This is a genomic window from Pseudomonas sp. MWU347 (assembly GCF_017947305.1).
Lineage (GTDB): Bacteria > Pseudomonadota > Gammaproteobacteria > Pseudomonadales > Pseudomonadaceae > Aquipseudomonas > Aquipseudomonas putida_A.
This window is the reverse complement of sequence record NZ_JAFGZB010000009.1, coordinates 1-56,121: the sequence shown is the minus strand read 5'-3', so window position 1 is coordinate 56,121 and position 56,121 is coordinate 1. Positions and strand designations below refer to the sequence as shown.

The window sequence follows — 56,121 nt, the reverse complement described above, 5'->3', positions numbered from 1 at the left end:
GCCGCCGATACCACCACTGCTCGCGGCGCCACCGGGGCCCGCGCCGAGGAGGCACAGCCAGCCAGCAGACACAGTGCGGCGAGGCTCAGCGCACGCAGGTTCACGGTGGTGGAGTCCTTGAATGGAGGAAAACAGATTTGAGTATAGGTGCGGGTATTGGGCCATTTGTCGTTTGTGGCCGGACGGGCGCTCTCACTTTGAAATGCGTTCCCCCTGTGGGAGCGGGCTTGCTCGCGAAAGCGGTGGGTCAGCCATGAAGATGTTGGCTGTGCCGGCCCCTTCGCGAGCAAGCCCGCTCCCACAGGGGGAAGCATCAACCATCAACGCCGTCGATATTCACCATCGCCACGATTGCCTTCCGCCCGCCGCCCGGCGAAGGCACGATTCACCCATCCGAGACGCAACGAGGAGTACCCATCATGATTCGCACCATCACCCTCTCCGTGAGCTTCCCGGTGTTCGGCAGCAACTACTACGACCAGCAAGTCGTCTCGCGCAAGACCCAGGCGCTGCTGTTCAACGAAGATTTCGACGATGTGCTGATGCCCGCCGCGAGCAATCATTTCAGCAATGAAGTGGTCGGCATCAACGATCAGTTCCGCTTTCTGAGCGACGTACTCGCCACCCATTTGCTGGATCTCGAGGCCACCGCGCCTGCGCATTCCAGCGTCCGGGCGAGCGCTCATTTTTAATCGACGAGGGCGTTCCCGTTGCGGGAACGCCCTTTTGATTACTACTCAGTCATCGTCGCGATCACGATAGTAACGACGCCCGTCGCGACGACCATCGTCGCGGTCATCCCAACGCCGGTCATGGTCGTAATAGCGCCCGTGATCACGGTCGTAATGTCGTCCGTGGCGATGATCATCATCAAAGTCCGCCACACAGCCAGCCAGCAAAACAGCGGCGGATATCGTCAACAGCAAGGTTGTTGCACGCTTCATTCAAACTTCCCTAACACCAAGGTCTTGACCACGGAACGGCTGTCACTGCCCGCGCCTTCAGGACGCAGTGCGCGCAGCCGCTGATACGACCGGACAAAAGGACTTTGATTCACTGCCCGACCACGACCGTTGATCGGCCCGCCGCCAGCATCCGGGCAGCGGCGAAATGCCACCTATACTGCTTCTTAGCGACTCCCACGCAACGGATCTGCGCCTCGATAACAACAAGCAGAGGTGGATCATGGTCTGGCAGCAAATTTACGACCCGTTCGGCAACCCGCTGATCTCCACGCTGATGGCCGCGGTGCCGGTGGTGGTGATGCTCGCGGCGCTGGCGTTCTTTCACGTCAAGGCGCATCTGGCCGCTCTGTTGGCGTTGGCGTCGGCCCTGCTCATCTCGATCTTCGCCTTCGGCATGCCAGCGAGCATGGCCGGCTCTGCCGCGCTGTTCGGCGCGGCCAATGGCTTGCTGCCGATCGGCTGGATCGTGCTCAACATCATCTTTCTGCATCGCCTGACCACCGAGAACGGCTCATTCAAAGTGCTGCAGGACTCCCTCGCGCGGATCACCGATGACCGGCGTTTGCAGTTGCTGCTGATCGCGTTCTGCTTCGGCGCGTTTTTCGAAGGCGCGGCCGGGTTCGGCACGCCGGTTGCGGTGACCGGGGCGATTCTGATCGGCCTCGGTTTTTCGCCGTTGGCCGCCTCGGGGCTGGCGTTGATTGCCAACACCGCCCCGGTGGCGTTCGGCGCCCTCGGCACGCCGATCATCACCCTGGCCAAGGTCACCGGGCTGGATGAGATGGAGCTGTCGATGATGGTCGGTCGACAGCTGCCGTTTTTCTCGGTGCTGGTGCCGTTCTGGCTGATCTGGGCGTTTGCCGGGTGGCGCAAGATGCTGGAGATCTGGCCGGCGATTCTGGTGGCCGGGGTCAGCTTCGCGGTGCCGCAATTCCTCGTGTCGAACTACCACGGGCCGATGCTGGTGGACGTGATCGCCGCGCTGATTTCCATGGCCTGCCTGACCCTGTTTCTGCGGGTCTGGAAACCGGCGACGGTGTACACCTCGGCCGCCCTGTCCGGGCGGGTCGACAACTCCCGGGTCGAGGAAGAAAAAGTCACCGCCAGCGCCGCATTCCGCGATCAGGCGCGCCCGGCGGTGATGCGTGCGTGGATGCCGTGGATCATCCTCACGGTGTTCGTGTTTGCCTGGGGCACCCAGGGCTTCAAGAACGTCTTCGACGTGCGCCCGGCGCTGGATCCGGTAACCCATTCGGTGAAACTTGATGCGCAAGGCAAACCGCTGAATGAGGCCAACCCGATTTTCTCGCCGGCGCTGACCTTCACCACCCTGCACCTGCAAGTGCAGAAAGTCCCGCCGGTGGTGCCGGCGCCGAAAGCCGAAGAGGCGATCTACAAGTTCACCTGGTTCACTGCCACCGGCAGCGGCATCCTGCTGGCGGCGATTGTCGGCGGGCTGCTAATGGGCTATTCGATCCCGCAACTGATCAAGCAATACCTGCGCACGTTGTGGGTGGTGCGCTTTTCGCTGATCACCATTGCCGCGATGCTGGCGCTGGGGTTCCTCACGCGTTATTCCGGTCTGGACGCCACCATGGGGCTGGCGTTTGCCGCGACCGGGGTGTTCTACCCGATGTTCGGCACCCTGCTCGGCTGGCTCGGCGTCGCGTTGACCGGTTCGGATACGGCCTCGAACGTGCTGTTCGGCGGACTGCAACGAGTGACCTCGGAACAACTGGGCATCAGCCCGGTGCTGATGGCAGCGGCCAACAGTTCCGGCGGGGTGATGGGCAAGATGGTCGATGCGCAATCGATCGTGGTCGCCTCCACCGCCACCCGCTGGTATGGGCATGAGGGCGAGATTCTGCGCTACGTGTTCTTTCACTCGATCGTGCTGGCCATCCTGGTGGGCGGGCTGGTGACATTGCAGGCGTATGTGGCGCCGTTTACGCACATGGTGGTTGGCGGGCATTGATGTCGCTTGTAGGGGCCTCTTCGCGAGCAAGCCCGCTCCCACATTTGGACTGCATTGCCCTTTGGGAACAAGCTATTTCCCCACCAGGATTGCATTCTCCGTGGGAACAAACCCATTCCCACATTGGAATGCATTCCCAATGTGGGAGCGGGCTTGCTCGCGAAAGCGGTGTGTCATTCAACTCATAGACGAACTGTTCCGACGCCTTCGGGAGCAAGCTCCCCTTCCACATTGATAGGCATGCCCCCCAAATTTGGCTATGTCGATCAGAAGATTGATGAGCCATGCGCATAACTCTATAGCGCAAATCCGCAAAAACCTTTTCCCCTCCGCGCAGGTCATTCCAAGAACGAGACCGGTAAACATGCCGGCGCGCCCGTTTGGGCCCTTCAATCCCTGCCGTCCTGATTAAGCCAGAGAGGAATCGAAGCATGACGATTTCCCGACGAAGATTCCTGATCCTCGGCGCGGTGACCGCCACCGCGTTTGCAATGCCCCCCTTCATTAGCCTCAAGGCCTACGCGGCCAGTCTGGAGCAACCCGCCATGGCCAAACTGACGATCAACGTCAACGGTAAACCCCAAGCCCTTGAGGTGGACAACCGCACCACCCTGCTCGACGCCCTGCGCGAGCACCTGCACCTGACCGGCAGCAAAAAAGGCTGCGACCACGGCCAGTGCGGTGCCTGCACCGTCATCGCCGACGGCCGCCGGATCAACTCCTGCCTGACGCTTGCGGTGATGCATGAAGGCAGCGAGATCACCACCATCGAAGGCCTGGGCATGCCCAACAACCTGCACCCGATGCAGGCCGCGTTCATCAAGCATGACGGCTACCAGTGCGGCTATTGCACGCCGGGGCAGATCTGTTCGGCGGTGGCGGTGCTCAAGGAAATCCGCGAGGGCATTCCCAGCCACGTCAGCCCGAGCCTGACCGAAGCCCCGCAACTGATCGCCAGCGAATTCCAGGAACGCATGAGCGGCAACATCTGCCGCTGCGGCGCCTACTCGAACATCATCGAAGCCATCACTGAAGTCGCGCAGGTGCCAGCATGAGAGCGTTCAATTACAGCCGCGCCGATTCCCCCGCCGCAGCAGCAGCGCTGGCGGCGCAGGTCGAAGGCGCGAAATTCATCGCCGGCGGCACCAACCTGCTGGACCTGATGAAACTCGACATCGAAACCCCGTTGCACCTGATCGACGTCAACCACCTGGGCCTCGATCAAATCGAAGCCACGCCTGAAGGCGGATTGCGCATCGGCGCGCTGGTGCGCAACACCGATCTGGCCGCTGACAGCCGCGTGCGCAAGGATTACGCGTTGCTCTCCCGCGCTCTGCTCGCCGGGGCCTCGGGCCAGTTGCGCAACATGGCGAGCACCGCCGGCAACCTGCTGCAACGCACCCGCTGCCCGTACTTCTACGACGTCAATCAGGCCTGCAACAAACGCCAGCCCGGCAGTGGCTGCGCGGCGATTGGCGGGGTCAGTCGGCAATTGGGGCTGATCGGCGTCAGCGACGCCTGCATCGCGACCCACCCGAGTGACATGGCGATTGCCATGCGCGCCCTCGATGCGCAGGTTGAAACGGTGAAGCCGGACGGCAGCACGCGCAGCATCGCCATCGCCGATCTTCATCAACTGCCGGGCAACACGCCGAACATCGAAACCAGCCTCACGCCCGGCGAGTTCATCACTTCGGTAACCCTGCCGGCCCCGGTTGGCGGCACGCACATTTATCACAAGGTGCGCGATCGCTCGTCGTACGCTTTCGCGCTGGTGTCGGTCGGTCTGATCCTGCAAAAGGACGGCAGCGGCCGTGTGGCGGTCGGCGGTATTGCGCCGAAACCGTGGCGGGTGGAAGCCGCCGACGCGTTGCTGCCCAAAGGCGCAGAAGCCGTCAGCGAACGCTTGCTCGACGGTGCCACGCCAACCCACGACAACCAATTCAAACTGACCCTGGTCGAGCGCACGCTCGGTTCGGTGTTGGCGCAAGCGAGGGATGAAGCATGAAATTCGACACGCCCGCCACCACCAACCCGATTGACCAGCTCAAGGTCGTCGGCAAACCCACCGACCGCATCGAAGGCCCGCTGAAAACCAGCGGTCAGGCGCCATATGCCTACGAGCAGCACGAGGCCGTGGCGAATCAGGCTTACGGTTTCATGGTCGGCTCGGCCATCGCCAAGGGCCGCATCAGCCACATCGATCTCGACGCCGCCGAAGCCGCGCCCGGCGTGCTGGCCATCGTCACCGCCGCCAATGCCGGCAAGCTCGGCAAAGGCCAATACAACTCGGCGCCGCTGCTCGCTGGGCCCGAGGTGCAGCACTATCACCAGGCCGTGGCGCTGGTGGTCGCCGAGACCTTCGAACAGGCCCGCGCCGCAGCGCAACTGGTCAAGGTCGATTACGTCGCGGCCAAAGGCGAGTTCGAGCTGGCCAACGTGCTTGACCAAGGCGTCGAAGACGACGAGTTGCCCGACGTCACCCACGGCGATTTCGACAAAGCCTTCGCCGCTGCGCCGGTGCAGTTCGACCAGACCTACACCACTCCCGATCAGTCCCACGCGATGATGGAGCCGCACGCGACCCTGGCCGCGTGGAAAGGTGATCATCTGACCTTGTGGACCTCCAACCAGATGATCGCCTGGAGCGTCGGCGACGTCGCCACGACCCTTGGCCTGCCCAAGGAAAACGTGCGCCTGATCTCGCCGTATATTGGCGGCGGCTTCGGCGGCAAACTGTTCATTCGTGCGGACGCAATCCTCGCCGCCCTCGGTGCGCGCCTGGCCAACCGCCCGGTGAAAGTCGCCCTCGCCCGCCCGCAAATGGCCAACAACACCACCCATCGCCCGGCCACGATCCAGCGCATTCGGATGGGCGCCACGGCGGACGGCAAGCTCAGCGCCATCGCCCACGAAGGCTGGTCGGGCAACCTCAAGGACGGCAAAGTCGAAGTCGCCGCGCAGCCGAGTCAGTTGCTCTATGCCGGAGAAAATCGCCGGGTGACCATGCGCCGGGCGCCGCTGGATCTGCCCGAAGGCAACTCCATGCGCGCGCCGGGTGAAGCGCCGGGGCTGATGGCGCTGGAGATCGCCATGGACGAAATGGCCGAGCAGCTCAAGCTCGACCCGGTGCAGTTCCGCATCCTCAATGACACCCAGGTCGACCCGGTGAAAACCGAGCGTCCGTTTTCCCAGCGACACCTGATCGAATGCTTGCAGACCGGTGCCGAGAAATTCGGCTGGAACCAGCGCAATGCTACTCCCGGCAGCCGTCGCGAAGGTCGCTGGCTGATCGGCATGGGCGTCGCCGCCGCGTTTCGCAACAACCTGCTGCTGAAGTCCGGCGCCCGGGTGCGGCTGGAGCGCGACGGCAAGGTCACGGTGGAAACCGACATGACCGATATCGGCACCGGCAGCTACACGATCATTGCGCAGACCGCGGCCGAGATGATGGGCGTGGACCTGGCGGACGTCAGCGTGCATCTGGGGGATTCGACCTTCCCGGTATCGTCCGGCTCCGGTGGCCAGTTCGGCGGCAACTGCTCGACTGCCGGGGTGTATGCCGCGTGCATGAAACTGCGTGAAGCGGTGGCGACGAAGCTGGGCATGAGCGGTAGTGATGTCGAGTTCGCCGACGGTCAGGTGCGCGCCGGCGGCAAGACCCTGCCGCTGCGTGATGCGGCAAAAGATGGCGTGGTCGAGGCCGAGGACAGCATCGAGTTCGCCGACCTCGCCAAGCAGTATCAGCAATCGACTTTCGGCGCGCATTTCGTGGAGGTTGCGGTGGATGCAGCGACCGGCGAAGTCCGCGTGCGGCGCATGCTCGCGGTGTGCGCGGCGGGACGGATTCTCAACCCGAAAGCCGCACGCAGCCAGGTGATCGGCGCGATGACCATGGGCGTCGGCGCGGCGTTGATGGAAGAGCTGGCGGTGGACAAGCGGCTGGGCTTTTTCGTCAATCACGATCTGGCCGGATACGAGGTGCCGGTGCATGCCGACATCCCGCATCAGGAGGTGATTTTCCTCGATGAGACCGATCCGATTTCATCGCCGATGAAAGCCAAGGGTGTGGGGGAACTGGGGATTTGCGGCGTGAGCGCGGCGGTAGCGAATGCGATCTACAACGCCACCGGGGCGCGGGTGCGTGAGTATCCGATTACGCTGGACAAGATCCTCGATTCGTTGCCGGAGATGACCTGAGCAACCTGGAAAAGCCCCTCACCCTAACCCTCTCCCAAAGGGAGAGGGGACTGACCGAGTTGTCTTATGGGATGCGCCGACATGAGAGGTCGTGTCGATTATGGACTCAGCGTAGTGCTCACAGACATCCCCCAATCGGCCCCCTCTCCCTCCGGGAGAGGGCTGGGGTGAGGGAACCGCGTCACTCGGATCGCAAATACTGCTCAGCACTCACCTGCTCCATCCACTCCACCACTTCACCGTCCAGCACTTCGGCAATCGCAATGTGCGTCATCGCCGTGGTCGGTGCGGCGCCATGCCAGTGCTTCACCTGCGGCGCGATCCACACCGTATCGCCGGGACGGATCTGTCGAACCGGCTGACCCCACTCTTGAACAAAACCTGAACCGGCGGTGACGATCAACGTCTGACCCAACGGATGGGTATGCCACGCCGTGCGTGCGCCGGGTTCGAAGGTCACCGTGGCGCCGCTGACACGCGCGGCATCGCTGCCCTTGAACGGCGCGTCAACACGCACAGTGCCGGTGAACCAGTCTGCCGGGCCTTGGGCCGAGGGTTGCGAGCCGTTGGGGGTGACAATGACGCGCGGGGATTCGTTGGCCTGGGTCTCACCCGCAAGTAAGGACAGGGTCAGTGCAGAAGCGGCAATCGGGTTCATGGCGATGGTCTCCGGTGATCAATAGCCGCACTTTACCGAGCCGTACTCTTCAAATAATCGACTAGAATTCGAAAAAACTTATGCAGGACACTCATTAATGCTTCGAGAAAACGCCAGTGACCTGCTCGCCTTCCTCGCCGTGGCCCGCGAGCGCAGCTTCACCAAAGCCGCGGCCAAACTCGGCGTCTCGCAATCGGCGCTCAGCCATACCATCCGCGCCCTTGAAGCGCGTATGGGCCTGCGCCTGCTGACCCGCACCACGCGCAGCGTCTCACCCACCGAGGCCGGCGAACATTTGCTGCAGACCATCGGCCCGCGCTTCGAAGAGATCGAACAGGAACTGGCGGCCCTGAGCAACCTGCGCGAAACCCCGGCCGGCCGGATCCGCATCAGCGCCACCGACCATTCGCTGAACTGGCTGCTGCGCCCGGTGCTCAAGGAATTCCTGCCCCAGTACCCGGACATCGCCGTCGAGGTGATCTGCGATTACGGTTTCGTCGACATCGCCGGACAAGGCTTCGACGCCGGCATTCGGCTGGGCGAAGACGTGGCCCAAGGCATGATCGCCACCCGCATCGGCCCGGACATGCGCATGGCGGTGGTCGGCTCGCCGGCCTATTTCGCCGACCGTACACACCCGCAAACGCCAAGAGATTTGACTGACCACGCCTGCAACAACTTGCGCCTGCCCACCAACGGCGGGCTGTACACCTGGGAATTCGAGAAGGGTGACGAAAGCCTCAAGGTGCGGGTGTCCGGGCAAGTCACACTGAACGGTGTCTACCCGCTACTCGACGCCGCAGTCGACGGTTTCGGCCTCAGCTACATTCCGGAAAATATCGTCGCGCCGTATCTGGCCGACGGGCGTCTGGTGCAAGTGCTGGCAGACTGGTGCCCGACGTTTGCCGGTTATCACCTGTATTACCCGAGCCGACGGCAGGCGGCGCCGGCGTTTGCGCTGTTGGTGGAGGCGTTGCGGTATCGCGGCTGACCGCCTACCCCAGCAGCGCAATCAACTGGTGGCGCTGCGCATCGGTGAGCATCGGCCCGAAGCCGGCGCCAGCGTTGTCGGCCATGTAGCGCGGATTGCCGGTGCCGGGAATCACGCAAGTCACCGCCGGGTGCGACAGCAGGAACTTCAACGCCAGTTGCGGCCAGCTGTTGACCTGCACGTCCGAGACCCAGGCCGGTAACGGCTTGACCTTGAGACGGGCGAGCAACCCGCCGCCGCCAAAAGGCCGATTGCAGATCACCGCCACCCCGCGTTCACGGCACAGCGGCAGAATGCGTTTCTCCACGCCACGGTCATCGAGGGCGTAGTTGATTTGCAAAAAATCCAGTTGCTCGGCCTTGAGCACTGCTTCGACTTCATCGTAGGCCGACGGCGTGTAATGGGTGATGCCGATGTAGCGAATGCGCCCCTGTTCTTTCCATTCGCGCAGGATTGGCAGATGGCTCTGCCAGTCCAGCAGATTGTGGATCTGCATCAGGTCGATGCGTTCGGTGCGCAGCAGACGGAAGGACTGCTCCATCTGCGCGATGCCCTCCTTGCGCCCGCGGGTCCAGACCTTGGTCGCCAGAAACGCGGGTGAACGCGGTTCGTGAATCGATAGCAGCTCGCCAGTAGTTTGCTCGGCGCGGCCATACATTGGCGAACTGTCGATCAACGTGCCACCCTTTTTGAACAGCTCGTCGAGCACTGCTGGCAATAGCTTATAAGCCGGATCGCCGGGGGCAACGTCAAAGCCGCGATAAGTGCCCACGCCCACTATGGGCAACAGCTCGGAGCTGGAAGGGATGGCGCGGGTCTGCATGGTCTGGTCTCCTGCCTGGCTCGGCGAAGTGGCAGTCGGCGTGATGGCAGTGGCCAACGCCCGGTCAAAGGTCAGGACCGCCGAAACCCCGGCAGCCAGCGTGAGCAAGCGGCGACGGGAGCAACCCTCAGTGTGGCTCATGCGGGTTCCCCTGCTGCGTGAATCTGTTGCACGTTATGTGCGACGGCTGCCGGCCCGATTCGCTGGACTACACTGCGACTGCGAACACCCGCGCCCCGTTAAAGTTAGTCGAATGTCCAGAAAACTGATGTCACTCGTCGCCTTGCTCATCGCCCTCTACCTGTTGCTATGTGCAGCGCTGTTCATTTTTCAGCGCTCGCTGATCTACTTTCCCCAATCCGGCAGCGCCGTTTCCGCGCCGGAGTCCCGGATGAAACTGGTGATGCCGGATGCTGATGTCTGGGTGACCGTTCGCGAGCATGCCGGGCCGAAAGCGCTGATCTACTTCGGCGGCAATGCCGAGGACGTGTCGCGCAATCTGCCGTCGTTCAGTTCAGCCTTTCCCGACTACGCGGTGTTTTTGCTGAACTACCGGGGCTTCGGTGGCAGCGGCGGCTCACCTTCGGAAGAAGCGATTGCCGAAGATGCGTTGGCGCTGTTCGATCAGGTGTACGCCAGCCATCCAAAGATTGCCGTGATCGGGCGCAGCCTGGGTTCCGGGGTGGCGGCGCGGCTGGCGAGTCAGCGTCCGGCGGAGATATTGATTCTGGTGACGCCGTACAACAGCCTCGAAGACATCGCCGTCCGCCAATATCCGTGGCTGCCGGTGAAATGGCTGCTGAAGGATCGCTTCGAGTCGGGCCGCTATGCCGCGCACATTCGTGTGCCGACGTTGCTGTTGGCGGCCAGCGATGATGAGGTGATTCCTCTGGCCAGCACACAACGACTGCTGAAGAGTTTCCCCAAAGGCGTGGCGACGCTGCGGGTGGTGCCGGATTCGGGGCACAACTCGATTTCCGAGCGGGTGCAGTATCTGCAGTGGATGCAGGAAGTGCTTGATCGCTGATAGCCGATTATTGCGTTGGCTGAACTGGCCCCTTCGCGAGCAGGCTCGCTCCCACAGAGGTACGCATTGCCAAGGTGGGAGCGAGCTTGCTCGCGAAGACGCCAGTGCAGACAGCACAAAGTCCGGCTCGCCCCCCCCTGAATCACCCCACAAAAAAGCCAGGTGGCCAGCATGAACCAAGTGCAAAAAGCCCAGTCCTAGTGGCGCCGTATTCCGCGGCTGCCCACTTCAGCACTGTCCTTTTCCCTGAGTCTGCCGTCCCATGCGCCATGTCGTTCGCTCATCACGCTTCGTTTCGCTGTGCCTGCTGATCCTTGCCCCACTGTTCACCGAGACCACCCACGCCAGCGAGGAGCGGCAACTGGTGGCCGCGATCAACGACTACCGCGCCCATCCGCAACGCTGCGACCGCCGCCCGGCCCAGCGCCTGGCGCCACTGTCGCTGAAATCGAATCTGGCGCTACCGATCGGCTATGGCTACGGCGGTGGCTTGCGCGAGAGATTGAAGTCTTCGGGGTATTCGGCGGTGGCGGTACGCAGTATCCGCATCATTGGGGCCGGGGATGCCGAGGAAGCCTTCGAACAGCTGCAAGACAGCCACTGCACCGCCCTGCTCGACGCCCAGTATGCCGACATCGGTGTCAGCCGCTCCCGTGGTGAATGGCAAGTGGTGCTGGCGCAACCGGTGCTCGACAGTCGTGTCGGCGACAACCGCAGCGTCGGCAAGGCCTTGCTAGCGGAGGTCAACGCCGCCCGGGCACGACCACGGATGTGCGGGCGCCAACGCTTCGCCGCCGCCCGCCCCCTGAGTTGGAACGCCGCACTGGGCGCCGCCGCACAAGGCCACAGCAAAGCCATGGCCTACGGCAACTACTTCGCCCATCGCGACCCGGACGGCGACCTGCCGGCGGATCGCGCCCGGGCGGCGGGTTATCGGGGACGGCAGATCGGCGAAAACATCGCCGCCGGGCAGAGCTCACCGGCCAAGGCGATGGCCGGATGGCTGGCCAGTCCCGGGCACTGTGCCAACCTGATGAACCCGATGTTCACTCAGGTCGGTGCCGGGTTCGCCAGTGAGGCGCGCAGTGATGAGGGGGTTTACTGGACGATGGTGTTTGGTGCGCCTTGATTCGCTTGAGAGCTTTTCAGTGACGCTACTGGCCCCTTCGCGAGCAAGCCCGCTCCCACACTGGATCTGTGTTGTTCACAAATCCATGTGGGAGCGGGCTTGCTCGCGAAGAGGCCGGTACAGACACCCTCAATCGCTTGCGCCGCCTCCCGGTTCAGTCCAGTTCGGTGTGATGCGAGAAGTTACAGCGAAGTAGAAACAGCCGCGCCCTTCGATAAAAAAGGGCGCTGGAGTCTGGTGGAGTGCTGCCGGGGTCAGACCGGGGAAATCGTCGCAAGCATTCCGATCAGAATGGTCAACGTCAGAAACCCACCGAGGAAAATCGCCATCTTGTTCATGCTGCTCTCCTTAATGTTGAGCTTGCGGTGCACCGGGCGCTTCGGGATGAAGGGCTGCCGCGGGTGACCGAATTGCCGGGCTATTCTGAGCGCCTGACTGAGCCGGTTACAGAGGCAGATCCAACAGAAAAATACGGATCAGATGCCAATCTGATCCGCTCCGCCCATGCTCTGGTATTCAGATCGGCACACAACGGTTCGAGATCCACCGCTTTGAACTAGAGTGATTGCCGTCGCGCGAAGAACAACAACAATTCCAGGAGTGGTCAATGTCCGAACTGAACCTGCACCCCAACGCCGCTGAATCCCTGAAACGCTGGCACGAGATGATCCGCACCGGCAACCTCAAGGCCTTGCCCGAACTGCTCGATGCCAATGCCGTGTTCCGCTCGCCCATGGCCCACTCGCCTTACCCCGGCGCGCCAGTGGTGACGATGATCCTCAACACCGTGTTCGACGTGTTTGAAGATTTCAAATACCACCGCGAACTGGTGACTGCCGATGGTTTGAATGTGGTTTTGGAGTTCAGCGCCAAGGTGGGGACGAAAGAACTGAAGGGGATCGACATGATTCGCTTCGATGATAGCGGGAAAATTGTAGAGTTCGAGGTGATGGTGCGACCGTTGAGCGGGTTGCAGGCCCTCGGCGAAGAGATGGGGCGGCGGCTTGGTGCGTATCTGGCAAGCGCGAAACCAAAGTAGGATCAGGCGCCACAAAAAAGCCCACTGACCGTTACCGGTTCAGTGGGCTTTTGCGTATCTGGCGTCTAGTTACAGCGCCATGTCACGTGCAGCATTTTCCTTCGGTGCGTCAGCTTTTTCAGCTGCAGGTGCAGCCGGGGCAGCAGCCTGACCGATCACCGGTGGAGTTGGCAGTTCGAGGATCTTGGCGGTGTACGCCCACTCTTGTGCCACTTTGGCCGGATCGCTGTTCAGCTGGGTACCGTAGCTTGGAACGATCTGGTGCAGCTTGGCCTGCCACTCAGGGGTGGCGACTTTGTCTTTGAAGACTTTCTGCAGCACGCTCAGCATGATCGGTGCAGCGGTCGACGCGCCTGGCGATGCGCCCAGCAGGCCGGCGATGGAGCCGTCTTGTGCAGCAACGATTTCGGTGCCCAGTTTCAGCACGCCGCCAGCGGCTTCATCACGCTTGATGATTTGCACGCGCTGGCCGGCTTGCCACAGGCGCCAGTCTTCGGCTTTGGCGTTCGGGAAGTATTCCTTCAGCGCGTTCAGACGGTCTTCATCCGACAGCATCAGTTGACCGGCCAGGTACTCGACCAGCGGGTATTCCTTGATGCCGACCTTGGTCATCGGCCAGATGTTGTGGGTGGTGGTGCTGGTCAGCAGGTCCAGGTACGAGCCTTCTTTGAGGAACTTGGTGCTGAAGGTCGCGAATGGGCCAAACAGGATGACGCGCTTGCCGTCCAGAACACGGGTGTCCAGGTGCGGAACCGACATCGGCGGTGCGCCAACCGAAGCTTTACCGTAGGCCTTGGCCAGGTGCTGCTCGGCGATGGCCGGGTTATCGGTCACCAGGAACGAGCCGCCGACCGGGAAGCCAGCGTATTCCTTGGCTTCAGGAATGCCCGACTTCTGCAGCAGGTGCAGAGCGCCGCCACCAGCGCCGATGAACACGAACTTGGCGTCGGTTTCGGTCTTGGTGCCGTCTTTCAGGTTTTTGTAGCTGACGCGCCAGGTGCCGTCGGCGTTCTTGGTGATGTCTTCGACTTCACTCGACAGCTTCAGGTCGAAGTTAGGCTTGGTCTGCAGGTAACCGGCGAACTGGCGGGTGATTTCGCCGAAGTTCATGTCGGTACCCAGCGGGCTCCAGGTGGCCGCGATTTTCTGGTTCGGGTCACGCCCTTCCATCATCAGCGGGACCCACTTCTTGATCACAGCCGGGTCTTCGGAGTACTGCATGCCGGCGAACAGCGGGCTCGCTTGCAGGGCTTCGTAGCGCTTTTTCAGGAACTTGATGTTGTCATCGCCCCACACGAAGCTCATGTGCGGCGTGGTGTTGATGAACGAGCGAGGGTTCTTCAGAACGCCTTGCTGAACCTGCCAGGCCCAGAACTGACGGGACACCTGGAACGCTTCGTTGATCTCGACCGCTTTCGGGATCGTCACGTTGCCTTTGTCGTCTTCCGGGGTGTAGTTCAGCTCAGCCAGGGCGGAGTGACCAGTACCGGCGTTGTTCCAGCCGTTGGAGCTTTCCAGGGCGACGCCATCGAGGCGCTCGACCATTTCCATCGACCAGCTTGGCTCCAGCTCATTGATCCACACACCCAGGGTGGTGCTCATGATGCCGCCGCCGATCAGCAGAACGTCGACTTTCTTTGCTTCTGCAGCATTGGCGGACGACATCCCCATCGCCAAAGCCAGCCCGAGCAAGGCTGTGTTCACTTTCTTAAACATCCGTTGCACCTATGATAAAACGCCTTCCGCCCGCCGCTGTTATCTGTATGCGATCCGCTTTGATGACGCTCAGGCTCGCGTCGCAGATTCCGGCACACTTCAATTTTGACGGGTGGGCACACAAGGCCGACGTACCGCATCGACCTCAGTTAATGTCCCTTCTGAACTGACTTCTTATCATTATTGGCTTCAGCTACTTGAGCGACAGGGATTCCGTCAGCCCGCCCCAAAGGCAGGCAAACCGAATAAGGTCAAACCAAGTTGGCGCGAAGAATATCACGTCAGGGCAAACCCGCGCGTCTGTTCCCGACTTGAGAGTCTTTTTCCGCTCTGGGCGTTATCGGCCGGTTTGGGCTGAACATGATCCCATGGAGCTGTGACTGAGGCCTGCAAACCTTTCCATGACCGCGCAACCCAGCGGCTGACCGTCTACGATCATTGTTCGGTCAATCTGAAACCTGCTAAGTTGTACGATGACTGACGAACGTAATTACCGCGATCAGTTAAACCCATAAAAACAAGGAAACAGTCCCATGACCAAAACACGACTCCTGATCGGATTTCTCGGTGCATTCAACAGTTACACCATGGCCGCCCCTGCTCCGGCAGAACAAGACGTAGCCCAGGCAGTCGATCATCTTACCCAGGCGATGCTGCACAAAAATATCCCTGCGTTGAGCGCCCTGACGGCAGACAACCTGACCTACGGCCACTCCAGCGGCAAGATCCAGGACAAGAAAGCGTTCATCGCCGACATCGAAACCGGCAAAAGTGCATTCAAGACACTCGAAATGCAGAACCAGACCATCACCCTTTCCGGTGACACGGCACTGGTGCGTCATCACTTTTCGGCGCAGGCATTGAAAGGCACGGAGGTGGTACCGACGGAGATCGAAAACTTCCAGATCTGGCAGAAGCAGAATGGCAAGTGGTTGCTGATCGGGCGACAGGCATACAAGTTCTGATTGATGTGTAGCGTTCCGCCGATCTGACTCGGCGGAGCTTTTGTTCTTAGAGGAAAGCAAGTTCCGCCGACAAGCTTCACGCATTTGCTCCTCCTGTTTGCCTATCGCCCTGATATGCTGCACAGCTGTACCTACCAAGCTATTTCTCATGGAGTGTTCAATGACCCGACTACGCGTCAAGCATTTTGGCCCTATCCGCGATGGAGTTGAGAATGACGGCTGGATAGAGTTCAAGCGCGTGACCGTGTTCGTGGGCAACCAAGGCTCCGGAAAAAGCACGCTGGCCAAGCTGTACTCGACCTTTTCGTGGATAGAAAAGGCTTTGGTACGCGGGGACTACGAAAAAAAATGGTTTGAACGAAAAAACAAATTCATCAAGCCTTTTCTGACTTATCACAGGCTGGAACACTACATCTCTGATTCCTCGGAGATCGAATACGAGGGTGAGGCCTTTTCCATTCGCTATCTGCGCGGCCAACTGCATATTACTGATTCAAAAGGCAGTAATTATCATCTGCCTCAGATTATGTATGTTCCTGCTGAGCGCAACTTCATCTCGTATGTCAGACATCCTCGCGAGCTGAAACTATCCTCTGACTCGCTCAAGGAATTTTTGACCGAGTTCGATGCAGCAAAAGCCAATATGAAGGGCACTCTGTTATTGCCCATCAACCAGGCAGAACTCGAGTACGACAAATTGAACGATCTTCTCAATATTCGTGACTCCGACTACAAACTCAGGCTGGCAGACGCCTCTAGTGGATTTCAATCTGCTGTGCCATTGCATTTAGTAAGCCATTATCTGGCTAATGCTGTTCAAGTACGCAGCGAAGAGCGGCAGGAGAACATGAGCGCCGAGGAACTGGATCGCTTCAGAAAGGAGGTCGTACAAATATTTTCTATCGATTCCCTGACTGAGGAACAGCGACGCATAGCTCTTTCCGCTCTCTCGTCCAGATTCAACAAATCAGCGTTTATCAACATAGTGGAAGAGCCGGAGCAGAATCTTTATCCGCAGTCGCAATGGAGCGTTTTGCAGAGTCTCCTGCAGTTCAATAATCAGGGAGAGAACAACCGCCTGGTGATGACAACCCATAGCCCTTATGTGGTCAACTACTTGACGATTGCCGTACAAGGAAAACATCTACTGGACAAAATTCACAAGCAAAAACGCGACAAGGATCTTCTTCCTAAACTTGACGAGGTTATTCCTTCATACGCCTTGGTGGACATCAACGAGCTGGCGATTTACCAGGCAGATGAAAAAACCGGGTCAATCAAGACGCTGCCGATAGTTGATGGCATTCCTTCCGATGACAATTTCCTGAACAGATCTTTACAAGAAGGCAATGATTTATTTGACGTATTACTCGATATCGAGGAGGAGCTGAAAGGGTGAATTTTCTTGATATTCGTTGCCAGACAGGCCCGTTTACTGACGCCGAATTTGGAATACGTGACGATCAAGAGTTTCCCGTAGCCTATGTCGACGCAGGAAACCCGGAAAAATGGGTAGCTTCGGTAGTAAACCCCCTCCAAAGATCGGTTGTATTTACCGCGATTGACAAATGCGTGATCAAAGACGGGGAGGAAAAAGGACGGGAGCGTTGCGACTGCATGCTGAATACCGATGATGCCCTGTACTTGGTGGAACTCAAGGATCGAGCTGGGAGTGGCTGGCAAAGCCAAGGAATAAAACAACTAGAGTCGACTATAAAATTTTTGATTGCGGCACACGGCGAGCAATTCCTGGATAGCTACCATCCCAAAATAGCGTACGTCTGCAACAAGAAATCCCCCTTCGTCAAGCCAGAATTCAATGCGAAGAATCTTTTCGCGAAATACAATTTCAGGCTGAAAATTGAGGCGGCCATAAATGTCCGGCGAAAGGCGGATCAGTGATCGAGATGCTCAGTCCATCTTGAGCAAACACCCACAGTCGTCTCACAACCGAAACCGATCCACCGACAACGCCAACGCCCCCGCCAGACTCGACAGTTCATCGGTGGTATTGGCCGTCTGCCCGATCACTTTACTGTTGCCCTCGGACATCCCGGCGATCATTTCCACCTGATGGGCGATTTCGTTGCTGGCCTGGCTTTGCTCGCCAATGGTGCGAGTGATGTCGTTGACCAGTTGCGTGGTGCTGAGGGTGGCGTCGAGGATTTCGCGAATCGCCCGTTCGACTTCGGCCGTGACCGCCATGCCCTTGTCGACCTGGGCCACGCCGGCCTCCATGCTGCTGACCGCCTCGCGGGTGCTGTGCTGGATGCGTGCGACCATCGCAGCGATTTCCTGGGTTGAGGCACTGGTGCGTGCCGCCAGGCTGCGCACTTCGTCGGCAACCACGGCAAAGCCCCTCCCCTGCTCGCCGGCCCGCGCTGCCTCGATGGCGGCGTTGAGTGCCAGCAGGTTGGTCTGGTCGGCGATGCTCTTGATCACCTGAATGATGTTGAAGATGCCTTCGGATTCCTGATCCAGCGTACGGATCACCTGCGCCGACTGTTGCGCCGAGCGGGCGATGTCGTCCATGTCGCTGACCACCTGATGGATCACCTGTCCGCCGCTCTTGGCCAGCGACTCGGCCTGATTGGCCATGCCCAGCGCGCGTTCGGCATGACGAGTGATTTCCTCGATGCTGGCGGTCATCTGGCTGGCGGCAGCGGCCATGGTGCCGGCCGCGGCGCTTTGCTGTTGACTGCTGTCAGCGACCTGATGGCAACCGTGGCTCAACTGCTCACTCATGCCGCTGACCCCATGGGCATTGCGCCGCACGACGTCGATCATGTTGCGCAGGTCACGCTGCATGGTCGCCAGACTGCGGATCAGCGTACTGGCCTCGTCCTTGCCGGTCGGCTCGCTGATCGGTTCGCTGAGGTTGCCGTGGGCAATGCTTTGCGCGATCTGGTTTGCGGATTTCAGCGGCCCCATGATGCTGCGGGTCACCCAACGCCCTTGCGCCAATAACAGCAGCAGACTGGCGAGCAACACCACACCGAGGGCGATATTGGCATTGCGAATGGCGCTTTCGGTGGCCTGGCTGGTGTCACGGGTGTTGCTTTCGATCAGTTCGCTAAGGGCCGCCATCTGCTCTTCAAGCTGACTGAAGGCGCTGTTGAACGTGCCCAGCTCCCGTTGCGCGCTATCCGGGTTGTCCAATGCCAGGCCGACAATGCGCTCGGCCGCTGCAATGTAGGTGTCCAGGCTGGGTTTTATGTGTTCCAGCGCAGACTTGATCGTCGGATTGACCGGCAATTTGAGGTTTTCTTCCAGCACTTCGCGAAAATGCGTGGCGTGCTCGTTGATCGAGTCCCGCACCTCTGCGGCTGTGCCGGTACTTTTGCCCAAGCCGACCAGCATTGCCGAATACACGTCGGCTCGCAGCGCATCGTGCATCATGTCGGCTTCCATGTGATTGCGCAGCGCGGTCATGCTCACCGCGTTGTCGTTCACCGCTGCGGACATGCGCGTATTCCCCACATAGCTGACCAGACTCACGATCAGCGCCGTCAACAGACTGGTGGCAATCAGCAGCAGCAAACGCAATTTGATCGACACGGTGGGTTCCTCCCCTGAGGCGCGCCGGAATGCGCCTTTCAGGATTTCAGTTAAGCTTATTTGTGCAGATGTGCCGCTTCAGAGCGTTTCAGCAAGTATCCGTGTGTTCGAACGGAACTCCGGCAAAGGTCGCACCTCTGAGATTATGTAGTCCTTCCTTTTTGCTTCGCGCTTGTGGAGGAACATCGTCATGCGCAAGTTAGTGCTCATTTCTTCTCTCCTGCTCTGCCTCCCTGTCGGCTCGGCTCTGGCCCGCGTCGACGCCGGCGATGTCGCCACCTCGGCGGGCGTTTCCGCGTCGCTGTACTCGACCTTCAAGGATCACAAAATGGTGATACCGGCGCGCGACGACCTGTCAGCGTTCGTCGCCAGCGGCGGGGCCATCCGTGGGGTTTATCTTGAGTCGGTACTGCAACAGGTGCGGCACGACAACCCCGGCCTCAATGCCAGCGATGAAGACCTCGCCAACGCGATTCTGGTGCATTACGAAGGCCTGAATCAGTAGTTGCCAGGGACGCAGCGGCCGATGGACGGCAGCTGAGGGCGCATAGGCAAAACCGTCTGACGGCCTCTATGATGGAGGCCATGACGACTCTTGCGCCTCCTGCGCCTTTGCGCTCACCCTGCCCGCCCGGCGCCTGCGATTGCGGGCGCGACGCGTTGCTGGAAGCGCCGGGCACGGATCTGCGCATTCTGCGCCTGACCCGCGAGCAGGAAAAAATCCTCCTCGCCCGACTGGAACAACTCAAAGACCTCGCGGATTTGCGGCATCTGCAACAGCGCATGCACGAGCAGTTGGGCCTGCGTGTGGAGGTCGCTCCGGGGTTTCATGAGGTACGCAGCATGCTCGGCATCGAGATTCAGATCGAGGCGCTGCCGGGACTGTGCCGCAAGACCCGCAAGTCAATCCCGGCCGCGATTCGTCGGGGCTTGAACAACCACCCCGAAATCGCCTTCGAGCTGCTCAACGCCCACGACTTGCTGCGCGACACCTGATCATTTTTTCAAGCCAACCCGCTTGCGCATCTCGGCGGTGATGCTCTGGCGGGTTTTCTTCAGGTCGGCCCACGGCTCATCGCCGACTTCGTTCAGACGCTCATGGACATTGCTGATGTTCCACTGATTGCCACCCTTGATCTCCCCCACTTCTTCGCGAAACAGCGGTACCGACACCGGCAGTCCCTCACGGGTGCGCGCCGCGTAGGCACAAATGGTGGTGGCGCCCAGGCCGTTACGCAGGTAGTCGATGAAGATCCGACCGACACGATTTTTCGGCCCGGACACCGCGGAAAAGCGTTCCGGCAACAGCTTGGCCATGTGACTGACGATCGCATGGCTGAAATCCTTGACCTCGTCCCAGCCATGCTTGCGGGTCAACGGCACCACCAGGTGAATGCCTTTGCCGCCGCTGGTCTTGAGAAAGGCCTTGAGCCCCAGTTCATCCAGCACGGTGAGGGTCAGCGCAGTGGCTTCGACCATGCTTTTCCACGGCAGCGCGGGATCCGGGTCGAGATCGAGGACGAAACGGTCAGGCTTGTCCAGATCGACGGTGGTGGCGTTCCAGGTGTGCAGCTCGACCGTGCTCATCTGCACTGCGCCGATCAAGGCTTCGGCATTGTTGATCAGCATCACCGGTTGCCCGGTGACGTCCTTGTCCAGTGTGGTGATGCCGGGAATCGCCAGACGCTCGGCGTTTTTCTGAAAGAACAGTTCGCCGGCAATGCCGTCCGGCGCCCGCACCAGCGCAACCGGGCGATCCTTGAGCTGCGGCAGGATCCACTCGGCAACGCTGGCGTAATACTCGGCCAGTTGCATCTTGGTGGTGCCGCTGACCGCATCGATCACCCGATCGGGGTGGGTAATGCGCACTTTGCCGCTAGCCAGCCCCAGCTGGGACGGCGCCGGTTCGGCTTTCTTCGGCTCAGTGGCTTGCTTTGATTCTGCAGTTTTCTCCGACGAGGCAGCTTTTTTCGACGGGGTGGCTTTCGCTGAAGTCTTCACGGGTTTCGCGCGCTCCTCGGTAATCGACCTGGCCGGTTTGTCATTACGCAGACCATGGAACACGGCGTGACGTACCGAACCGTCCTTGGTCATTTCGGCGAACGCCACTTCTGCCAACAGTTTCGGTTTGAGCCAGTGCACGCCTTTGGCCTCGAAGCCGCTCGGCGGATTGACCACCGCAGCCCTCTTCACCTGCAACGGCTTGAGCTGGGCGAGGATGCTTTTCAATGTAATTTCATTGAAACCGGTGCCGACCTTGCCGGCATAGCGCAATTCGCCACTGTCGCGATCATGCAGGCCCAGCAATAACGCGCCGAAGGCACTGCGCGCACCTTTCGGATCGGTATAGCCGACGACCACGAATTCCTGCCGATGCTTGCACTTGAGCTTGATCCAGTCACTGCTGCGCCGCGACACGTAGGGCGAGCCGAGGCGTTTGCCGATCAGCCCCTCCATCTGCATCTGGCAGGCGCTGTTGAGCAGTGCGTCCGCCGTTTCATCGAAAGCTTCGGAGAAGCGCAGCAACGGCTGCTCATGCCCGCCGAGTACCGTGGACAACGCCGCGCGGCGCTCCTCGACCGGCACTTCGCGCAGGTCGACACCGTTGAGGTACGGCATGTCGAACAGGTAGTACATGATGCTGCCGCTGTGCCCGGCTTCGAAGGCGTTTTGCAACGCCTGAAAATCCGGCACACCCTGCTCGTTGGTGACCACCACTTCGCCGTCCAGCCATGCCGATTCAAGCCCCAGCTCAGCGAGGGCTTGCGCCTGTTGCGGCAGTTTGTGCGTCCAGTCGTGACCGTTGCGGGTGAACAGTTGCACCTGGTCGTGATCGATGCGCGCCATGATCCGGTAGCCGTCGAACTTGATCTCGTAGCTCCACTGCCCTTCGGGTGCGCTGTCGACCAGGGTCGCCAGTTCCGGTTTGAGCTGCGCCGGCAGTTTGGCCTTGCGCGCTCCGGTGAGCGTCCCGGATGCCGCTTTGCGCGGTTTCGCCGGGGCCTTTTTCACGGGCCTGGCTTGCTCGGCGGCGAGCTTGGGTTTGCTGATCAGGGTGCGTTCGCTGAGCACGCTGTCCGGCTCGGCGCTGAGCACATCGTAGTCGTCCTGCGGGCGCGCCGCACTGTCCTGATGTTTGATCAGAAACCAGTTTTCCTTCTTGCCCGGCATGTGCGTGCGCACCAGATTCCAGATCCCGGAGAGCTTTTCGCCTTGCAGTTCGAACTTGAGTTTGCCCTTGGCGTAGGCCTTGGCTGGATCCTCCTGCGGAATCCACACACCACGATCCCAGACGATCACATCGCCCGCGCCGTAATGCCCCTCGGGGATGCTGCCCTCGAAGGTCGCGTAGTCCAGCGGATGGTCTTCGACGTGCACCGCCAGACGCTTGACCTTGGGATCGAGCGACGGGCCCTTGGGCACCGCCCAGCTCTTCAGCGCGCCATCGAGTTCGAGGCGAAAGTCGTAATGCAGGTGCGAAGCGTCGTGCTTCTGGATGCAGAACTGCAGCGCATGCTCAGTGGCCTTGCTGCGGCCACGACGCTTGACGGCAGCGGGCTCCGAGGTCGCGGAAAAATCGCGCATGCGGTTGTAGTCGTCGAGGTTCCTGGTCATGGCGCACCTGCCTTGTGTCAGCCAATGCGGGTCACGGTCAGCGCGACCACGGCGATCCGGTCCACGCGCTGGTAACCGGGGTTCAACAACTCTTCACCGAACACGTCGGGATCCAGTTCGCGATAGGTCCAGCCGAATCGCGTCGAATCCAGACGTGGCACCACGGTGTCGAAAAACGGATCGCGGCCATCGACCATCGCCACGCCGGTGTACAACAGCAACGAGCCACCGGGGGCCAGCCGATTGAGCGCCTGCTCGACGATGCGCAGCGACAACCCCGCACCGAGCGAGCCGCCGCCATGCCGATAGGCACGACCGGCCGGATCGGCCATGTACGGCGGGTTGGCGACAATCAGGTCGAAGTTGCCTTCGGTGCCCTGCAGTACATCACTGGACTGCACCTGGACATTGGCGACCTCGGCCAATGCCGCGTTGATCGCGGTCAGGCGCAGCGCGGCGGGATTGATGTCCACCGCCAGCACTTCGGCTTCACGCCGTGCGCGGGCAATCAGAATCGCGCCGACGCCGGCACCGCAACCGATGTCCACCGCGCGCTGAATCGGCGCGAAGCTCTGCTGCAGATGCGCGTGTATCAGGTTCGCAAAACGGTAGGTGTCCGGGCCGAAAAACACCGAATCGGCGGCATCGGTTGGGAAGCCCGAATGCACGAACAGCAGGTCATCCAGGCTCGACCAGCGCACTCGGCTTTTCAAGCGGCCGTCGTAGACGTCAATCACTTGAGCCTCCTGCAACTGCCGCTGTTCATCGGCGGACAACAGGCCCGGTTCGAACGGACGCGACCAACCGAACACGTCGCGCAGGGTATCGGCGACCTGCCCTTCGTCACGCTGGTTGACGCGCTGATGGGTCAACGGCGTCGGCGTGATGAAACGGTAGCCGTCGGCCTGCAAGCGCCGGCCGAGTTGCAGCAGCGTGAGGTCGTTGGCGGACAGTTGTTCTTCCTGATTCATGGAGATTTCCTTAGCGCAGACTGGATTTGAGTTCGATAAAGCGACGTGTCGCCAGCAGCCCCGCCGGGTGGGCATGGCGGGCCGGTGACAACCATGGGATCAGCGTGGCCATTTGCGCGTGTCCGTCCTGACCTTGCAGCGCAGAAGTCAGGCGTTGTACGTCGGGATCGTGTTCGGGCACGGCGGCGTCCGGGGTTGCCACCTGACGGCTGCGTCGTGGCGCCTTGCGTTGGTCGGATGGCGTCCAGTCACCGGCAATCCAGTCGTGCAGCAGCTGCTTTTCATACGGACTGAATACGCCGAACATCGCCGCACCGTCGCCGTCAATCAGTTGCCAGAAACGGCTGGCTTGCGGATCTTCGTTGCGTTTGATCCAGCCCTTGTCCTGCATCGCCTGAAGAAATCCGGGCAGTTGCTCGGGCGTGGCCAGCCATTGATTGACGGTTTTGCCTTCGAAACGGCAGTAGTCGGAGTGCATGTGCTGACCGAACGGGCGCTTGCGCTCGAGCATCGCCAGCACTTCCTGCTCCAGGTCAAAACCCTCGATGATCGCGCGACTGCCCTGCCCCAGGTCATTGAGTCGATAGCCCAACGACACCCGGCGCAGAAATTCGCCGCGATCGGCTTCCAGCGGCAGCAAGTCAAGTACCGACTGCACGGCCTTTTGCGCATGCCCGGTGCTGGCGTTGTCGATGGTCACATGCAGGGTGAAGTAGTACGGATCAATGCCCAACTCGCTGAGTTCATAGGCGCTGATCAGCAAGTGCAGCGGCAGTTGTTCGTAGCCGAGGTTGTAGCCGATCACCTCCGGCAACATGCTTTCGCCACAGGCACCGAGCGCCAGTTGCAGTGCACCTTGCAGGTAGCGTTCATCGGCAATCGCGCTGGCGTCCTGCAAACCGTGCTCAGCGAGCAGTTTGCGGTAGATCACTACGTGGTTTTGCGCCGGATTGCCGTCGCCCAATTCTTCCAGATAGGTACACAGCAACCCGTCGAAACGCGGGTCGCGCCACTGCGCCAACAAACCGTACAGCCACGCGCCATCGACCAGTTTGGTCGGCGCCACCGCTTGCAGAAAGTACAACGCGTGAGCCTTGTTGCGGAAGAACTGGCGCGGTCCGCCGGCCTGGCGCTGTTGCAGGTAATCGGCGTACTGCCGGGCAACTTCTGTGCAATGTTCGGCGACCCAGCCTTGCCACGCCGACGGATCCTGCGGAAGTTCTTCGGGCAACAGCGCGGCACGCTGCAACTGCTCGGCGAGAAAATCCTGCGCGAGGGTTTCAGGCGCATCCTCAAGCAGCAGTGCCTCATAAATACGCCGCAGATCGCCGTCGGCAGTGATGGGCTGTTGCTGCGCGCTCGGCGCCTGCAGAGGGGTCAGGGCAGTCATGTGAGTGTTCTCGTTCGGTTGGCCGGTCAGGGCGTTGTTTCACGCCTCTACATCAGCAGAGCAACCGCTACGGAGAAAAATTCAATCAACATGAAAATCGCCCTGACGGACGGAGCATCGCGGTCCCGGCAAGGGCTGCTCGATACCGCGATTTTTGACGGTGCTTCAGGCCTGACCTTTGGCCTGAGCCTCCAGGTGCACCTGCAATTGCGGGGCGATCTGCAGCGCGGCAGCCAGTTCATCCAGGTAGTTGCGTTCGGCGTCTTGCTGATCGTCCACCAGGATCACGCTGACCAGGTACATTTCGGCGGCCGTCGCCGGGTCGCCGTTGGCCGCCTCGGCTACTTCGTTCGCATCCAGCGGTTTGGCAACTTCAGCGTTAAACCATTGCTGCAATTCTGGATCGTCGGTGTGTTTGCCAATCTCTTCATCGATCATCTGCCGTTCCCGGTCATCGATCTCACCATCAGCCTTGGCTGCCGCGATCAGCGCCCGCAGCACAGCATGCCCGTGCTCCTCGACTTCGGGCCCGGCCAGCAGATTTGCGGTTGGCGGAATCTGTTGTGGCGCCGCCGACGCCTGACTGCGCTGCCAGGCCTGATACGCCTGGAACGCCATCATTCCCAACGAGGCCAGTGCCGCATAATTGGTGCCGCCGGAACGACTTTGTGTTCCGCCGCCACCGAGTGCCCCACCCAGCGCGCCGCCCAATCCACCGCCGCCACCGCCGCCAAGTAAACCACCCAGCAAACCACCCAAACCGCCCAGCCCACCGGACTGCGCGCCACTGGCGCCTGTACTCGCGCCGCCACCCAACAGACCGCCAAGCAAACCGCCCAACCCACCCAGCCCACCGCCGGCCGAACCAGCACCTTGTTGTCCCGCCGAGGCCTGGCCCCGCAGCAGTTGTTCGAGCAAATCGCTGGTGTTCATGATCTCGTCCTCAGCCATTGGCAATAAATGCGTCAGGCAACAATAGACCGCCGACGCCGGCGCGCCAGCACCGTCTGGCTGACGCTGGCAGATTTCGCCGAGGTATTTTTTGTGCGGGCAGCTAAGATTCAAAGGTGGTGAACCTTATCCCGGCCAAACCGGTCGATAGCTGCAACCCCGACCCGGTTTGCCGGCGCCCTTTGCCCAAGGGTGATACCCGGCATGCTTCATTTTTCTGGAGAACGCCCCTGTGATATCGACCGTACACATCGCCAGGCTCAAAGCATGGGGCGCCCATGGTTTTACCGCGACCGGCGTGGTCACAGCCTTTCTGGCGACCCTCGCCCTGCTGGAAAACCAGCCGACTCATTGCCTGATGTGGCTGGGCGTGGCATTGATCGTCGACGGTCTCGACGGAGCGCTCGCGCGCAAGGTCAATGTGCAGTCGGTGCTGCCGAGTTTCGACGGCTCGATCCTCGATCTGGTGATCGACTACCTGACCTACGTGTTCATTCCGGCGCTGTTCATCTATCGCTACATTCCCCTGCCCGACTACACCCTGCTGCTGAGCGTGTCGCTGATTCTGGTGTCGTCGCTGTTCTGTTTCTGCAACGTCAACATGAAGAGCAAGGACAACTATTTCGTCGGTTTCCCCGCCGCATGGAACGTGGTCGCGCTGTGCCTGTACATCATCAATCCGGGGCCGTGGATCACCTTTCTGACCATCATCGGTCTGGCGCTGCTGACCGTGACCCGCATGAAGTTCCTGCACCCGTTCCGGGTACGCCGGTTCATGCCGATCAACATCGCGGTGACGGCAATCTGGCTGCTGTGCAGCCTGTCGCTGGTGCTTAATCACCCGATGATCAATCCGCTGGTGATGGGTTTGTGGTTGCTGGCGTCGGCGTACTTTCTGGGGATCTGCATCTGGCGTACGGCGCTGGAATGGGTTGATGGGGCGCACCTGAAATAGGCCCGATCACCATACACAAAACCTGTGGGAGCGGGCTTGCTCGCGAATGCGCCTGTCCAGTCAATAATTCTGTCTACTGATCCACCGCATTCGCGAGCAAGCCCGCTCCCACAGGGGTTTTGCATGGTTCTGAACATTCAGCGCTTGGTAATGACCACCTCCAGATACTCGCTCGGCACCACCAGCGACTTCTCTCCCACCCGGTTCGAGCGGTTCAGCAGATCCGCCAGATCACTCTCCAGCGCCTGCCCGCTTTCCGGCGGCAATGCCGCGAAGGCCTTGTGCACTGGCCCGTACCAGTGACGGAAAATGTCGATGAAATGCGCCGCCGAGCGATAGCGGAAATTGAAGGTGCGGCGGGTGACCTGCAGCAGAAATTCGCGCTCATTGAAGTGGCTGTGCAACCACGCTTCAGTGCCCCAGTTCGACGGCGGCTGGGCCACGGCGGGGGGTGGCACGTGGCGACCGAGAACCTTGAACATCTGGCCGACGAAACCTTCCGGCGTCCAGTTCGCCAGACCGATGCGCCCGCCCCTTCGGCAGACCCGCGCCAGTTCCGCTGCGGCAGTCGCCTGATCCGGGGCAAACATCACGCCAAAGGTCGACAGCACCGCGTCGTAACTCTCGTCGGCGAACGGCAACGATTCGGCATCGGCGACCTGAAAAATCACATCAAGATGCTCGGCCCGCGCCCGATCCTGTCCCCGCTCCAGCAGCGCCGCGACATAGTCGGTCGAGGTCACCTGACAACCACGTCGCGCCGCCGCCAGTGTGGCGTTGCCATTGCCGGCGGCGACATCCAGCACCTCCTCATCGCAGTGCAGGTCGCAGGCCTCGGCGAGGTTTTCGCCGACGATCTGCAAGGTGGTGCCGATCACCGCGTAATCACCGCTGGCCCAGGCGACTTTCTGGCGCTCTTTCAGACCCGTCAGATCAATGGGAGTACTCATCAATCGTGCTCCGCAGCAGGTAGAAGGACTTCATTCGGCCGTGGTCGGGTCGATGACCGTCATCACCCGCGCCACGCTGTTGGCCGGGAATCCACCCAGCCTGGCGTGCTCGCGCACCTGCTCTTCGTCAGGGGCGATGTAGACGCAATAGATTTTGTCGGCGGTGACGTAACTCTGCAGCCACTGCACCTGTGGCCCGAGTTCACGCAACACCTGGCAGGAGGTTTGCGACACGGCTTGGAGTTCTTGCGGCGACAGCTTTCCGGCCCCTGGAATCTCGCGTTCAATCACGAATTTCGGCATGGCAACCTCGCGTTCTTTTTATCAGTGACAGGGCCGACAGTGGCCCTGCTCATCCACTATCGCGCCGAGGGTCGATGGCGTCCCTGCCAATCGTCCGAAGAGCCGGCAAAACAACGGCCGGGCCGATGAGTGGCGGCTTTTTGTAAAGGCCTCGAGACACTCCGAGATTGCCATTGCATGGGGCAATCGGCTTTTATGCCTTCCCGTCTTCCGTGAATGGATTCCATCATGTCCCTGCGTTTTGAATGGCTCGTCGATCACCCGCAGCACAGCGACACTTACGCCGCGTGGATTCACCGCCAGTTCGCCTACGAATATGCCGAGCAACCCTTGGCCGATTGGCAACGCGAGTTCGCTGCCGGCCAGGACAATGGCGACTGGTCATGCCTGATTGCGCTGGACGGCGAGCGTCTGCTCGGCGGTGCGGCGCTGGCCCGGGCGGATCTGGCCCTGCGTCCGGATCTCGGCCCGTGGCTGGCGTGCGTGTTTGTCAGCCCGCAAGCTCGTGGCCAGGGGCTGGCAGAGCGGTTGATCGATGGCATCAGCCAGACGGCGAAACAGCGCGGCTTCGCGCGTTTCTATCTGCACACGCAGAGCAAGCAGGACTACTACGCCAAACGCGGCTGGACAGTGCTGGAGCGCTTTCGCGCCTGGGACAACGAGCAATGGCTCATGGTGCGCGACCTGTGAGCCATTGATATGCGCGGGCGGTGACTGTCGATGCATCTGAGCACTCAGTTCTGGTTGTTACAGCCATCGGCAAATTTGCGGTAATCCAGCACCTGGGTTTTTCCGGCCGAATCCAGGTACATCATGCGCGCATCGATAATGCCGCAGGTCACCGAGTTGTCCTCGGTCATCGACAGCACTTTCTGGATGTCCAGGTGCGTGCCGTAGGTGTAGGTGTGCGGGCTGACATCGGCTTCGGCCCGGGCCGACAGGGTGCAGATGTTCAGGGCGGCGAACAGGCAGGCGGCGACAACGGTTTTGTGCGTCATGGTGGTTTCCTCAAGGCTTGTATGGGTTGAGCCGAGGCAAGTTGTGTGGGCCTCGATGGAGCCTATTTGAGGCGCGTGAGGTATCGCGTCTGTGTCAGGAAACGGCCGCTATCAATCACTGTGTATCCCCACCGCCCGGAGATACACAGCGATACAAAACCCTGAAAAAATCGCGTTTTTGCATGTGTGTGTATCCGCCATTACGCCAGATACACTGCAATACAAACCCGGGCAGGCAAGCCGGCGCAGGCTCGATAGACTGCATGGCATTGCCCTTTGATAGAGGTTCTGCACCGATGGAACATGTCGATCACATCCTTATCGTCGACGACGACCGCGAGATCCGCGAGCTGGTCGGCAATTACCTGAAGAAGAACGGACTGCGCACCACCGTGGTCGCCGATGGTCGGCAGATGCGCAGTTTTCTCGAAGCCAACACCGTCGACCTGATTGTGCTCGACATCATGATGCCCGGCGATGATGGCCTACAGCTGTGCCGCGAACTACGCGTGGGCAAACACAAGGCCACGCCGGTGCTGATGCTCACGGCGCGCAACGATGAAACCGACCGCATCATCGGCCTGGAAATGGGCGCCGACGATTACCTGACCAAGCCGTTCGCCGCCCGCGAACTGCTGGCGCGGATCAACGCGGTGCTGCGGCGCACACGCATGCTGCCGCCGAATCTGGTGGTCACCGAAAGCGGTCGCCTGCTGGCCTTCGGCCGTTGGCAACTGGACACCTCGGCCCGGCATCTGCTGGACAATGACGGCACACTGGTAGCCCTCAGTGGTGCCGAATACCGCTTGCTGCGGGTGTTCCTCGATCATCCACAACGGGTGCTCAGCCGTGATCAGTTACTCAACCTGACCCAGGGCCGCGAAGCCGATCTGTTTGATCGCTCGATTGATCTGCTGGTCAGCCGTTTGCGCCAGCGCCTGCTTGATGATGCGCGTGAGCCGGCCTACATCAAGACCGTGCGCAGCGAGGGTTATGTTTTTTCGCTACCGGTGGAAATCCTCGGGGCCTCGGCATGAGCCTCAAGCTGCATTGGCCACGCACCCTGGCTTCGCGGTTGTCGCTGATCTTTCTGGTCGGGCTGATCCTGGCCCAGGCCCTGTCGTTTGGCGCGCAGTATTACGAGCGTTTCCAAAGCGCCAGAAGCACCATGCTCAGCAATATGCAAAACGACGTTTCGACGTCGGTTGCAATCCTCGACCGCTTGCCGGCGCAGGAACGCCCTGCCTGGCTGCCACGACTGGCTCGCACCAACTACGATTATCGGTTGAACGACGGCGATCCCGGCGCCCCGCTCGACGCCGAGGAGGTACCGGTGGCCGCGACCTCGATCAGCAGTGCGATCGGTGGCGCCCATCCGCTGTCCTTCAGCCGTTTTTCCGCAGAGAAAAAACACTTCCAGGCCCATTTGCGCCTCAGCGACGGCAGCCCGTTGACCATCGATGTGCGCCCGGCCATGCCGCCGCTGTCGCCGTGGCTGCCGGGGGTATTGCTCGGGCAATTGGCGCTGCTGATCGCTTGCACCTGGCTGGCGGTGCGCATTGCCATACGCCCCCTCGCCCGCCTCGCCAATGCCGTGGAATCCCTCGACCCCAACGCGCACCCGGTGATGCTCGACGAACACGGCCCGACCGAAGTGGCCTACGCCGCACGGGCCTTCAACGCGATGCAGGCGCGGATCGCTGCGTATCTGAAGGAGCGCATGCAACTGCTGGCAGCGATTTCCCATGACCTGCAAACCCCGATCACCCGCATGAAATTGCGCGCAGAGTTCATGGACGACTCGGTCGAGAAAGACAAACTGTGGAACGACCTCGGCGAGATGGAGCATCTGGTGCGCGAAGGCGTGGCGTACGCTCGCAGCATCCACGGCTCGACCGAGGAAAGCCGGCGCACCGATCTCGACTCGTTCCTCGACAGCCTGGTGTTCGACTATCAGGACATGGGCAAGGACGTGCAGCTGAGCGGCAAGAGCGCGGCGGTGATCGATACCCGTCCCCAGGCCCTGCGCCGGGTGCTGGTGAACCTGACCGACAACGCACTGAAATTTGCCGGTGCCGCGCAGTTGCAGGTCGATATCGACGACGGTCTTTGCATCAAAATCCTCGATCGCGGGCCAGGCATTGCCGAAGCCGAGTTGCAACAGGTCATGCAGCCGTTCTACCGGGTGGAAAACTCGCGCAACCGCAGCACCGGCGGCACCGGCCTGGGCCTGGCCATCGCCCAGCAACTGGCCATGGCCCTCGGCGGATCACTGACCCTGAGCAACCGCGAGGGCGGAGGCCTGTGCGCGGAGTTGAAATTGCCCCTGCGCTGATCCCCACATTGGAATTTGCATGGAGCACAAACACTGCATCTTGCCCCAGCCCGACTAGACTGATTCATGCCCCAGTCGAGGGGGATTGCAGGACGACGTCAGCTGTGCCCTGCCCACTTCTGTGACCACCGCCCAGCGGCCCATGCCTCGACAACGTTTTGCCACCGGACGGTGATCCTGTATCAGGAGCACTCGTGATGGACGAAACACGACTCAACGCATTCATGGGCAAACTGGTCAACGACATGGGCGGCGCCGCGATGCTGGCGAACGTCATCGTTGGCGAAGAACTCGGGCTGTACCGGGCGATGGCCGACAGTCAGCCGGTCACCCCGCAAGCCCTCGCCGAAAAAACCACCTGCAACCCGCGTCTGGTACGCGAATGGCTCAGCGCGCATGTCGCGTCCGGCTATATGGAGCATCACGATGGCCAGTTTCGGTTGCCGGAAGAGCAGGCGCTGGCACTGGCCGTGGAAGACTCGCCGGTGTACGTCGCCGGCGGACTCGGTGTGGTGGCCTCGTTTTTCCACGACAAGGACAAACTGGTCAAAGCCATGCGCGGCAATGGCGCCCTGCCCTGGGGCGATCACCATCCGTGCATGTTCAGCGGCACCGAACGCTTCTTTCGCCCCGGCTACAAAGGTCACTTGATCGCTGAATGGCTGCCGGCGCTGGACGGCGTGGTCGCCAAACTCGAAAAAGGCGCCAAAGTCGCCGACATCGGCTGCGGCCACGGCGCGTCGACGGTGATCATGGCCCAGGCCTATCCCAACTCACACTTCGTCGGTTTCGACTACCACGCGCCGTCAATCACCGTCGCCACCCAGCGCGCCGAAGAAGGAGGGGTCAGCAGCCGGGCGAAGTTCTTCCAGAACAACGCCAAAAACTACCCCGGCGACGACTATGACCTGATCTGCTACTTCGACTGTCTGCACGACATGGGCGACCCGGTCGGCGCCGCACGGCATGCGTTCGAATCATTGAAGAAGGACGGCACGGTGCTGCTGGTCGAGCCGTTTGCCAACGACGCGCTGGACGACAACATCAACCCGGTCGGACGCCTGTTTTACGCGGCCTCGACCTTTATCTGCACGCCGAATTCGCTGTCCCAGGAAGTTGGCCTGGGGCTGGGTGCGCAGGCCGGTGAAATGCGCTTGCGCAAGGTGTTTACCGAGGCCGGGTTCAAGCATTTTCGCCGGGCGACGCAGACGCCGTTCAATCTGATACTGGAGGCGCGCAAATAAATCAGCGCTATCACCTGTGGCTAGGGAGCTTGCTCCCGTCAGATTGCAAAGCAAGCCCAAAACAGGCCTGCTGCGCAGTCCAGCGGGAGCGAGCTCCCTCGCCACACGGTTAATGCTAACCTGCGGGCATCGTCCTCCCCGGAGTGCTGACCATGCTCGACAGCCCGACCCGCGAACACCTCGACACCCTGCACCAGGCCATGGCCGATGGCGGCTTTGTGGTGCTGACCGGCGCGGGCATCAGCACGCCGTCGGGCATCCCGGATTACCGCGACAGTGAGGGTGTACGCCGGGGCCGGCAGCCGATGATGTATCAGGAATTTCTCGCCGCTCCGGAATCCCGTCGCCGCTACTGGGCGCGGGCCATGCTTGGCTGGCCGCGGGTGCGTCAGGCGCGGCCCAATGCCGCGCATCAAGCACTGGCCGATTTGCAGCGCCGGGGTCTGGTCAGCGCCTTGATCACGCAGAACGTCGACACCCTGCACGATCAGGCTGGCAGTCAGGACGTGATCGAACTGCATGGCAGCCTGCACCGGGTGTTGTGCCTGGATTGCGGCCAGCGCAGCGCGCGTGACGACATTCAGCAGCGGATGGTCGAGCAGAATCCGTATCTGGCCGGGGTCGACGCGATGCAGGCGCCGGACGGCGATACCCTGCTCGATCCGGCCTTCGAAGCACGTTTTCAGACGCCACAATGCCCGTATTGCGCCGGTGAACGGATGAAGCCGGACGTGGTGTTTTTCGGTGAGAACGTGGCGCAGCCGACGGTGGCGCGGGCCATGGCGGCGGCAGAAAATGCCGCGGGATTGTTGGTGGTGGGCTCGTCGCTGATGGCCTATTCGGCGTTTCGTCTGTGCCGGGTGATCGCCGATCGGGGCAAGCCGTTGCTGGCGATCAATCTGGGCAAGACTCGCGCCGATGATCTGCTGGATCTGAAGATCGAGGCGTCATGCGAACAGCTGCTGCCGTTGCTGGTGCAACGCTTGACTTCCTGACTCGCGAAATCCCCTGTAGGAGCGAGCCTGCTCGCGATAGCGTCCTTTCAGCCAAGACTTTCCTCGACTGATACCCCGCCTTCGCGAGCAAGCCCGCTCCCACAGGATCAATGTTCGGCTTTGAGAATATCGAACAGTGCCTGCGCCGCTGCCGACAGCTCATTGCCCGGCTCCGTGAGCACACCAATCGCCCGCTCCACTGAATCATTCAAGGTCAGGCAATGCGCGCCCAGCTCCAGCATCTGGTCGGCGCACAACGCTGGCACCGCACTCACCCCCAGGCCACTGGCGACCATGCGCCCGACGGTTGCCAGTTGATGACTCTCGAATTCCACCGGCAGTTTCATGCCCCGGGCCTGCAAGTGCTCTTCGAGCATCACCCGCACCGTCGACGGCCGTTGCAGGGTGATGAACGGTTCCTGCAGCAAGGTCTGCCAGTCGATTTCGCCAAGCCCGGCCAGCGCTGAATCCTGCGGCACCACTGCGACGAAGCGGTCCATGTACAACGGGGTGAACGTCAGCGAGGTGTTCTGCATCGGCTCGAACGCCACGCCCAGCTCCACCTGCCGGTCGCGAACCATTTCCAGCACTTGCTCGTTGATCACGTCGTTGACCGTGACGTTGACGTTCGGATAGCGCGCGCGAAAGGTCTTGAGGATCGGCGGCAGCAGGTTGCCGGCAAACGATGGCATCGCCGCCAGCGTCACCCGCCCGCGTTGCAGGCTGAAGCGCTGACGCATTTCGTCTTCGGCGTTGTCCCAGTCGGCAATCAGGCGCCGGGCCAGCGGCAGCAGCGATTCGCCCTCGGCGGTCAGCGCCACATTGCGCGTGTTGCGACTGAACAACCGCCCGCCCAGCCCCTCCTCCAGCGCCTTGATGGTCAGGCTCAGCGCCGATTGCGACAGGTGCAGGCGCTCGCAGGCCACGGCGAAGCTCAGGCTCTGGGCCACAGCGAGGAAAGCACGGATCTGTTTGATGGTCATGAGCGCTATGCTTCCGTATCTGCAATCAGTCAATTGTTTAACTTTATCAATCAATCAACCTTAAAAATCAACTTAACAAATATATTCTCCAGCGCGACACTCCAGTCATTCGGCTAGCCAGCCGCCCGACAAACAATAAAAGAGGTGCATATGGCAGGTTTCGACAAGCGCGTGAGTTCCTACGAGGAAGCTCTGGCCGGTCTTGAAGACGGCATGACCGTGATCGCCGGCGGCTTCGGCCTGTGCGGCATTCCGGAAAACCTGATCGCCGAGATCAAGCGCAAGGGCACCCGCGACCTCACCGTGGTTTCCAATAACTGTGGCGTCGACGGTTTCGGCCTCGGTGTGCTGTTGACCGACCGCCAGATCAGCAAGGTGATTGCCTCCTACGTCGGCGAAAACAAACTGTTCGAAGAGCAACTGCTCAAGGGCGACATCGAAGTCATCCTGACCCCGCAAGGCACCCTCGCCGAGAAAATGCGCGCAGGCGGCGCCGGCATCCCGGCCTTCTTCACCGCCACCGGCGTCGGCACCCCGGTCGCCGAAGGCAAGGAAGTGCGTGAATTCAAAGGGCGCAAGTACCTGATGGAAGAGTCCATCACCGGCGACTTCGCCATCGTCAAAGGCTGGAAAGCCGACCATTTCGGTAACGTCGTCTACCGTCACACCGCGCAGAACTTCAACCCGCTGGCGGCCACCGCCGGCAAGATCACCGTGGTCGAAGTCGAAGAAATCGTCGAGCCCGGCGAGCTGGATCCGTCGCAGATCCACACCCCCGGCATCTACGTCGACCGGGTCATTTGCGGCACGTTCGAAAAGCGCATCGAACAGCGCACCATCCGCAAATAATCCAGGCTGACGGAGAATAAAAACATGGCACTTACCCGCGAACAAATGGCTCAGCGCGTCGCCCGCGAAATGCAGGACGGCTACTACGTGAACCTCGGCATCGGCATTCCGACCCTGGTCGCCAACTACATTCCCGACGGCATGGAAGTCATGCTGCAATCGGAAAACGGTCTGCTCGGCATGGGCCCGTTTCCAACGGAAGACACCATCGATGCCGACATGATCAACGCCGGCAAACAGACCGTGACCGCGCGCATCGGCGCATCGATCTTCAACTCCGCCGAATCCTTCGCGATGATCCGCGGCGGGCATGTCGACCTGACCGTGCTCGGCGCGTTCGAAGTCGACGTCGAAGGCAACATCGCCTCGTGGATGATTCCCGGCAAACTGGTAAAGGGTATGGGCGGCGCGATGGATCTGGTGGCCGGCGCCGACAACATCATCGTGATCATGACCCACGCTTCCAAGGACGGTGAGTCGAAACTGTTGGCCAAGTGCAGCCTGCCGCTGACCGGCGCCGGCTGCATCAAGCGGGTGCTGACCGACCTCGCCTATCTGGAAATCGAAAATGGCGCTTTTGTCCTCAAGGAACGCGCACCTGGCGTCAGCGTCGAGGAAATCGTCGCCAAAACCGCTGGTAAACTGATCGTCCCGGATCACGTACCGGAAATGCAGTTCGCTGCCCAGTGAGGAATTCGAAAATGCAAGACGTCGTAATTGTTGCCGCCACCCGCACCGCGATCGGCAGTTTCCAGGGTTCGCTGGCCTCGGTGTCCGCCGTTGATCTGGGCGCTGCGGTGATTCGCCAGTTGCTCGAGCAGACCGGCCTGGACGGTGCACAGGTCGATGAAGTGATCATGGGCCAGGTGCTGACCGCCGGCGCCGGCCAGAACCCGGCGCGTCAGGCGGCGATCAAGGCTGGCCTGCCCCACGCCGTGCCCGCCATGACCCTGAACAAGGTCTGCGGCTCGGGCCTGAAAGCCCTGCACCTGGGCGCGCAAGCGATCCGTTGCGGCGATGCCGAGGTGATCATCGCCGGTGGTCAGGAAAACATGAGCCTGTCCAATTACGTGATGCCGGGCGCACGCACCGGTCTGCGCATGGGTCACGCGCAAATCGTCGACACCATGATCAGCGATGGCCTGTGGGATGCGTTCAACGATTACCACATGGGCATCACTGCCGAGAATCTGGTCGATAAATATGAGATCAGCCGCGAACAGCAGGACGCCTTCGCCGCCGCCTCGCAGAGCAAAGCCGCTGCGGCCATTGAGGCCGGACGCTTTGTCGATGAGATCACCCCGATCCTGATCCCGCAGCGCAAAGGCGATCCGGTAGCGTTCAAGGTCGACGAACAACCACGCGGCGACACCACCGCCGAATCCCTGGCGAAACTGCGTCCGGCGTTCAAGAAGGACGGCAGTGTCACCGCCGGCAACGCTTCGTCGCTGAACGATGGCGCCGCCGCAGTCATCCTGATGAGCGCCGAGAAAGCCAAGGCCCTGGGCCTGCCGGTACTGGCAAAAATCGCCGCGTATGCCAACGCCGGTGTTGACCCGGCGATCATGGGCATCGGCCCGGTCTCGGCCACCCGTCGCTGCCTGGACAAGGCTGGCTGGAACATCGGCCAACTGGACCTGATCGAGGCCAACGAAGCGTTCGCCGCGCAATCGCTGGCAGTGGCCAAGGATCTGCAATGGGATCTGGACAAGGTCAACGTCAACGGCGGCGCCATCGCCCTCGGTCACCCGATCGGTGCGTCGGGCTGCCGCGTGCTGGTGACGCTGCTGCACGAAATGATCAAGCGTGATGCGAAAAAAGGTCTGGCGACCCTGTGCATCGGCGGCGGTCAGGGTGTGGCGCTGGCGCTGGAACGCGCTTAACCCCCGAGTTCACAGCGGGCGGCGGATCCACGACATCCGCTGCTCGCTGGCAACAAAAAACCCGGTGCGACTTGCGTTGCACCGGGTGTTTTTTTGCCCATTCAAAATCTTCTTTGAATGGACCTCCCTCTTCGCGAGCAAGCCCGCTCCCACAGGGGAATGCATTCCAGGGTGGGAGCGGGCTTGCTCGCGAAGGGGCCAGCTCAGGCAACAGAAAAACCAGGGCTCACACCACCATCTGCAGAATCAACCAGGCATTCGCGCCACTGATCACCACAAACAAGCCCCACGCCAGCACCCGGGTCGGCAGCCGATTCACAAACGGCCCCATCAGTTGCTTGTCGCTGGTCATGCGAATCAGCGGGTACAGCGCAAACGGCAGCTGCAGGCTCAACACCACCTGACTCAGCACCAGCAACTTGCCCACCGCGTTATCCCCCATCAGCCACACGCCGATGAACGCCGGGATCAGCGCCAGCCCACGGGTGATCAAACGCCGCTGCCAGCAGGGAATCCGCAGGTTCAGATAACCCTCCATGATCACCTGTCCGGCGATGGTCCCGGTGAACGTCGAGCTCTGCCCCGACGCCAGCAACGCCACGCCGAACAACACACTGGCCAGTGCGCCGCCGACCAGCGGGTCGAGCAGGTGGTAGGCGTCCTGAATGTCGACCACGTCGGTATGCCCGGACTGGTGAAACGCAGCCGCCGCCAGAATCAGGATCGCCGCGTTGACCAGCAGCGCCAGCGCCAGCGAGCCGATAGTGTCGATGCGCGCCAGGTTGACCGCGTCCTGCTTGCTGGCCAGGTCCTTGCCGATCATCCGCGTCTGCACGATCGAACTGTGCAGGTAGAGGTTATGCGGCATCACCGTCGCGCCGAGAATACCGATCGCCAGATACAGCGGTGCGGCATCGCTGATCGCCGAGAGCGACGGTTTGAAACCGGCGAACACATCCGGCCAGTAGGGTTTGATCAGCACCAGTTCAACGAAGAAACACACGCCGATGGTCGCCACCAGCACCAGCATGATCGCCTCCAGCCGACGGAAGCCACGGTTCTGCAAGGCCAGCACCAGCAGCGTGTCGAAGGCGGTCAGGGCAATGCCGAAGGTCAGCGAACAACCCAGCAATAAATGGAAGGCCAAGGCACAGCCGAGCACTTCGGCCAGATCAGTGGCGATGATCGAGATTTCCGCCAGCACCCATTGCAGGCGTGCGGTCGGGGTGCTGTAGCGCTCGCGGGACAATTGCGCCAGATCGCGGCCGGTGGCGATGCCCAGACGCGAGCACAGGCATTGCACGACCATCCCCGCCAGACTTGCGAGCAACACCACGAACAGCAGGCTGTAACCAAAACGCGAGCCGGCCTCGATGGCGGTCGCCCAGTTGCCCGGGTCCATGTAGCCGATCGAGACCAGCAAGCCCGGACCGGCAAAACGCAGCACGCGTTTGAAGAACGAGGCGTTCGGATCCACCGCGACACTGCCGGCCACTTCCGGCGGGCAGAACGGCGCGGTGGCGATTTTGGGTAAGCTGAATTTCACGCACACATCCAGAAACAAGTTCGAAAGACGCAGCTTAGAGGTTTCAGTCAGCGCCTTGAAGAACAAAAACTCTATCGGCTCATGCCTAACAGTTGCTCACGCAGTTCGGGGTTACGGGTACGCGGATCCAGCCAGATATCGAAAAATGCCCGGGCAAACTGCGGATCATCGATTTCATGCTGCAACTGCTGACCGACAAAAAACCGCGCGCCCTGCCCCGGCAGATACACGCCCGTGATCCGCGTGCCGGCCTGCACATCGACGAACGATTGCTCCATTTGTCCTTGCCACCTGGCCAGTTGCGCGGGACTGACGCCCGAGCCTGCCAGGCGTTTGATTTCATCGACGCTGGCCTGCACCAGATCATCGCGGGAGATCTTGCGCCGATAGATCAGCTCCAGGGCGAAGGGCTGTTCGGTGGACAACGGGCGTGCCGCACTCCACAACCGGGCGTTGTAGACGTCGAAGCCGAACACACTGAAATCACCGGTGCCGATGATTTGCGCGCCGGGCACGGCGTCCTGCCAATTGGCCCAGGTCGGCGTCAGCAACAACGCCCACAAGCCGATGCCACAGCACCCACGCAGCAACTTCGATGGTTTGCTCATCGCGGCATCGACTCCGGTAAACCCTGATCTTCAGAGCATAGCGGATATCACTCGCAGACTTTGTATACAAAAATTGTCGATCAATGCAGCAATCGGTTACCTTGGCCGTTCCATCCCGGAGGCCTCCCGCGTGCTGATCCTCAAATTACTGCTGATCCCCGCTTTTCTGCTGCTGATTTCTCTCGCCGGCAAGCGCTGGGGACCAAGCGTCGCCGGTTGGCTGTCGGGGTTGCCGGTGGTGGTCGGGCCGATTCTGTTTTTCCTCGCCATCGAACAGGGGCCTCAGTTTGCTGCGCAATCGGCGGTGGCGGCGCTGTCGGCGATGTTCGCCATGATCGCCTTCTGCATTACCTACGCGCAGGTGGCACAGCGGGCGAACTGGCCGTTGGCGCTGACGGCGTCACTGTCGGTGTGGGCGGTACTGGCGCTGGTTTTGTCGCTGATTCCGCCGTCGCTGCCGTTCTCGATCGCTGCGGCGGCGATTGCCCTGCTCGCCGCGCCGTACCTGTTTCCCGACGTGCAGCCGGTGCTGAACGGTCCGACACCGAAGTCGGACAAACTGCTCTGGCGGATGATTGCCGGTGCGGCGCTGACGCTGCTGGTGACCATGCTCGCGAGTACTGTGGGCGAGCGCTGGAGCGGCTTGCTCGCGGTGTTCCCGGTGCTCGGAAGTGTAATGGCGGTGTTTTCTCAGCAGACTCGTGGTCCGGCGTTTACCGCGGCATTGCTGCGGGCGACGGCGACCGGCATGTACTCGTTTTCGGCGTTTTGCCTGGTGTCGGCGCTGACCCTGCCAACCCTGGGCCTCAGCGGATTCATCGCCGGTGTCGCGGTGTCGGTGGCGATGCTCGGGGTCACCCGCAAGTTGCTGGCCCGACCGACTCCCGCCAAAAGCCCACAACCTCAAGGCTGAGGCAGCCTGACAAACCGCGCTGGAATGCCAGGCATGCTCCGTGGGATCATCGCCGCCCTGGCGCGACCATCCCTCGGAGATTCACATGTCATTGCTCAGCAAGAAAGCCGTCGTCCTGTTGCTGGCGGCGGTCGCCGGTTTCGGCGCCCTCAACGCCCAGGCAGCCAAGCCCAAGGAAAAAGCCTCGACCAACAACGTATCGATGCTCGACGGCAAGTTCACCTTCGTCCTGCCCAAAGGCTTCACCGCCGACCCGCTGCCGGCCGGGCCAACCGGTGCCAAGGGCACGATGTACACCAATCAGGCGACCAAGACTGTGGTCATCGCCGCGGAAAACCAGATCGCCGGCGGCGCCAGCGTCAAGGACAACGACAACGAATTTCTCGATGGCAGCCTGGCGAGTTTCATCGATGACCAGCGCAAGGCCCTGCCGGACTTCAACAAGCTCAGCGAAAAAAGCCTGACCCAGAAAAGCAGCGGCCTCGGCGTGCGTCAGGTCGACAGCACCGCCACTCAGGGCGGCGGCCAGACCCTCAATACCACCCTGCTCGCCGCCTCCGGCAAGCGCATGGCGCTGGTTCAGGTGATTTCCCGGGCCAGCGACAAGAGCGGTCACGATGCGCTGGTGAAAACCATCCTCAAGGACAAGTGATCCTTACGGATTGAGCTGCTGCAGCCAAGCGTTCAAGTCCCGCAGTTCGGCAGAACTGATGCTGTGGCCGACTCCGGGATAAGCGTGAAACTCGGGTTTGTAGGCAAGTTTTTGCAGCAGCGCATTGGCCGCGGTGCCGTCGCGGTACGGCACCCGATCATCGGCGGTGCCATGGCCGATGAAGATCTTCAGCGGCAACGGTTGTTGCTGCGCCTGGAGCTCGGTTTTCAATACCGGCAACAGGCGTCCGCTCAACGCCGCGATGCCACCGACCGCCACGGGCGGACGCAAGCCCACCTCGTACGTCATCATCGCGCCCTGGCTGAAGCCGATCAGGTACACCTTGTCCGGGCTGGCGTGATATTTCTTCGCCGCCAGGGCGACAAACTCCCGCAGTTTCTGACCGCTGGCCTTCAGATCATCGGTCTCACCGTTGTAGGCGCCTTCGCCTTTTTTGCGAAACCACTGGAAACGCCCTTCGCCCAACGCCAGCGGCGCCTGCACCGAAAGGTAGTTGTACTGCGCCGGCAGCTGAAACTTCATGCCGATCAGATCGGCTTCGTTACTGCCGTAGCCGTGCAGAAAAATCACCAGCGGCCGGGTGTTCGCGTCCGGGTGAACCTGTTCGATGTATTTCAGTGGCAAATCGCTTTGCAGCGTGGTTTGCGCGTGGACGGCGCTGGACGCCAGCAGGGTTAACAGGGCAAACGCCTTCAACATAGAGCCTTCCTTCACAGAGTGTCGGGTTCGTCGGTGAGCCTAACACTCTCTGAAGATTGTGGTGCTGGCGAGACCGCTATCGCGAGCAGGCTCACTCCTACAGGGACAACGCATGCCAAATGTAGGAGTGAGCCTGCTCGCGATGAGGCCGGAAAATCCAAGGAAATCTGTCAGTCGTTTATCAGCTTGCCCACCCGAATCGGCTCACGCCCCGCCACCTTGGCCTGCCAGATCCCCGGCTGGGTGTAGCGCCCGCGATCAATCGCAAACAGCACGCCGCTGGTGCCGGCGCGGACGGTGGTCAGCCGGTCATTCAACGGATCCACCACTTCGAACAGCGCATCCCCCTGCTCGACCCACTCCCCGGCATTGCGCAGGAAACTGACCACGCCATGGTGCGGCGCGAACAGGTATTCGGTGCCTTCGAACGGCATGCCTTCGCAGCATTCGCTCGGCGCCGCCGGCCATTCGCCGCTGATGAAACCCTGCTCGGCGAGAAAGCCGAGAATCGCTTCACAATTGGCCTGCGCCTGATCGACCCGGGTGTCGCCAATGCTGCCCAGTTCAAGGGTGGTGGCGAGGTTCGCCGGGGGAATCGCCGCACTCGGAAACGCTCGGGCCAGACGCAGCCACGGCGATGAGCACGATTCATCGAACGAACTGCCACCGGAGTCTTCGCACAACAAGGCCACGCCGGCCTTCAGTCGCGCCGCCAGCGATTGCCAGCGCGGCCAGTGTTGTGGCAATGCGTAAATGTGAATCGCCGCGTCGAAATCACAATGCAGATCGAGGGTGATGTCGGCGTCGCAGGCATGGCGCAGCAGCAAGCGGTGCAGCGCTTCCAGTTGCGAGGCCGGGGCTGGCAACTCATCGAGCACCTCGCCCATGGTCTGGCGGATCAGCGCGATGTTGGCCTCGGCGTCGCTGCCCAGTTGCTCACCGATTCGCGCCGCCACCGGCGCACTGAGTTCAACAAACGCGCGGTTGAAATTCTTCCCGCTGCCCAACTCGAAGCGCCCCATGTGGCTGCCTTGCAGATGCTGGTCGAGGCCAATCGGGTTGGCCACCGGTACCAGCTCGATCACGCCTTGCAGACGGCCCTGCTGTTCCAGCGCGTTGAGGCGTTGCTTGAGTTCCCACGCGGTGCGCATCCCCGGCAGCTCGTCGGCGTGCAGGCTGGCCTGGATGTACACCTTGCGGCTGCCCGCGCCGTAACGGAAGACGCTGAGGGAACGTTCGCTGCCCAGATGGCTCCAGGGCAGGACATGGTCGATGCGTTGCATGGGAAAACTCCTGAATGGCTGGATCACGCAGATCCCCTGTAGGAGTGAGCCTGCTCGCGATAGCGGTGTGTCAGGCACTAAAGCGGCTGAATGTTAAACCGCTATCGCGAGCAGGCTCACTCCTACAGGGTTCTCCTATGAATCAGAGCACAAAAAAAGTGGCCACCGCGCAAACGGGACCACTTTTTTCTACAGCGTATTAATGACCGTACACGTCAAAGTCGAAGTACTTGTCCTGGACTTTCTTGTACTCGCCATTGGCGCGGATTTCGGTGATGGCCTTGTTGAATTTCTCGGCCAGCTCGGTATCGCCCTTGCGTACGGCAATCCCGGCACCGCCGCCGAAGTACTTGGCGTCTTCGTAAGTCGGGCCGACGAATTCGAAACCTTTGCCGGCGTCGGTCTTCAGGAAACCGTCGCTGAGGTTGACCGAGTCGGCCAGCATCGCGTCAAGACGACCAGATTTCATATCCAGGTTGGCTTCCTGTTGCGAGCCATAGCGCACCACTTCAAACCCGGCGTCCTTGGCCATGTCGGTGGCATAGCGGTCGTGGGTACTGGCGCGCAGCACGCCGACTTTCTTGCCCTTGAGCTCGGTCAGCGGATCTTTGACACCGGAGCCTTCCTTCATCACGAAGCGCGCCGGGGTGTGGTAGTACTTGATGGTGAAATCGACGTTTTTCTTGCGGTCGTCAGTGATGGTCATCGAGGACAGGATCGCGTCGATCTTCTTCACTTTGAGTGCCGGGATCAGGCCGTCGAACTCCTGCTCGACCCACACGCATTTGACGTCCATCTGTTTGCACAGGGCATCGCCGATATCGACGTCGAACCCGGTGAGTTTGCCATCAGCGGTTTTCATCGAGAATGGCGGGTAAGCGGCTTCGATCCCCAGACGAATCGGTTTGGCGTCTTCGGCCACTGCGGTCAGGGACAACATCGACAGTGCCAGGGCACCGAACATCACTAGCTTCTTCATTTATTACTCCTGTGTGCGGAGGCTTTTATTGGCAGCTTTCGATTGGCGTTCGGTCATGGCCATTGAGCAGCAAAAACCGACGTGGCCGGCAGTCTATGGCGGCGCGCACAGGGCAAATTGTGTTTAGGCGACAAATACTTACAGAAAATCGGCGCACGCGTTGACCGGGATCAACGGTGCGCCGACATGGTGCAAAGGCTGTAGGACAAATCTTTGAAAACGACACAAATGGCCTTTGTAGGAGCTGCCGCAGGCTGCGATCTTTTGCTCTTTAAAAGTCAAAAGATCGCAGCCTGCGGCAGCTCCTACAAAAGCTTTCAGCATTCACATCCAATAGGCGCCTTGGCGGCTTGAGTAGCACTCAAGCTGAAGCCCTCATCCAGCCAGCCGGTCACGCCGCCGATCATCTCCTTGACCGGGTAACCCAACGCCGCCAGTTTCACCGCAGCCTTGTTGGCGCCGTTGCAGTGCGGGCCGGCGCAATAGACCACGAACAACGTGCTCGTCGAATACTCCACCAGGCCTTCGGCGGTCAGCAAGCGGGTCGGAATGTTGATCGCGCCCGGCACGTGACCGCGCTCGAACGCCAAAGGCCCGCGCACATCGACCAGGACAAAATCGACTTCACCGGCCTCCTGGCTGCCGTACACGTCAGAACAATCGGTTTCAAAGGTCAGACGGTTGCTGAAGTGCATCAGGGCAATCGCCGACGGTGCGGCAGGAATGTCGCGAACCAAGCTGGTCATGTTGTGTGGCTCCTTCATCTGTTGGGGTGTGAGCAGACTTTATCGGGCCGGCACTTGGCGCTACAGTGGCGCACAAGACACTCACCGGGAATTTTCCGCCAAATGCCTGACTCACCTGGATTGGTCGCGATTCTGGCCTACGATGGCCTCTGTACCTTCGAGTTCGGCATTGCCGTGGAGATTTTCGGCCTGCCCCGGCCGGAATTCGATTTCCCGTGGTACGAGCACTGCATCGTCGCCGTCGATCAAGGGCCGATGCGCGCCATGGGCGGGATTCACGTATTGGCCGACGGCGGCCTGGAGCTGCTGACGCAGGCGCGCACCATCATCATTCCCGGTTGGCGCGACCGCGAGGCCCCGGTGCCGCCGGCGCTGATCGACGCCTTGCGACAGGCCCACGCCCAGGGTGCGCGGTTGCTGTCAATTTGCTCAGGGGTGTTTGTGCTGGCCGCCAGTGGCTTGCTCGACGGCCACGGTGCGACCACCCACTGGCGCTACACCGATGAACTGGCGCGACGCTACCCGGCGATCGCGGTCAATCCGGATGTGCTTTACGTCGATTCCGGACAGTTGATCACCTCGGCGGGCAGCGCCGCCGGGATCGATGCCTGCCTGCATCTGCTGGCACGGGACTTCGGCACCCAGGTCGCCAATTCAGTGGCCCGGCGTCTGGTGATGTCGCCGCAACGCACTGGCGGTCAGGCACAGTTCATCCCCACGCCGGTCAGCGCGACGCCGCGAAACGACTTGTCGCGGGTGATGCAGTGGGCCCGCGAGCGCTTGCACCAACCGCTGGAAGTGCGCGATCTGGCCAGCGAAGCGGCGATGAGCGAGCGCACCTTTTTGCGCCGTTTCACCGAAGCCAGCGGACAATCGCCCAAAGCGTGGCTACAACACGAGCGACTGGCCCGGGCGCGGGAATTACTGGAGAGCAGCGTGCACAACACCGAGCAAATTGCCCTGCACTGCGGTTATCGCTCGGTGGAAAGTTTTCGCGTGGCGTTTCGCAGCGTGGTCGGGGTGCCGCCGTCGGTGTATCGGGAGCGGTTTGGGCGTGGGGTCAAGGCCATTTCTTGAGTTGACTGTGATGACCCCTTCGCGAGCAAGCTCGCTCCCACATTTGAAATGGGCCCCCCTGTGGGAGCGAGCTTGCTCGCGAAGAGGCCAGTCCAGCCACAATAAACCTACGGCTTACGCAACAGATAGGTATCCATGATCCACCCATGCTCGGCACGGGCTGCTTTGCGCACCCGCTCGATCTCGGCCGCCACATCCTTGAGCTTGCCACTGATCAGAATTTCATCCGGTGTGCCCAGGTAGGCTCCCCAATAAATCTCGGTCTGCTGATCCGCCACATGGTGGTAGGAATCTTCCGCATCGAGCATCACCACCAGGCTGTCCGTGTCACTCACCTGGCCCGCCGCCAGACGCCGGCCAGTGGTGATTTCAATTGACCGGCCAATGCTGTTCAACGGCACTTTATGCTGCGCCGCCAACGCCTGAACGCTGGTTATCCCGGGGATCACTTCAAACTCGAAAGCACAGCGACCTGACACCAGAATCGCCTGCAGGATACGAATCGTGCTGTCGTACAACGCCGGGTCGCCCCACACGAGGAATCCGCCGCACTGCTCGTCAGCCAATTCTTCATTGATCAGTTGTTCGAAGGTTTCTTGCTTGGCGCGATTCAGATCATCGACCGCGCGGGTGTAGTCCACGTCGCCGCGCGCGCGCTCGGGGCTGTGGGATTCGACGAAGCGATACGCAGGATCGGTGATGTAGCGCGCACAGATGTCGCGCCGCAGATCGATCAGTTTGTCCTTGCTCGGGCCTTTGTCCATCAGAAAGAACACGTCGACTTGATTCAGCGCCTTTACCGCCTGCATCGTGATGTAGTCGGGATTTCCGGCGCCGATGCCAATTACCAGCAGTCGTTTCATTACAGTGCTCCCGCAAGATCGATACCCGGCAAGCGTAGCCGCCAGATGCCGTTGAACCGCAGTTCAACCATGGACAACGGTTCAACATCAATGGCGTTGAACGCCGCGCCCTGTAACACCTGCATCAGTGCCGCACGCACCACAAACGGATGGGTGACGGCGACGATGTGCCCCGATGCGCCTTGCAGACTGGTCAGCCATGCCGCCACGCGTTCGCTCAACTGCATTACCGACTCGCCACCATGCGGTGCCGCCTGCGGATCATTGATCCACGCCTGCAAGGCCTCGGCCTCGCGCACTTGCAGATCCTTGATCGCTTGCCCGTGCCAGCGCCCCAAATCGCAATCGCGCAGCGCTTCGTCCACTTGCGGCGCCGCACCGAACCACTCGGCAGTCTCGCGCGTACGCAATTCCGGCCCGCACAACAAACGACTGGCACCGGTGAACTTCGCGGCCAACGCGCCGATCGCGAATGGCGAATTTTCAACAGGCTCGTTCGTAGGAAAGCGCGACAATTTCTGTGCGACGGTTCGCGCGTGGCAAATCAAAGTCAAACGGGTGGACTGCACAGGATTTCACTCGATAAGCATCAGCTGAATCGGCGGCAAATCGCCGGTCTTGTGGCAATTGTGCCGTAACCCGGTCGCTTCAGGGGATCTCGTGAACCTCCAGCCCAGTACTCTGAAGTAGAAAAAGCGGCAATGTCTGACACGCCTGGAGGCAATGGACTACAAGAGGCACAGACTTAGGTGTAGCCCTTGTTACTCAGGGTTGTGAGCTTATTTAAACGTCGAATCGCCAACGCTAAAAATTCACTAGACATGTAACCTGAGTTACATAAATACTGTTTTAACGGATTGTGAAACGAATTCAACACCCCCCCTTCATCCAGCAGGAGCCCGGATGCCCCCTCTCAGAGACTTGATCACCGACCCCGGCCTGGAACTGACGCCGTCGGAGCGCAAAGTGATTCGCGCCCTGCTCGACCAGTATCCACGCAACGGCTTGGGTCCGATGGCGCGTCTGGCCGAACACGCCGGCGTCAGCGATCCGACCATCGTGCGGCTGGTGAAGAAGCTCGGATTCGGCGGTTACGCCGAGTTTCAGGACGCCCTGCTCAGCGACATGGACCACCGCCTGCGTTCACCGCGCACCCTGTTGCAGCCGCGTTCGCACCTGAACAAGGACGATGCCTGGGGCCATTATCTGGCCGACAGCCAGCGTCTGCTGGTGGAAACCCAGGTTCTGACGCAACCCGAAGACGTGCGCATTCTGCTCGACTGGCTGCTCGATACCCGGCACCAGATCTACTGCTTCGGCGGGCGCTTCAGCAGCCTGATGGCCAACTACCTGCTCAATCACTTGCGCCTGCTGCGACCCGGCTGCTTTGCCCTGGAAGACAACGCGCAACTGCCCGACCGCCTGTTCGATCTGCAACGCCAGGACGTGGTGCTGCTGTTTGACTATCGGCGCTACCAGTCCCAGGCCCTGCGGGTTGCCTCGGCGGCGAAGAACAACAACGCGCGGGTGGTGTTGTTCACCGACATCTATGCCTCGCCGCTGCGCGAACTGGCGGACCTGATCATCAGCGCCCCGGTGGAATCGGCCTCGCCGTTCGACACCATGGTGCCGGCGCTGGCCCAGGTCGAGGCGCTGATTGCCTGCCTGACCCTGCGCAGCCCCGATCTGGCCGATCGCCTGGAAGGCATCGACGCCCTGCGCAACGACTTCAACACCCATCTGCTGGAGGATAAATAAGGATGTTCAGTCTTCCCCACCGCTCGCCGCGCGATTTGCCGTTCGTCACCGACCACACCGCATTGCTGCTTGTGGACATGCAGCGTGCCTGGCTCGAACCTCAGTTCGACCCGCACCTGAACGGCCCGGACGCCGAGTATTTCCTGACCCGCGCGCACATGCAGGTGGTGCCCAACCAGCGCCGTTTGCTCAGTGCCTTTCGCGAAGCGCGGCAGAACGTGCTGCACACGATTATCGAAAGCCTGACCGCCGACGGTCGCGACCGCTCGCTGGATCACAAACTGTCGGACATGCACCTGCCCAAGGGCAGCACCCAGGCGCGGATCATCGACGACCTGACCCCGGTGGAAAACGAGATCGTGTTGCCGAAAACCTCATCCGGGGTGTTCAACTCGACCAACATCGATTACGTGCTGCGCAACCTCGAAACCCGTCACCTGATCATCGCTGGCATCGTCACCGACCAGTGCGTCGACATGGCCGTGCGGGATGCCGCCGACCGTGGCTATCTGGTGACGCTGGTCGAAGACGCCTGCGCCACCTACACCCCGGCGCGGCATGACGCCTGCCTGAACGCGATCAAGGGTTACTGCTGGATCACTGACACACAAACCGTGCTCGGCCGCTTGCAGGAGATGCGTCCATGAGCGAGCGCCTGACGCCGTTGCCGATGACCACCATCGTCACCACCGACCTGATCGGCATCACCCGTGGCCGCTCGTTTCCCACCGATCAGCTGGAGCATTATCAAGCCGCCGGTTGCGGCTGGGTGCCGGCCAACAGTGCATTGACGCCCCAGGACATCATCGCCTCGACCAACCCATGGGGCGCTTATGGTGATTTGCGGTTGATTCCCGATTTGAGCAGCCGCGTGACGGTCGGTAATGGCCCGGACGCCGCAGCACCGGCGCTGGACTTTATCCACGGCGACATCCGCGAGACCGATGGCCGGCCGTGGAGCGCTTGCCCGCGCACACTGCTGCGCGATGAAATCGAGCGCTATCGCGACGACCTCGGTTTGCAGGTCAACGCGGCGTTCGAACACGAATTCAACCTGCATGCCGGTTTTGCCGAGCATCTGGCGTTTTCCCTCGAAGCCCAGCGTCAGGGTGCCGAGTTCGGCGGCTGGCTGCTCAGCGCGCTGCGCGCGGGTGGCGTTGAGCCGGAAATGTTCCTGCCCGAATACGGCAAGCACCAATACGAAATCACCTGCCGGCCGACCCTCGGCGTGGCGGCGGCGGATCGTGCGGTCAACGTGCGCGAAATCACCCGCGAAATCGCCCGGCAAATGGGCGTCGACGTCAGCTTCGCGCCGAAAACCAAGGCTGACGCGGTGTGCAACGGTGTGCACCTGCACATCAGCCTGCTCGACCTGCAAGGTCTGCCACTGCTCTACGACGCCGGCACCAGCAACGGTCTGTCGACCCTCGGCCAGCATTGGGCCGCCGGGATCCTGCATTACCTGCCGGCGCTGTGTGCGTTCACCGCGCCGACACCGGTGTCGTACGAGCGTTTGCAGCCACACCACTGGAGCGCGTCCTATGCGTGTCTGGGGCAGCAGAACCGTGAAGCGGCGCTGCGCATTTGTCCGACCGTGAGCCTGGGCGGCAAATCCGTGGCGGCGCAGTACAACCTGGAATTCCGCGCGATGGACGCCACCGCCTCGCCGCATCTGGCAATGGCCGCGCTGCTGATTGCCGGACGGCTGGGCATCGAACAGCGTCTGGCGCTGAACGCGATCACCGATGAAATTCCCGATTCACTCAACAACGAGCAACGCAAGGCCCGGGGCATTGTGGCCCTGCCCGCCTCGCTGGCCCAGGCGCTGGATTGCCTGCGTGACAGTGCAGCCTTCAATCAATGGCTGCCCAAGCCGTTGCTCGACACTTACCACGCCCTTAAAACCGAGGAACTGGCGCTGACGGAACAGCTCTCGCCCGCTGACCTGTGTGAGCACTATGCACGCCTGTACTGAATCCGCCGAGCTGGGGTTGTACACCCGCCCGGTCTACAACCTGAGCCGCGAAGATTCATCGCATCCGTTGATTCTGGTGTGCGAGCACGCCAGCCGCTACATCCCCGAGGCCCTGAACAATCTGGGCCTGGACGATGCCGCCGCGCGCGAACACATCGCCTGGGACATCGGCGCACTGCAACTGGCCGAAAAGCTCTCGGAGACACTCGGCGCGACACTGTTGAGCGCCAACTATTCACGGCTGCTGATCGACCTCAATCGGCCCCGGCATGCCCCCGACAGCATTCCGGCGCAGAGCGAGATTTATCAGGTGCCCGGTAACCGCGAGCTGGACGAAGCCACGCGCGAATACCGGCGCCAGACCCTGTTCAAACCGTTTCACGCCCGGCTGCAGACCCTGATCGACCAGCGCGTTGCACAAGGCCAGGCGGTGCGGGTAGTGGGGATTCACAGTTTTACCCCGGTGTATTACGGCCAGCCGCGCCCGCTGGAAGTCGGCGTGCTGTTCGGTCAGGCCGGCGCCTATGCGCAACGGGTGATCGATGGCCTCGGCCAGCACCCGCTGAACGTCGCGGGCAACCAGCCGTACCGGGTTGATCCGCTGGGTGACATGACCGTTCCGGTGCACGGCGATGCCCGGGGGCTGGAATCGGTGTTGATCGAAGTGCGCAACGATCTGCTGCGCAGCCCCGAAGCGGTATCGTTGTGGGCCGAGCGCCTGGCGCCGCTGCTGTAAAGAATGCTGCAAGACTGCTGACGCTGTAACGATGGATCGACATAACAACTAAAACGCTGGATAGGCTGACAAGGAGTTGCGCTTCATGGAAATAGAAGAGTTCGGCTACAAACAGGAGTTGAAACGTAGCCTGACACTGACCGACCTGGTGGTGTACGGGATGATCTTCATGATCCCCATCGCGCCCTTCGGCGTGTATGGCTACGTGAATGCCGAGGCGCCCGGGATGGTGCCGCTGGCCTACATCATCGGCATGATCGCGATGCTGTTTACCGCGCTGAGCTACGGCAGCATGGCCAAGGCGTTTCCGGTCGCAGGCTCGGTGTATTCCTACGCACAACGCGGCCTAAATCAACACGTCGGTTTCATCGCCGGCTGGCTGATGCTGCTCGACTACCTGCTGATTCCACCGCTGCTGTACGTCTACGCGGCGATGGCCCTGAACCATCTGTACCCGGACATTCCGAAGGTCGGCTTCATTCTGGCGTTTCTGGTCAGTGCAACCTTCGTCAACCTGCGCGGCATCACCTTTACCGCACGGATGAACATCATCTTCCTGCTGGCACAGCTGGTGGTGCTGGGAATCTTCCTGTTTTACGCCTGGAACGCCCTGCACAACGGCAGCGGCAACGGCGAGCTGACCCTGGCGCCGCTGTATCACCCGGAAACGTTCAACTTCGCCCTGCTGATGCAAGCGGTGTCGATTGCGGTGCTGTCGTTCCTTGGCTTCGATGCGATATCGACCCTCGCCGAAGAAATCAAAGGCGATCCGGGCCGCAGCGTCGGCCGCGCAGCACTGATCACTCTGGTGGTGATGGGCGTGATTTTCGTCGTACAGACCTGGATCGCCACCGATCTGGCCGCCGGCATGGGCTTCAAGTCCGCCGACACCGCGTTCTATGAAATCGCCGAAATCGCCGCTGGCAGCTGGCTGGCCACCCTGACCGGTGTGGCGACCGCGCTGGCCTGGGGTGTCGCAGTAGCGATCACCTCGCAAGCGGCAGTGTCGCGCCTGCTGTTCGGCATGGCCCGCGATGGCAAGTTGCCGAAAGTGCTGGCCAAGGTGCACCCGAAGCACAACACCCCGTACCTGAGCATTTATCTGGTGGCAGTGCTGTCGCTGGTGATCTGCTACCTGTTCATCAATTCGGTCGACACCCTGACTTCGCTGGTGAACTTCGGTGCCCTCAGCGGTTTCATGCTGCTGCACCTGACAGTGATCAACTACTACTGGCGTCGGCAGAAGTCCGGTCAGGTCGTGCGCCATCTGATCTGCCCGGTGATCGGCTTCATTATCGTCGCCGCCATCATGTACAACATGGGCGTCGATGCGCAGAAACTCGGTCTGATCTGGATCGCGCTGGGTCTGGTGTACCTGTTCTTCCTGAACAAGCTCGGCGCCAGCACCGCGCTGCCTGACCCGAGCAATGGCTGACAAGAAAAAGAGCGGCGTCTGACATCAAATCAGGCGACCGCCGCTTTAAAGCGTGGCAACCGACAGTGATAGTCAGGTTCGGTGGGATCACCGGACCCTTTGATACAGGAGTGCATCCATGCTGGTCTTACGCCCAGTCGAGACAACCGACCTGCCGCAATTGCAGCAGCTGGCCCGCAACAGCCTGGTCGGCGTCACGTCGCTGCCTGACGACAGCGAACGCCTGCGCGAAAAAATCGCCGGCTCCTGTGCCTCGTTCGACAACGACATTCAGGCGCAAGGCCCGGAGAACTACTTCTTCGTGCTGGAAGACCTCGACACTCAACGGCTGGTCGGTTGCTCGGAGATCCTCGCCACGGCCGGTTTCAACGAACCGTTCTACAGCTTGCGCAATCGCCACTTCACCAGTGCTTCGCGGGAACTGAACATCGAGCACGGGGTGCCGGCGTTGTCACTGTGTCACGACCTCAGCGGAAACACGCTATTGCGCGGGTTTCACATCGACAACGCACTGGTGCGCAGCGCCTTTTCCGAATTGCTGTCGCGGGCACGGCTGCTGTTCATCGCCGCTCACGCACAACGTTTCGCCGATGCGGTGATCACCGAAATCGTCGGCTATAGCGATGAGTACGGTCATTCGCCGTTCTGGGACGCACTGGGCAAACACTTCTTCGACCTGCCCTACGTCGAGGCCGAGCGCCTGTGCGGTCTGCAAAGCCGCACGTTTCTCGCCGAACTGATGCCGCAATACCCGATTTACGTACCGATGCTGCCTCCGGCAGCACAGGAGTGCATCGGCCGGATTCACCCGGACGGCCAGGAAGCGTTCGACATCCTCGAACGCGAAGGCTTTGAAACCAACAGCTACATCGACCTGTTCGACGCCGGTCCGACCCTGTATGCGCGCACCGCGAACATCCGTTCTATCGCCCACAGCAAGACAGCCAGCGTGCGCGAGCAGGCGCAGATCGACGCCCGCGGCCATTACCTGCTGAGCAACGACGCGCTGCATGGCTTCCGGGCCATCGTCGCCGAACTGGATTACCAGCCTGAGCAACCGCTGTCGCTGACGCCGGATCTGTGTGCCGCACTGAAGGTCACCGATGGCAGCACGATCAGGGTGACAGCCCTGTGAACCGCCACCGGCTGCACACCCAACGACAGTGCCCGAACCGGCGCGTACAAGGAGTTACCGCATGATCGTCCGTCCGGTCAAAGTCAGCGACCTGCCAGCACTGATGACTCTGGTGCAACAGGCCGGCCCGGGGTTCACCACCCTCCCGGCCAATGAGGATCGCCTCGCCCACCGGGTGCGTTGGGCCCAGCGCGCGTTTTCCGGACAAGTGGAACGGGCCGACGCCGATTATCTGTTCGTGCTTGAAGATGACGACCTGCGGGTGATCGGCGTCAGCGCCCTGACCGGCGCGGTAGGCTTGCGCGAGCCGTGGTACAACTACCGAGTCGGCCTGACCGTGAGTTCGGCACCGGATCTGGGCATTTCGCGGCAGATCCCCACGCTGTTTCTCAATAACGAGCTGACCGGCCAGTCGGAACTGTGTTCGCTGTTCCTTCAGCATGAGCAACGCCATGGCAACAATGGACGGCTGCTGTCGCTCGGGCGGCTGCTGTTCGTGGCCGAGTTTCCGCAACTGTTTGGCGAGAAGATGATCGCCGAACTGCGCGGCAGTGCCGATGAACTCGGTTGCTCGCCGTTCTGGGACAGTCTGGGCCGGCATTTCTTCCAGATGGACTTCAGCCATGCTGACCACTTGTCGGGTCTGGGCAACAAGTCGTTCATCGCCGAACTGATGCCGCGCCAGCCGTTGTACACCTGCATGCTCACCGAACAGGCACAGGCGGCCATCGGCCAGGCGCATCCCAATACCGAGCCCGCGCTGAAGATCCTGCGCGAAGAAGGATTTGTGCATAAGGGCTACATCGACATCTTCGACGGTGGCCCGGTGATCGAAGCACCGATCGGCAACATTCGTACCGTGCGCGACAGCCTGGCGCTGACCCTGAGTCTCGGCACGCCGGACGATCAGGCACCGTTGTGGCTGATCCACAACCGGCGCCTGGAGAACTGCCGCATCACCGTGGCCCCCGGTCGTCTGGTCGGCAATACCCTGGTGGTCGATCGCCTCACCGCCAAGCGCCTGCAACTGCAACCGGGCAATTCGGTGCGCGCCGTGCTGCTGCCCAGGCAACAGCAACAGGCGGTAGCGGCCTGATCTGCGGTTTAGCCAGTGAAAATCCGCTGACTGCCGATGAAACCTTTCAGCCGCTGGATCCTTCATCAACGCCTCACTCGCAAATTCGTCATGAACCTTGACCCATTCGCGTGATAGCCTTTTCATTCTTCGGCGTTGACACCTTTGCTCAAGCCGTTCCATTCCTTTGTATTGGTGGAACTCGTATGACCAGGCTTTCCCATCAAGATTTGCGCCGTAACTTCCGTCAATTGCTGGCTTCCGACACCTGCTACCACACCGCCTCGGTGTTCGACCCGATGTCCGCGCGCATTGCCGCAGACCTGGGTTTTGAGGTGGGGATCCTCGGCGGCTCCGTGGCCTCGTTGCAGGTGCTGGGCGCCCCCGACTTTGCCCTGATCACCCTCAGCGAATTCGCCGAACAGGCCACCCGCATCGGCCGCGTCGCCCAATTGCCAGTGATCGCCGACGCCGACCACGGTTACGGCAACGCCCTCAACGTGATGCGCACCATCGTCGAACTGGAACGCGCCGGCGTCGCCGCCCTGACCATCGAAGACACCCTGCTGCCGGCGCAATTCGGCCGTAAGTCCACCGACCTGATCTCGGTCGCCGAAGGCGTCGGCAAGATCCGCGCGGCGCTGGAAGCCCGGGTCGATTCGGAAATGGCAATCATCGCCCGCACCAATGCCGGCATTCTGCCGAATCAGGAAATCATCAGCCGCACCAAGCAGTATCAGGCCGCCGGTGCCGACGGCATCTGCATGGTCGGGGTGCAGGACTTCGATCAGCTCGAGCAAATCGCCGAACACCTGACGGTCCCGCTGATGCTGGTGACCTACGGCAACCCGGCGCTGCGCGACGACAAGCGCCTGGCCGAACTCGGGGTGCGCGTGACCATCGACGGCCACGGCGCCTACTTCGCCGCGATCAAGGCGACCTACGACAGCCTGCGCGAACAACGCCAGATCTTCACCCAGGCCTCGGACCTGAGCGCCACCGAGCTGACGCACACCTATACCCAGCCTGAGGATTACATTCTGTGGGCGAAGGAATACATGAGCGTCAAGGAATAAGCTGCGGTCAGGACTGGCCTCTTCGCGAGCAGGCTCGCTCCCACAGTGGATCTTCAGTGAGCACAGCATGGGTGTT

The 56,121-nt window shown here is 61.2% G+C and carries 56 protein-coding genes (1 of these 56 only partly in view); 34 read left to right on the top strand and 22 right to left on the bottom strand.

What is annotated here, in order from left to right:
* Positions 1-104 carry the beginning of a hypothetical protein gene (locus KCG87_RS19475; RefSeq protein ID WP_210558688.1) on the bottom strand. Its footprint begins 976 nt before the window's first position, so only the first 104 of its 1,080 coding nucleotides appear in the window; the start codon lies at positions 102-104; its stop codon lies beyond the left edge, outside the window.
* A gap of 315 nt (positions 105-419) precedes the next feature.
* Here KCG87_RS19475 and KCG87_RS19470 point away from each other — a divergent pair, with 315 nt between their 5' ends.
* Positions 420-692, top strand: a complete 273-nt coding sequence (locus KCG87_RS19470) for a hypothetical protein (protein ID WP_210558687.1) — start codon at positions 420-422, stop codon at positions 690-692.
* A 45-nt stretch (positions 693-737) separates the two neighbouring features.
* Here KCG87_RS19470 and KCG87_RS19465 read toward each other — a convergent pair whose 3' ends face one another.
* Positions 738-944: a hypothetical protein gene (locus tag KCG87_RS19465; RefSeq protein WP_096796473.1), complete on the bottom strand. Its 207-nt coding sequence runs from the start codon at positions 942-944 to the stop codon at positions 738-740.
* Between the two features lie 241 nt (positions 945-1,185).
* On the opposite strand from KCG87_RS19465, the gene KCG87_RS19460 reads away from it, so the two are divergent.
* The 4 genes from KCG87_RS19460 to paoC all read left to right on the top strand — a co-directional run bounded on the left by KCG87_RS19460 (position 1,186) and on the right by paoC (position 7,140).
* Positions 1,186-2,940, top strand: coding sequence for an L-lactate permease (locus tag KCG87_RS19460; protein ID WP_210558686.1), 1,755 nt, complete (start codon positions 1,186-1,188; stop codon positions 2,938-2,940).
* A 407-nt stretch (positions 2,941-3,347) separates the two neighbouring features.
* A complete protein-coding gene (paoA, locus tag KCG87_RS19455; protein WP_316851793.1) occupies positions 3,348-3,995 on the top strand; it encodes an aldehyde dehydrogenase iron-sulfur subunit PaoA in 648 nt (215 codons plus the stop codon).
* Positions 3,992-4,948: a xanthine dehydrogenase family protein subunit M gene (locus KCG87_RS19450; RefSeq protein WP_210558684.1), complete on the top strand. Its 957-nt coding sequence runs from the start codon at positions 3,992-3,994 to the stop codon at positions 4,946-4,948. The genes paoA and KCG87_RS19450 overlap by 4 nt, the downstream gene beginning before the upstream one ends.
* Positions 4,945-7,140, top strand: coding sequence for an aldehyde oxidoreductase molybdenum-binding subunit PaoC (paoC, locus tag KCG87_RS19445; protein ID WP_210558683.1), 2,196 nt, complete (start codon positions 4,945-4,947; stop codon positions 7,138-7,140). The genes KCG87_RS19450 and paoC overlap by 4 nt, the downstream gene beginning before the upstream one ends.
* Positions 7,141-7,321: 181 nt before the next feature.
* Here the strand turns inward: paoC and KCG87_RS19440 are convergent, their stop codons facing one another.
* Complete coding sequence (locus tag KCG87_RS19440) at positions 7,322-7,798, bottom strand: cupin domain-containing protein (protein WP_210558682.1); 477 nt, start codon at positions 7,796-7,798, stop codon at positions 7,322-7,324.
* A 97-nt stretch (positions 7,799-7,895) separates the two neighbouring features.
* Between KCG87_RS19440 and KCG87_RS19435 the strand changes: the two genes are divergently transcribed.
* Complete coding sequence (locus KCG87_RS19435; protein ID WP_210558681.1) at positions 7,896-8,789, top strand: LysR family transcriptional regulator; 894 nt, start codon at positions 7,896-7,898, stop codon at positions 8,787-8,789.
* Between the two features lie 4 nt (positions 8,790-8,793).
* On the opposite strand, the gene KCG87_RS19430 is transcribed toward KCG87_RS19435, so the two are convergent.
* Complete coding sequence (locus KCG87_RS19430) at positions 8,794-9,753, bottom strand: aldo/keto reductase (RefSeq protein WP_210558680.1); 960 nt, start codon at positions 9,751-9,753, stop codon at positions 8,794-8,796.
* Between the two features lie 112 nt (positions 9,754-9,865).
* Here KCG87_RS19430 and KCG87_RS19425 point away from each other — a divergent pair, with 112 nt between their 5' ends.
* From KCG87_RS19425 to KCG87_RS19415, 3 genes are all read left to right on the top strand, one after another.
* A complete protein-coding gene (locus KCG87_RS19425; protein ID WP_210558679.1) occupies positions 9,866-10,639 on the top strand; it encodes an alpha/beta fold hydrolase in 774 nt (257 codons plus the stop codon).
* A 262-nt stretch (positions 10,640-10,901) separates the two neighbouring features.
* Positions 10,902-11,768 carry a CAP domain-containing protein gene (locus KCG87_RS19420; RefSeq protein WP_210558678.1) on the top strand — a complete coding sequence of 289 codons (867 nt, stop codon included), beginning with the start codon at positions 10,902-10,904 and terminating at the stop codon, positions 11,766-11,768.
* A 607-nt stretch (positions 11,769-12,375) separates the two neighbouring features.
* Positions 12,376-12,807, top strand: a complete 432-nt coding sequence (locus KCG87_RS19415) for a nuclear transport factor 2 family protein (protein ID WP_210558677.1) — start codon at positions 12,376-12,378, stop codon at positions 12,805-12,807.
* A gap of 69 nt (positions 12,808-12,876) precedes the next feature.
* Here KCG87_RS19415 and mqo read toward each other — a convergent pair whose 3' ends face one another.
* Entirely contained in the window at positions 12,877-14,523 is a 1,647-nt protein-coding gene (gene mqo, locus KCG87_RS19410) for a malate dehydrogenase (quinone) (protein ID WP_135296124.1), read from the bottom strand.
* 533 nt (positions 14,524-15,056) lie between these two features.
* On the opposite strand from mqo, the gene KCG87_RS19405 reads away from it, so the two are divergent.
* The 3 genes from KCG87_RS19405 to KCG87_RS19395 all read left to right on the top strand — a co-directional run bounded on the left by KCG87_RS19405 (position 15,057) and on the right by KCG87_RS19395 (position 17,390).
* The gene (locus KCG87_RS19405; RefSeq protein WP_210558676.1) at positions 15,057-15,488 is read left to right on the top strand and encodes a nuclear transport factor 2 family protein; all 432 of its coding nucleotides are present in this window, start codon (positions 15,057-15,059) and stop codon (positions 15,486-15,488) included.
* Positions 15,489-15,648: 160 nt separating this feature from the next.
* Entirely contained in the window at positions 15,649-16,887 is a 1,239-nt protein-coding gene (locus KCG87_RS19400; RefSeq protein WP_210558675.1) for an AAA family ATPase, read from the top strand.
* Positions 16,884-17,390 carry a hypothetical protein gene (locus KCG87_RS19395; protein WP_210558674.1) on the top strand — a complete coding sequence of 169 codons (507 nt, stop codon included), beginning with the start codon at positions 16,884-16,886 and terminating at the stop codon, positions 17,388-17,390. Before KCG87_RS19400 ends, KCG87_RS19395 begins: the two co-directional genes overlap by 4 nt.
* Before the next feature lie 42 nt (positions 17,391-17,432).
* Here the strand turns inward: KCG87_RS19395 and KCG87_RS19390 are convergent, their stop codons facing one another.
* Positions 17,433-19,046 (bottom strand): methyl-accepting chemotaxis protein, encoded by a 1,614-nt coding sequence (locus tag KCG87_RS19390; RefSeq protein WP_210558673.1) that lies wholly within the window; start codon positions 19,044-19,046, stop codon positions 17,433-17,435.
* A gap of 190 nt (positions 19,047-19,236) precedes the next feature.
* On the opposite strand from KCG87_RS19390, the gene KCG87_RS19385 reads away from it, so the two are divergent.
* Together KCG87_RS19385 and KCG87_RS19380 are read left to right on the top strand one after the other, a co-directional pair.
* Positions 19,237-19,551 (top strand): DUF2388 domain-containing protein, encoded by a 315-nt coding sequence (locus KCG87_RS19385; protein ID WP_007962425.1) that lies wholly within the window; start codon positions 19,237-19,239, stop codon positions 19,549-19,551.
* 80 nt (positions 19,552-19,631) lie between these two features.
* Entirely contained in the window at positions 19,632-20,042 is a 411-nt protein-coding gene (locus KCG87_RS19380; RefSeq protein ID WP_246881787.1) for a hypothetical protein, read from the top strand.
* Here KCG87_RS19380 and ligD read toward each other — a convergent pair whose 3' ends face one another.
* The 4 genes from ligD to KCG87_RS19360 form a co-directional block, all read right to left on the bottom strand.
* Complete coding sequence (gene ligD / locus KCG87_RS19375) at positions 20,043-22,661, bottom strand: DNA ligase D (protein ID WP_210558671.1); 2,619 nt, start codon at positions 22,659-22,661, stop codon at positions 20,043-20,045. It abuts the gene before it with no gap.
* Positions 22,662-22,678: 17 nt separating this feature from the next.
* Positions 22,679-23,632: a class I SAM-dependent methyltransferase gene (locus KCG87_RS19370; RefSeq protein WP_210558670.1), complete on the bottom strand. Its 954-nt coding sequence runs from the start codon at positions 23,630-23,632 to the stop codon at positions 22,679-22,681.
* A 10-nt stretch (positions 23,633-23,642) separates the two neighbouring features.
* The gene (locus KCG87_RS19365; RefSeq protein WP_210558669.1) at positions 23,643-25,022 is read right to left on the bottom strand and encodes an iron-containing redox enzyme family protein; all 1,380 of its coding nucleotides are present in this window, start codon (positions 25,020-25,022) and stop codon (positions 23,643-23,645) included.
* Positions 25,023-25,187: 165 nt separating this feature from the next.
* On the bottom strand, positions 25,188-25,955 hold the full coding sequence (locus tag KCG87_RS19360; protein WP_134786744.1) for a tellurite resistance TerB family protein: 768 nt from the start codon (positions 25,953-25,955) through the stop codon (positions 25,188-25,190).
* A 250-nt stretch (positions 25,956-26,205) separates the two neighbouring features.
* Here KCG87_RS19360 and pcsA point away from each other — a divergent pair, with 250 nt between their 5' ends.
* Positions 26,206-26,928, top strand: coding sequence for a phosphatidylcholine synthase (pcsA, locus tag KCG87_RS19355; RefSeq protein ID WP_098964514.1), 723 nt, complete (start codon positions 26,206-26,208; stop codon positions 26,926-26,928).
* A gap of 137 nt (positions 26,929-27,065) precedes the next feature.
* Here pcsA and KCG87_RS19350 read toward each other — a convergent pair whose 3' ends face one another.
* Complete coding sequence (locus KCG87_RS19350; protein WP_098964516.1) at positions 27,066-27,878, bottom strand: class I SAM-dependent methyltransferase; 813 nt, start codon at positions 27,876-27,878, stop codon at positions 27,066-27,068.
* 30 nt (positions 27,879-27,908) lie between these two features.
* Positions 27,909-28,181 carry a DUF4242 domain-containing protein gene (locus tag KCG87_RS19345; protein WP_007962415.1) on the bottom strand — a complete coding sequence of 91 codons (273 nt, stop codon included), beginning with the start codon at positions 28,179-28,181 and terminating at the stop codon, positions 27,909-27,911.
* A 228-nt stretch (positions 28,182-28,409) separates the two neighbouring features.
* Between KCG87_RS19345 and KCG87_RS19340 the strand changes: the two genes are divergently transcribed.
* Positions 28,410-28,871, top strand: coding sequence for a GNAT family N-acetyltransferase (locus KCG87_RS19340; protein ID WP_210558668.1), 462 nt, complete (start codon positions 28,410-28,412; stop codon positions 28,869-28,871).
* 44 nt (positions 28,872-28,915) lie between these two features.
* Here the strand turns inward: KCG87_RS19340 and KCG87_RS19335 are convergent, their stop codons facing one another.
* Positions 28,916-29,179 carry a DUF2790 domain-containing protein gene (locus KCG87_RS19335; RefSeq protein ID WP_098964519.1) on the bottom strand — a complete coding sequence of 88 codons (264 nt, stop codon included), beginning with the start codon at positions 29,177-29,179 and terminating at the stop codon, positions 28,916-28,918.
* A 296-nt stretch (positions 29,180-29,475) separates the two neighbouring features.
* Here KCG87_RS19335 and KCG87_RS19330 point away from each other — a divergent pair, with 296 nt between their 5' ends.
* The 4 genes from KCG87_RS19330 (at position 29,476) to KCG87_RS19315 (ending at position 33,753) form a co-directional block, all read left to right on the top strand.
* Positions 29,476-30,216 (top strand): response regulator, encoded by a 741-nt coding sequence (locus KCG87_RS19330; RefSeq protein WP_027611658.1) that lies wholly within the window; start codon positions 29,476-29,478, stop codon positions 30,214-30,216.
* Positions 30,213-31,514 carry a HAMP domain-containing sensor histidine kinase gene (locus KCG87_RS19325; RefSeq protein ID WP_134786746.1) on the top strand — a complete coding sequence of 434 codons (1,302 nt, stop codon included), beginning with the start codon at positions 30,213-30,215 and terminating at the stop codon, positions 31,512-31,514. Before KCG87_RS19330 ends, KCG87_RS19325 begins: the two co-directional genes overlap by 4 nt.
* Before the next feature lie 197 nt (positions 31,515-31,711).
* Positions 31,712-32,758, top strand: a complete 1,047-nt coding sequence (locus tag KCG87_RS19320; RefSeq protein ID WP_134786747.1) for a class I SAM-dependent methyltransferase — start codon at positions 31,712-31,714, stop codon at positions 32,756-32,758.
* Between the two features lie 152 nt (positions 32,759-32,910).
* Complete coding sequence (locus KCG87_RS19315; protein ID WP_210558667.1) at positions 32,911-33,753, top strand: NAD-dependent protein deacetylase; 843 nt, start codon at positions 32,911-32,913, stop codon at positions 33,751-33,753.
* 107 nt (positions 33,754-33,860) lie between these two features.
* On the opposite strand, the gene KCG87_RS19310 is transcribed toward KCG87_RS19315, so the two are convergent.
* Positions 33,861-34,736 carry a LysR family transcriptional regulator gene (locus KCG87_RS19310; protein WP_098964527.1) on the bottom strand — a complete coding sequence of 292 codons (876 nt, stop codon included), beginning with the start codon at positions 34,734-34,736 and terminating at the stop codon, positions 33,861-33,863.
* Positions 34,737-34,886: 150 nt separating this feature from the next.
* On the opposite strand from KCG87_RS19310, the gene KCG87_RS19305 reads away from it, so the two are divergent.
* Genes KCG87_RS19305 through KCG87_RS19295 form a run of 3 tightly spaced genes read left to right on the top strand, consistent with a single transcriptional unit; the run spans position 34,887 to position 37,468 of the window.
* Complete coding sequence (locus KCG87_RS19305; protein ID WP_007919568.1) at positions 34,887-35,585, top strand: CoA transferase subunit A; 699 nt, start codon at positions 34,887-34,889, stop codon at positions 35,583-35,585.
* A 24-nt stretch (positions 35,586-35,609) separates the two neighbouring features.
* Positions 35,610-36,275, top strand: a complete 666-nt coding sequence (locus tag KCG87_RS19300; RefSeq protein ID WP_096796497.1) for a CoA transferase subunit B — start codon at positions 35,610-35,612, stop codon at positions 36,273-36,275.
* Between the two features lie 11 nt (positions 36,276-36,286).
* Complete coding sequence (locus tag KCG87_RS19295) at positions 36,287-37,468, top strand: acetyl-CoA C-acetyltransferase (RefSeq protein ID WP_210558666.1); 1,182 nt, start codon at positions 36,287-36,289, stop codon at positions 37,466-37,468.
* Positions 37,469-37,694: 226 nt separating this feature from the next.
* Here KCG87_RS19295 and KCG87_RS19290 read toward each other — a convergent pair whose 3' ends face one another.
* On the bottom strand, positions 37,695-38,993 hold the full coding sequence (locus KCG87_RS19290; protein WP_210558805.1) for an Nramp family divalent metal transporter: 1,299 nt from the start codon (positions 38,991-38,993) through the stop codon (positions 37,695-37,697).
* Positions 38,994-39,085: 92 nt separating this feature from the next.
* On the bottom strand, positions 39,086-39,622 hold the full coding sequence (locus tag KCG87_RS19285; protein WP_027611650.1) for a chalcone isomerase family protein: 537 nt from the start codon (positions 39,620-39,622) through the stop codon (positions 39,086-39,088).
* Positions 39,623-39,752: 130 nt separating this feature from the next.
* On the opposite strand from KCG87_RS19285, the gene KCG87_RS19280 reads away from it, so the two are divergent.
* Both KCG87_RS19280 and KCG87_RS19275 read left to right on the top strand, forming a co-directional pair.
* Positions 39,753-40,535, top strand: a complete 783-nt coding sequence (locus tag KCG87_RS19280; RefSeq protein WP_134786750.1) for a hypothetical protein — start codon at positions 39,753-39,755, stop codon at positions 40,533-40,535.
* 85 nt (positions 40,536-40,620) lie between these two features.
* Complete coding sequence (locus KCG87_RS19275) at positions 40,621-41,187, top strand: hypothetical protein (RefSeq protein ID WP_027611648.1); 567 nt, start codon at positions 40,621-40,623, stop codon at positions 41,185-41,187.
* 3 nt (positions 41,188-41,190) lie between these two features.
* Here KCG87_RS19275 and KCG87_RS19270 read toward each other — a convergent pair whose 3' ends face one another.
* From KCG87_RS19270 to KCG87_RS19255, 4 genes are all read right to left on the bottom strand, one after another.
* The gene (locus KCG87_RS19270; protein ID WP_210558665.1) at positions 41,191-41,907 is read right to left on the bottom strand and encodes a prolyl oligopeptidase family serine peptidase; all 717 of its coding nucleotides are present in this window, start codon (positions 41,905-41,907) and stop codon (positions 41,191-41,193) included.
* Between the two features lie 170 nt (positions 41,908-42,077).
* Positions 42,078-43,190: a M14 family metallopeptidase gene (locus KCG87_RS19265; protein ID WP_210558664.1), complete on the bottom strand. Its 1,113-nt coding sequence runs from the start codon at positions 43,188-43,190 to the stop codon at positions 42,078-42,080.
* Positions 43,191-43,389: 199 nt separating this feature from the next.
* Positions 43,390-44,169 carry an ABC transporter substrate-binding protein gene (locus KCG87_RS19260; RefSeq protein ID WP_003226194.1) on the bottom strand — a complete coding sequence of 260 codons (780 nt, stop codon included), beginning with the start codon at positions 44,167-44,169 and terminating at the stop codon, positions 43,390-43,392.
* A 317-nt stretch (positions 44,170-44,486) separates the two neighbouring features.
* The gene (locus tag KCG87_RS19255) at positions 44,487-44,915 is read right to left on the bottom strand and encodes a rhodanese-like domain-containing protein (protein WP_210558663.1); all 429 of its coding nucleotides are present in this window, start codon (positions 44,913-44,915) and stop codon (positions 44,487-44,489) included.
* Between the two features lie 102 nt (positions 44,916-45,017).
* Between KCG87_RS19255 and ftrA the strand changes: the two genes are divergently transcribed.
* Complete coding sequence (gene ftrA / locus KCG87_RS19250; protein WP_135296141.1) at positions 45,018-45,992, top strand: transcriptional regulator FtrA; 975 nt, start codon at positions 45,018-45,020, stop codon at positions 45,990-45,992.
* A gap of 107 nt (positions 45,993-46,099) precedes the next feature.
* Here the strand turns inward: ftrA and cobF are convergent, their stop codons facing one another.
* Both cobF and KCG87_RS19240 read right to left on the bottom strand, forming a co-directional pair.
* Entirely contained in the window at positions 46,100-46,855 is a 756-nt protein-coding gene (gene cobF, locus KCG87_RS19245; RefSeq protein ID WP_135296142.1) for a precorrin-6A synthase (deacetylating), read from the bottom strand.
* Entirely contained in the window at positions 46,855-47,313 is a 459-nt protein-coding gene (locus KCG87_RS19240; protein WP_348983756.1) for a histidine phosphatase family protein, read from the bottom strand. Before KCG87_RS19240 ends, cobF begins: the two co-directional genes overlap by 1 nt.
* 445 nt (positions 47,314-47,758) lie before the next feature.
* On the opposite strand from KCG87_RS19240, the gene KCG87_RS19235 reads away from it, so the two are divergent.
* The 8 genes from KCG87_RS19235 to KCG87_RS19200 all read left to right on the top strand — a co-directional run bounded on the left by KCG87_RS19235 (position 47,759) and on the right by KCG87_RS19200 (position 56,045).
* Positions 47,759-48,613, top strand: a complete 855-nt coding sequence (locus tag KCG87_RS19235; RefSeq protein ID WP_027611641.1) for a MurR/RpiR family transcriptional regulator — start codon at positions 47,759-47,761, stop codon at positions 48,611-48,613.
* A gap of 2 nt (positions 48,614-48,615) precedes the next feature.
* The gene (locus KCG87_RS19230; protein ID WP_007968761.1) at positions 48,616-49,260 is read left to right on the top strand and encodes an isochorismatase family cysteine hydrolase; all 645 of its coding nucleotides are present in this window, start codon (positions 48,616-48,618) and stop codon (positions 49,258-49,260) included.
* Positions 49,257-50,588 (top strand): glutamine synthetase family protein, encoded by a 1,332-nt coding sequence (locus KCG87_RS19225; protein ID WP_210558661.1) that lies wholly within the window; start codon positions 49,257-49,259, stop codon positions 50,586-50,588. The genes KCG87_RS19230 and KCG87_RS19225 overlap by 4 nt, the downstream gene beginning before the upstream one ends.
* On the top strand, positions 50,572-51,324 hold the full coding sequence (locus KCG87_RS19220) for an N-formylglutamate amidohydrolase (protein ID WP_097088806.1): 753 nt from the start codon (positions 50,572-50,574) through the stop codon (positions 51,322-51,324). The genes KCG87_RS19225 and KCG87_RS19220 overlap by 17 nt, the downstream gene beginning before the upstream one ends.
* Positions 51,325-51,409: 85 nt before the next feature.
* Positions 51,410-52,759 (top strand): APC family permease, encoded by a 1,350-nt coding sequence (locus KCG87_RS19215; protein WP_210558660.1) that lies wholly within the window; start codon positions 51,410-51,412, stop codon positions 52,757-52,759.
* A 118-nt stretch (positions 52,760-52,877) separates the two neighbouring features.
* Positions 52,878-53,894 carry an arginine N-succinyltransferase gene (locus tag KCG87_RS19210; protein WP_210558659.1) on the top strand — a complete coding sequence of 339 codons (1,017 nt, stop codon included), beginning with the start codon at positions 52,878-52,880 and terminating at the stop codon, positions 53,892-53,894.
* 61 nt (positions 53,895-53,955) lie between these two features.
* Positions 53,956-54,990, top strand: a complete 1,035-nt coding sequence (gene astA / locus KCG87_RS19205) for an arginine N-succinyltransferase (RefSeq protein WP_134786762.1) — start codon at positions 53,956-53,958, stop codon at positions 54,988-54,990.
* Between the two features lie 185 nt (positions 54,991-55,175).
* Positions 55,176-56,045 carry an oxaloacetate decarboxylase gene (locus tag KCG87_RS19200; protein ID WP_007968750.1) on the top strand — a complete coding sequence of 290 codons (870 nt, stop codon included), beginning with the start codon at positions 55,176-55,178 and terminating at the stop codon, positions 56,043-56,045.
* Positions 56,046-56,121: the final 76 nt, after the last annotated feature.

Bases quoted from the DNA above. Each gene is read 5' to 3' on its own strand.
- KCG87_RS19470 (WP_210558687.1), top strand. From the start codon at position 420: ATGATTCGCACCATCACCCTCTCCGTGAGCTTCCCGGTGTTCGGCAGC.
- KCG87_RS19465 (WP_096796473.1), bottom strand. From the start codon at position 944: ATGAAGCGTGCAACAACCTTGCTGTTGACGATATCCGCCGCTGTTTTG.
- KCG87_RS19460 (WP_210558686.1), top strand. From the start codon at position 1,186: ATGGTCTGGCAGCAAATTTACGACCCGTTCGGCAACCCGCTGATCTCC.
- KCG87_RS19450 (WP_210558684.1), top strand. From the start codon at position 3,992: ATGAGAGCGTTCAATTACAGCCGCGCCGATTCCCCCGCCGCAGCAGCA.
- paoC (WP_210558683.1), top strand. From the start codon at position 4,945: ATGAAATTCGACACGCCCGCCACCACCAACCCGATTGACCAGCTCAAG.
- KCG87_RS19440 (WP_210558682.1), bottom strand. From the start codon at position 7,798: ATGAACCCGATTGCCGCTTCTGCACTGACCCTGTCCTTACTTGCGGGT.
- KCG87_RS19435 (WP_210558681.1), top strand. From the start codon at position 7,896: ATGCTTCGAGAAAACGCCAGTGACCTGCTCGCCTTCCTCGCCGTGGCC.
- KCG87_RS19430 (WP_210558680.1), bottom strand. From the start codon at position 9,753: ATGAGCCACACTGAGGGTTGCTCCCGTCGCCGCTTGCTCACGCTGGCT.
- KCG87_RS19425 (WP_210558679.1), top strand. From the start codon at position 9,866: ATGTCCAGAAAACTGATGTCACTCGTCGCCTTGCTCATCGCCCTCTAC.
- KCG87_RS19420 (WP_210558678.1), top strand. From the start codon at position 10,902: ATGCGCCATGTCGTTCGCTCATCACGCTTCGTTTCGCTGTGCCTGCTG.
- KCG87_RS19415 (WP_210558677.1), top strand. From the start codon at position 12,376: ATGTCCGAACTGAACCTGCACCCCAACGCCGCTGAATCCCTGAAACGC.
- mqo (WP_135296124.1), bottom strand. From the start codon at position 14,523: ATGTTTAAGAAAGTGAACACAGCCTTGCTCGGGCTGGCTTTGGCGATG.
- KCG87_RS19405 (WP_210558676.1), top strand. From the start codon at position 15,057: ATGACCAAAACACGACTCCTGATCGGATTTCTCGGTGCATTCAACAGT.
- KCG87_RS19400 (WP_210558675.1), top strand. From the start codon at position 15,649: ATGACCCGACTACGCGTCAAGCATTTTGGCCCTATCCGCGATGGAGTT.
- KCG87_RS19385 (WP_007962425.1), top strand. From the start codon at position 19,237: ATGCGCAAGTTAGTGCTCATTTCTTCTCTCCTGCTCTGCCTCCCTGTC.
- KCG87_RS19380 (WP_246881787.1), top strand. From the start codon at position 19,632: ATGACGACTCTTGCGCCTCCTGCGCCTTTGCGCTCACCCTGCCCGCCC.
- ligD (WP_210558671.1), bottom strand. From the start codon at position 22,661: ATGACCAGGAACCTCGACGACTACAACCGCATGCGCGATTTTTCCGCG.
- KCG87_RS19370 (WP_210558670.1), bottom strand. From the start codon at position 23,632: ATGAATCAGGAAGAACAACTGTCCGCCAACGACCTCACGCTGCTGCAA.
- KCG87_RS19365 (WP_210558669.1), bottom strand. From the start codon at position 25,022: ATGACTGCCCTGACCCCTCTGCAGGCGCCGAGCGCGCAGCAACAGCCC.
- KCG87_RS19360 (WP_134786744.1), bottom strand. From the start codon at position 25,955: ATGAACACCAGCGATTTGCTCGAACAACTGCTGCGGGGCCAGGCCTCG.
- KCG87_RS19350 (WP_098964516.1), bottom strand. From the start codon at position 27,878: ATGAGTACTCCCATTGATCTGACGGGTCTGAAAGAGCGCCAGAAAGTC.
- KCG87_RS19345 (WP_007962415.1), bottom strand. From the start codon at position 28,181: ATGCCGAAATTCGTGATTGAACGCGAGATTCCAGGGGCCGGAAAGCTG.
- KCG87_RS19340 (WP_210558668.1), top strand. From the start codon at position 28,410: ATGTCCCTGCGTTTTGAATGGCTCGTCGATCACCCGCAGCACAGCGAC.
- KCG87_RS19335 (WP_098964519.1), bottom strand. From the start codon at position 29,179: ATGACGCACAAAACCGTTGTCGCCGCCTGCCTGTTCGCCGCCCTGAAC.
- KCG87_RS19330 (WP_027611658.1), top strand. From the start codon at position 29,476: ATGGAACATGTCGATCACATCCTTATCGTCGACGACGACCGCGAGATC.
- KCG87_RS19325 (WP_134786746.1), top strand. From the start codon at position 30,213: ATGAGCCTCAAGCTGCATTGGCCACGCACCCTGGCTTCGCGGTTGTCG.
- KCG87_RS19320 (WP_134786747.1), top strand. From the start codon at position 31,712: ATGGACGAAACACGACTCAACGCATTCATGGGCAAACTGGTCAACGAC.
- KCG87_RS19315 (WP_210558667.1), top strand. From the start codon at position 32,911: ATGCTCGACAGCCCGACCCGCGAACACCTCGACACCCTGCACCAGGCC.
- KCG87_RS19310 (WP_098964527.1), bottom strand. From the start codon at position 34,736: ATGACCATCAAACAGATCCGTGCTTTCCTCGCTGTGGCCCAGAGCCTG.
- KCG87_RS19305 (WP_007919568.1), top strand. From the start codon at position 34,887: ATGGCAGGTTTCGACAAGCGCGTGAGTTCCTACGAGGAAGCTCTGGCC.
- KCG87_RS19300 (WP_096796497.1), top strand. From the start codon at position 35,610: ATGGCACTTACCCGCGAACAAATGGCTCAGCGCGTCGCCCGCGAAATG.
- KCG87_RS19295 (WP_210558666.1), top strand. From the start codon at position 36,287: ATGCAAGACGTCGTAATTGTTGCCGCCACCCGCACCGCGATCGGCAGT.
- KCG87_RS19285 (WP_027611650.1), bottom strand. From the start codon at position 39,622: ATGAGCAAACCATCGAAGTTGCTGCGTGGGTGCTGTGGCATCGGCTTG.
- KCG87_RS19275 (WP_027611648.1), top strand. From the start codon at position 40,621: ATGTCATTGCTCAGCAAGAAAGCCGTCGTCCTGTTGCTGGCGGCGGTC.
- KCG87_RS19270 (WP_210558665.1), bottom strand. From the start codon at position 41,907: ATGTTGAAGGCGTTTGCCCTGTTAACCCTGCTGGCGTCCAGCGCCGTC.
- KCG87_RS19265 (WP_210558664.1), bottom strand. From the start codon at position 43,190: ATGCAACGCATCGACCATGTCCTGCCCTGGAGCCATCTGGGCAGCGAA.
- KCG87_RS19260 (WP_003226194.1), bottom strand. From the start codon at position 44,169: ATGAAGAAGCTAGTGATGTTCGGTGCCCTGGCACTGTCGATGTTGTCC.
- KCG87_RS19255 (WP_210558663.1), bottom strand. From the start codon at position 44,915: ATGACCAGCTTGGTTCGCGACATTCCTGCCGCACCGTCGGCGATTGCC.
- ftrA (WP_135296141.1), top strand. From the start codon at position 45,018: ATGCCTGACTCACCTGGATTGGTCGCGATTCTGGCCTACGATGGCCTC.
- cobF (WP_135296142.1), bottom strand. From the start codon at position 46,855: ATGAAACGACTGCTGGTAATTGGCATCGGCGCCGGAAATCCCGACTAC.
- KCG87_RS19235 (WP_027611641.1), top strand. From the start codon at position 47,759: ATGCCCCCTCTCAGAGACTTGATCACCGACCCCGGCCTGGAACTGACG.
- KCG87_RS19230 (WP_007968761.1), top strand. From the start codon at position 48,616: ATGTTCAGTCTTCCCCACCGCTCGCCGCGCGATTTGCCGTTCGTCACC.
- KCG87_RS19225 (WP_210558661.1), top strand. From the start codon at position 49,257: ATGAGCGAGCGCCTGACGCCGTTGCCGATGACCACCATCGTCACCACC.
- KCG87_RS19220 (WP_097088806.1), top strand. From the start codon at position 50,572: ATGCACGCCTGTACTGAATCCGCCGAGCTGGGGTTGTACACCCGCCCG.
- KCG87_RS19215 (WP_210558660.1), top strand. From the start codon at position 51,410: ATGGAAATAGAAGAGTTCGGCTACAAACAGGAGTTGAAACGTAGCCTG.
- KCG87_RS19210 (WP_210558659.1), top strand. From the start codon at position 52,878: ATGCTGGTCTTACGCCCAGTCGAGACAACCGACCTGCCGCAATTGCAG.
- astA (WP_134786762.1), top strand. From the start codon at position 53,956: ATGATCGTCCGTCCGGTCAAAGTCAGCGACCTGCCAGCACTGATGACT.
- KCG87_RS19200 (WP_007968750.1), top strand. From the start codon at position 55,176: ATGACCAGGCTTTCCCATCAAGATTTGCGCCGTAACTTCCGTCAATTG.